Origin of the sequence: Streptomyces viridochromogenes (assembly GCF_001270495.1) — a bacterium.
Taxonomy (GTDB): Bacteria; Actinomycetota; Actinomycetes; order Streptomycetales; family Streptomycetaceae; genus Streptomyces; species Streptomyces viridochromogenes_A.
Genome location: NZ_LGUR01000208.1, coordinates 1 through 57,671, shown reverse-complemented (window position 1 = coordinate 57,671; position 57,671 = coordinate 1). Strand labels below are relative to the sequence as shown.

43 protein-coding genes and 3 pseudogenes are annotated in these 57,671 nt (G+C 70.1%); 10 read left to right on the top strand and 36 right to left on the bottom strand.

What is annotated here, in order from left to right:
* Window positions 1-49: 49 nt before the first annotated feature.
* The 14 genes and pseudogenes from ADK36_RS46685 to eccB form a co-directional block, all read right to left on the bottom strand.
* Window positions 50-471: pseudogene (locus ADK36_RS46685) on the bottom strand (FAD-dependent oxidoreductase); the annotation flags it as partial.
* A gap of 261 nt (window positions 472-732) precedes the next feature.
* Entirely contained in the window at window positions 733-1,392 is a 660-nt protein-coding gene (locus tag ADK36_RS26380) for a hypothetical protein (RefSeq protein WP_159029258.1), read from the bottom strand.
* Window positions 1,389-2,357, bottom strand: a complete 969-nt coding sequence (locus ADK36_RS26375) for a WXG100 family type VII secretion target (RefSeq protein ID WP_048584650.1) — start codon at window positions 2,355-2,357, stop codon at window positions 1,389-1,391. The genes ADK36_RS26380 and ADK36_RS26375 overlap by 4 nt, the downstream gene beginning before the upstream one ends.
* Window positions 2,357-2,668, bottom strand: a complete 312-nt coding sequence (locus ADK36_RS26370) for a WXG100 family type VII secretion target (RefSeq protein ID WP_048584649.1) — start codon at window positions 2,666-2,668, stop codon at window positions 2,357-2,359. Before ADK36_RS26370 ends, ADK36_RS26375 begins: the two co-directional genes overlap by 1 nt.
* A gap of 1,113 nt (window positions 2,669-3,781) precedes the next feature.
* Window positions 3,782-4,204 carry a hypothetical protein gene (locus ADK36_RS26365; RefSeq protein ID WP_159029257.1) on the bottom strand — a complete coding sequence of 141 codons (423 nt, stop codon included), beginning with the start codon at window positions 4,202-4,204 and terminating at the stop codon, window positions 3,782-3,784.
* Between the two features lie 47 nt (window positions 4,205-4,251).
* Window positions 4,252-4,995, bottom strand: a complete 744-nt coding sequence (locus ADK36_RS26360) for a hypothetical protein (protein ID WP_159029256.1) — start codon at window positions 4,993-4,995, stop codon at window positions 4,252-4,254.
* Window positions 4,996-5,019: 24 nt separating this feature from the next.
* The gene (locus ADK36_RS48990; RefSeq protein ID WP_159029255.1) at window positions 5,020-5,355 is read right to left on the bottom strand and encodes a WXG100 family type VII secretion target; all 336 of its coding nucleotides are present in this window, start codon (window positions 5,353-5,355) and stop codon (window positions 5,020-5,022) included.
* 64 nt (window positions 5,356-5,419) lie between these two features.
* Window positions 5,420-6,724: a type VII secretion-associated serine protease mycosin gene (gene mycP / locus ADK36_RS46680; RefSeq protein WP_234329876.1), complete on the bottom strand. Its 1,305-nt coding sequence runs from the start codon at window positions 6,722-6,724 to the stop codon at window positions 5,420-5,422.
* A gap of 123 nt (window positions 6,725-6,847) precedes the next feature.
* A complete protein-coding gene (locus ADK36_RS48985) occupies window positions 6,848-8,287 on the bottom strand; it encodes a hypothetical protein (RefSeq protein WP_159029254.1) in 1,440 nt (479 codons plus the stop codon).
* A 39-nt stretch (window positions 8,288-8,326) separates the two neighbouring features.
* Entirely contained in the window at window positions 8,327-8,677 is a 351-nt protein-coding gene (locus ADK36_RS26350) for a hypothetical protein (RefSeq protein ID WP_063776925.1), read from the bottom strand.
* Between the two features lie 55 nt (window positions 8,678-8,732).
* Window positions 8,733-10,088 (bottom strand): type VII secretion-associated serine protease mycosin, encoded by a 1,356-nt coding sequence (gene mycP, locus ADK36_RS26345; RefSeq protein ID WP_048584687.1) that lies wholly within the window; start codon window positions 10,086-10,088, stop codon window positions 8,733-8,735.
* Between the two features lie 341 nt (window positions 10,089-10,429).
* On the bottom strand, window positions 10,430-10,720 hold the full coding sequence (locus ADK36_RS26340; protein ID WP_048584644.1) for a WXG100 family type VII secretion target: 291 nt from the start codon (window positions 10,718-10,720) through the stop codon (window positions 10,430-10,432).
* A gap of 99 nt (window positions 10,721-10,819) precedes the next feature.
* Complete coding sequence (locus tag ADK36_RS26335; RefSeq protein ID WP_048584643.1) at window positions 10,820-11,131, bottom strand: WXG100 family type VII secretion target; 312 nt, start codon at window positions 11,129-11,131, stop codon at window positions 10,820-10,822.
* 217 nt (window positions 11,132-11,348) lie between these two features.
* A complete protein-coding gene (eccB, locus tag ADK36_RS26330) occupies window positions 11,349-12,947 on the bottom strand; it encodes a type VII secretion protein EccB (protein WP_048584642.1) in 1,599 nt (532 codons plus the stop codon).
* A 457-nt stretch (window positions 12,948-13,404) separates the two neighbouring features.
* Between eccB and eccE the strand changes: the two genes are divergently transcribed.
* The 4 genes and pseudogenes from eccE to ADK36_RS49625 all read left to right on the top strand — a co-directional run bounded on the left by eccE (window position 13,405) and on the right by ADK36_RS49625 (window position 18,999).
* Window positions 13,405-14,733 carry a type VII secretion protein EccE gene (gene eccE, locus ADK36_RS26325; protein WP_199830250.1) on the top strand — a complete coding sequence of 443 codons (1,329 nt, stop codon included), beginning with the start codon at window positions 13,405-13,407 and terminating at the stop codon, window positions 14,731-14,733.
* Window positions 14,733-15,575 carry a hypothetical protein gene (locus ADK36_RS26320; RefSeq protein ID WP_048584641.1) on the top strand — a complete coding sequence of 281 codons (843 nt, stop codon included), beginning with the start codon at window positions 14,733-14,735 and terminating at the stop codon, window positions 15,573-15,575. The genes eccE and ADK36_RS26320 overlap by 1 nt, the downstream gene beginning before the upstream one ends.
* 229 nt (window positions 15,576-15,804) lie before the next feature.
* A pseudogene (locus tag ADK36_RS51565) lies at window positions 15,805-15,996 on the top strand (SCO5717 family growth-regulating ATPase); the annotation flags it as partial.
* Window positions 15,997-16,167: 171 nt separating this feature from the next.
* Entirely contained in the window at window positions 16,168-18,999 is a 2,832-nt protein-coding gene (locus tag ADK36_RS49625) for a MinD/ParA family ATP-binding protein (protein WP_234329875.1), read from the top strand.
* Window positions 19,000-19,071: 72 nt separating this feature from the next.
* Here ADK36_RS49625 and ADK36_RS26310 read toward each other — a convergent pair whose 3' ends face one another.
* From ADK36_RS26310 to rimP, 9 genes are all read right to left on the bottom strand, one after another.
* The gene (locus tag ADK36_RS26310; protein WP_048584639.1) at window positions 19,072-20,022 is read right to left on the bottom strand and encodes a bifunctional riboflavin kinase/FAD synthetase; all 951 of its coding nucleotides are present in this window, start codon (window positions 20,020-20,022) and stop codon (window positions 19,072-19,074) included.
* Between the two features lie 133 nt (window positions 20,023-20,155).
* Window positions 20,156-23,614 carry a S1 family peptidase gene (locus tag ADK36_RS26305; protein ID WP_053199318.1) on the bottom strand — a complete coding sequence of 1,153 codons (3,459 nt, stop codon included), beginning with the start codon at window positions 23,612-23,614 and terminating at the stop codon, window positions 20,156-20,158.
* A 523-nt stretch (window positions 23,615-24,137) separates the two neighbouring features.
* Window positions 24,138-25,043, bottom strand: a complete 906-nt coding sequence (truB, locus tag ADK36_RS26300; RefSeq protein ID WP_053199316.1) for a tRNA pseudouridine(55) synthase TruB — start codon at window positions 25,041-25,043, stop codon at window positions 24,138-24,140.
* Window positions 25,040-25,495 (bottom strand): 30S ribosome-binding factor RbfA, encoded by a 456-nt coding sequence (rbfA, locus tag ADK36_RS26295; protein WP_048584636.1) that lies wholly within the window; start codon window positions 25,493-25,495, stop codon window positions 25,040-25,042. The genes truB and rbfA overlap by 4 nt, the downstream gene beginning before the upstream one ends.
* A gap of 48 nt (window positions 25,496-25,543) precedes the next feature.
* A complete protein-coding gene (locus tag ADK36_RS26290) occupies window positions 25,544-25,840 on the bottom strand; it encodes a DUF503 domain-containing protein (protein WP_048584635.1) in 297 nt (98 codons plus the stop codon).
* 216 nt (window positions 25,841-26,056) lie between these two features.
* The gene (gene infB, locus ADK36_RS46675) at window positions 26,057-29,179 is read right to left on the bottom strand and encodes a translation initiation factor IF-2 (protein ID WP_078916516.1); all 3,123 of its coding nucleotides are present in this window, start codon (window positions 29,177-29,179) and stop codon (window positions 26,057-26,059) included.
* 146 nt (window positions 29,180-29,325) lie between these two features.
* Entirely contained in the window at window positions 29,326-29,622 is a 297-nt protein-coding gene (locus ADK36_RS46670; protein WP_078916515.1) for a YlxR family protein, read from the bottom strand.
* A 102-nt stretch (window positions 29,623-29,724) separates the two neighbouring features.
* Window positions 29,725-30,711 carry a transcription termination factor NusA gene (gene nusA / locus ADK36_RS26275; RefSeq protein WP_030054478.1) on the bottom strand — a complete coding sequence of 329 codons (987 nt, stop codon included), beginning with the start codon at window positions 30,709-30,711 and terminating at the stop codon, window positions 29,725-29,727.
* A 2-nt stretch (window positions 30,712-30,713) separates the two neighbouring features.
* Entirely contained in the window at window positions 30,714-31,229 is a 516-nt protein-coding gene (gene rimP, locus ADK36_RS26270) for a ribosome maturation factor RimP (RefSeq protein ID WP_048584632.1), read from the bottom strand.
* A gap of 221 nt (window positions 31,230-31,450) precedes the next feature.
* On the opposite strand from rimP, the gene ADK36_RS26265 reads away from it, so the two are divergent.
* From ADK36_RS26265 to ADK36_RS26255, 3 genes are read left to right on the top strand one after another with little or no spacing between them, the layout of a single operon-like run.
* Window positions 31,451-32,017: a hypothetical protein gene (locus ADK36_RS26265; protein WP_053199312.1), complete on the top strand. Its 567-nt coding sequence runs from the start codon at window positions 31,451-31,453 to the stop codon at window positions 32,015-32,017.
* Complete coding sequence (locus tag ADK36_RS26260) at window positions 32,014-32,493, top strand: ferritin-like domain-containing protein (protein ID WP_053199310.1); 480 nt, start codon at window positions 32,014-32,016, stop codon at window positions 32,491-32,493. The genes ADK36_RS26265 and ADK36_RS26260 overlap by 4 nt, the downstream gene beginning before the upstream one ends.
* 34 nt (window positions 32,494-32,527) lie before the next feature.
* A complete protein-coding gene (locus ADK36_RS26255) occupies window positions 32,528-33,427 on the top strand; it encodes an aminoglycoside phosphotransferase family protein (RefSeq protein WP_048584629.1) in 900 nt (299 codons plus the stop codon).
* Between the two features lie 495 nt (window positions 33,428-33,922).
* On the opposite strand, the gene ADK36_RS26245 is transcribed toward ADK36_RS26255, so the two are convergent.
* From ADK36_RS26245 to ADK36_RS26210, 8 genes and pseudogenes are all read right to left on the bottom strand, one after another.
* Complete coding sequence (locus ADK36_RS26245) at window positions 33,923-35,626, bottom strand: proline--tRNA ligase (RefSeq protein WP_048584627.1); 1,704 nt, start codon at window positions 35,624-35,626, stop codon at window positions 33,923-33,925.
* Between the two features lie 89 nt (window positions 35,627-35,715).
* Window positions 35,716-36,282, bottom strand: coding sequence for a GNAT family N-acetyltransferase (locus tag ADK36_RS26240; RefSeq protein ID WP_048584626.1), 567 nt, complete (start codon window positions 36,280-36,282; stop codon window positions 35,716-35,718).
* 112 nt (window positions 36,283-36,394) lie between these two features.
* Window positions 36,395-37,243 carry a GNAT family N-acetyltransferase gene (locus ADK36_RS26235; protein WP_048584625.1) on the bottom strand — a complete coding sequence of 283 codons (849 nt, stop codon included), beginning with the start codon at window positions 37,241-37,243 and terminating at the stop codon, window positions 36,395-36,397.
* A 420-nt stretch (window positions 37,244-37,663) separates the two neighbouring features.
* A pseudogene (gene ispG / locus ADK36_RS26230) lies at window positions 37,664-38,765 on the bottom strand (flavodoxin-dependent (E)-4-hydroxy-3-methylbut-2-enyl-diphosphate synthase).
* A gap of 169 nt (window positions 38,766-38,934) precedes the next feature.
* Complete coding sequence (locus ADK36_RS26225; RefSeq protein ID WP_199830252.1) at window positions 38,935-40,227, bottom strand: M50 family metallopeptidase; 1,293 nt, start codon at window positions 40,225-40,227, stop codon at window positions 38,935-38,937.
* 8 nt (window positions 40,228-40,235) lie between these two features.
* Entirely contained in the window at window positions 40,236-41,669 is a 1,434-nt protein-coding gene (gene dxr / locus ADK36_RS26220) for a 1-deoxy-D-xylulose-5-phosphate reductoisomerase (RefSeq protein ID WP_234329873.1), read from the bottom strand.
* Window positions 41,670-41,798: 129 nt separating this feature from the next.
* Window positions 41,799-43,733: an acyl-CoA dehydrogenase family protein gene (locus ADK36_RS26215; RefSeq protein ID WP_048587034.1), complete on the bottom strand. Its 1,935-nt coding sequence runs from the start codon at window positions 43,731-43,733 to the stop codon at window positions 41,799-41,801.
* Window positions 43,734-43,843: 110 nt separating this feature from the next.
* Complete coding sequence (locus ADK36_RS26210) at window positions 43,844-44,653, bottom strand: GH12 family glycosyl hydrolase domain-containing protein (protein WP_048587033.1); 810 nt, start codon at window positions 44,651-44,653, stop codon at window positions 43,844-43,846.
* A gap of 229 nt (window positions 44,654-44,882) precedes the next feature.
* Between ADK36_RS26210 and ADK36_RS26205 the strand changes: the two genes are divergently transcribed.
* The 3 genes from ADK36_RS26205 (at window position 44,883) to ADK36_RS26195 (ending at window position 49,433) form a co-directional block, all read left to right on the top strand.
* Entirely contained in the window at window positions 44,883-45,899 is a 1,017-nt protein-coding gene (locus ADK36_RS26205; protein WP_048587032.1) for a LacI family DNA-binding transcriptional regulator, read from the top strand.
* Window positions 45,900-46,052: 153 nt separating this feature from the next.
* A complete protein-coding gene (locus tag ADK36_RS26200) occupies window positions 46,053-48,137 on the top strand; it encodes a glycoside hydrolase family 31 protein (protein WP_048587037.1) in 2,085 nt (694 codons plus the stop codon).
* Between the two features lie 108 nt (window positions 48,138-48,245).
* Window positions 48,246-49,433, top strand: a complete 1,188-nt coding sequence (locus ADK36_RS26195; RefSeq protein WP_048587031.1) for a sulfotransferase family protein — start codon at window positions 48,246-48,248, stop codon at window positions 49,431-49,433.
* 209 nt (window positions 49,434-49,642) lie between these two features.
* Here the strand turns inward: ADK36_RS26195 and ADK36_RS26190 are convergent, their stop codons facing one another.
* The 5 genes from ADK36_RS26190 to ADK36_RS26170 form a co-directional block, all read right to left on the bottom strand.
* A complete protein-coding gene (locus tag ADK36_RS26190; protein WP_048587030.1) occupies window positions 49,643-50,356 on the bottom strand; it encodes a glycoside hydrolase family 12 protein in 714 nt (237 codons plus the stop codon).
* 48 nt (window positions 50,357-50,404) lie between these two features.
* On the bottom strand, window positions 50,405-52,624 hold the full coding sequence (locus tag ADK36_RS26185) for a glycosyl hydrolase family 95 catalytic domain-containing protein (RefSeq protein WP_053199308.1): 2,220 nt from the start codon (window positions 52,622-52,624) through the stop codon (window positions 50,405-50,407).
* A complete protein-coding gene (locus ADK36_RS26180) occupies window positions 52,621-54,603 on the bottom strand; it encodes a beta-galactosidase (protein ID WP_048587028.1) in 1,983 nt (660 codons plus the stop codon). The genes ADK36_RS26185 and ADK36_RS26180 overlap by 4 nt, the downstream gene beginning before the upstream one ends.
* Window positions 54,603-56,825 carry a sialidase family protein gene (locus tag ADK36_RS26175; protein WP_053199305.1) on the bottom strand — a complete coding sequence of 741 codons (2,223 nt, stop codon included), beginning with the start codon at window positions 56,823-56,825 and terminating at the stop codon, window positions 54,603-54,605. The genes ADK36_RS26180 and ADK36_RS26175 overlap by 1 nt, the downstream gene beginning before the upstream one ends.
* Window positions 56,826-56,977: 152 nt before the next feature.
* Window positions 56,978-57,671 (bottom strand): carbohydrate ABC transporter permease (locus ADK36_RS26170; protein WP_048587026.1); only part of this gene is annotated, 694 nt, incomplete at its 5' end.

The window sequence follows — 57,671 nt, the reverse complement described above, 5'->3', positions numbered from 1 at the left end:
CACGCCGCCCATACCGGCACCGCCCCGCACGCGCGTGCCCGGGCTCATGTCATGGACGTGAAATGGGCATGAATTCGGGCAGGGTGAGGGCCAAATGGGCCGGCCGTCCCTCCGCGGCGGGCATGGCACTCGGATTGCGGAGCATGTCGTTGCGCTGCTCCAGAGCCCGAACGGTGTTCGGGAAGAGCGTGGCATCGCCCTCGCCGACCTGATCCTGGTTCACGGTCACGAACTCACGGGTGCGGTGTTCGTAGACGGCGAAGCCCGCGCTTGGTCACGGTCGGCCAGGGAGTCGGCGAGCATGTACGCGCCGACGAGCGCGAGGCTGGAGCCCTGTCCGGTGAGGAACGAGGGCGCGTACGCGGACCAGCGCGACCCTGCCGCTGGACCAGCAGGGCATACGGATCTGGCTGCCCCGTCGAAGAACGGGTCATCCGCGTCGCGCATGGCGGCAAGCATGCCCGGGACCTCCCCGAGTGGTGGATGCCGTCACCGGTGGTCTCGGGCGCCGGGCGCCCGAGCCAGCCCTTCGAGCGCAGTTCGTACGCTCGCTGGGTCCGTGCCAGATCTTCGCGAGGTCTCCGAGTGCGAACTCTGACTCCCGAGGTGACAGCCCGGAGCCAGGCTGGTCGCTACGCCTCACCCAACTCGTGGTTGCCGCGGAGGCGTTGCCCGGGACCGGCGAACCGGTCCCGGGGGGAATTTCACTGAGTCCAGCTCACCCTCGGCTGGTCACCTCAGGTTCGGAACCGGGTCGAGGTGGCTCAGCCGGAGCGGAAACGCGTCCGCCATACGGCTCCACCCGTCACCCCAGAACTTGACCGTGCACCACGAACCATCGACGAAACCGATCTCGTGGTCACCGCCCACCACGTCACTGCGATCCCGGATCCAGGCCACATTACGAATATCCGTGGCCCACCCCGCTTCAACCAGACCGGGGTTGCCGGTGAAGGAACGCACGCGGGACACGTACACGATTTGCAGGCGGTGGTCGGTCACCTGCATCACGACGGACGGCAGGTTCGCCGGGTTCTTCGTCCGTGGCACCAGGCCGCGGGCCAGATGGCCGGCCATGCTGTTCCAACCGCCGCGAAACGGCTTGCCGGGCTTCCTTTTCTCACGCTCGGTGAACGCTTCGACCAGCCGTTCGACCGGGTTCAAGGTGGCCGTAACGAGTCTCAAAATCCCGGTCACCGGCAGCAGCAACCAACCACCCAGCGCACGACGCTCGGATCGCAGAACCCGCGGGCGGCGAAAATAGCCGGGCGACGGCGCCCGTTCAGCCAGAGTGACCCCGTGCTCAGCACGCAGCACCTCACCTGCCGGCGCCAAGGACCTCGCCCGCTCGACCATCTCACGGACGAAGCCCGCCCTGTTCGTTCCGCTCACCCGAAATCGTCCCTCACAGTCCTTGCCGCGCTCGAAGGAGTCACGTCCGTACGCTCGCCGAAACTCTGCGGGTCGGGGCGCTGGTGGTACTCGTAACGCTCCTCCGCCACCCCCGGCCCGTCCTCCAGCAGACTCTCCTGCACCGTGCCTGCCGGGTCCGCGCCAATGACGTCCTTGACGACGCCCTTCACGCCCTTCTTGACGACCCTATAACCCGCATACATGGCCAGATCGTTGATGTTGCGCTCAGGAATCGGATTGCCGCGCTCATCCACCTTCCTTATGTAGCGCGACAGGCCGCCCTTGAAATGCTTGGGCCCCTTACGCAGTGCATTCCGCAGCTTCATCATCTTGCGGAGCAGCTGCATTCGCTTGGCGAGGTCCGACAGCGCGTCCGCCAGTTTCGCCGTGATCTTCACGGCCTTCGCTGCCTTGTGAGCGATGCCCGCGGCGGCGATGAGCGGACCGATAGCAGCCGCGGCACCCGCCGTCAGAAGAGACAGGATCGCGGTGGTCGCGGCGGCCGCGAGCGCGGTCTCCACGATCTCGACGATGAGGTCGAGCATCAACTGCTCGGCAGCCGCGCACTCCTGGGCCGCCATTTCGAGGAGTTCGGCCATGGTGTCCATGTCCGTGGCCTCGCCCCTGAGGGCTTCCTCGAACTCGGTCATCATCGTGTCGAAATTGCTGAACGCCTCGCCCTGCCACTGGGTGGCGAGCGTACGACGTTCTACAACCAGGTCCTCGATCACTCCGCGCACATCATTGGCACCCTTGCGCCACTGAATCGCGGTCTCGGCGAGGAGTTCGTTGTCGCCACTGACCTGCTCGAGGAGTTCATCCAGGTTGAACTGCTTCATGATGCCCCGGATGATCTCGTCGAGAACACCCGCGAGCGGATTGCTCCAGTCCAGGACGAAGTTGATCCGGCTCAGGGCATCGCCCGCCGCCTGCCCCGCGCCCATCAGTTGCCCCCGCCCATCATGCCCCTGTTGTCCATCTCCGTGCCGTCGTAGGCGGCAGCGGAATCCTTGAGCGCGTCGGCTATGGAGTGCAGAGTGTCGACGGCGTCGGTGAGGTCGTTGCCTGACTCCTTGTGCTGAGTGTCGTAGTCGGCTTTCAAATCGTCCGACTGCGGCAGCCTTCCGAAGGTCTCCTGGGTGAGCTCCAGTTGCTGGGTACGGCTCCGGATGCTGTCAAGCCGGCCGGCTGCGGCCTCCACAGCCCTGGCGTACTTGCGCAGGGCGTCCCCCTCGACATCGAATCCCCCGCTCATAAGCCCTCTCATTCGTACGGTACTTGAATGGACGTGGCCACTCCGACAGCCACGACGAGATCCATTTCATCACGGAATCACGGGGCTGGCTCAAGCGGCTCGCAGCCCCGACCTGGCGGACACCCCACCCGTCTTCAACGTGACGTTATGACCCTTGATGCGAGCTCTGTTGATTTTAGGGGTTGGGGTACTGGAACGGCTGCTGTTGAGGAGTGGGGTACCCCTGCTCGGCGGTTGGGGGATACACCTGCTGGGCGTTTGGGTAGATTGGCTGCTGAGGCGAGTAACCCGGATTCTGGGCGCAGGCTGCAGCGCTAGGAGCAATCTGGCTGGCGCCAGAGTTTCGGCGGCTGCGCAGAACAGCGAAGACTACGACGGCGCCGATTACGGCTCCAAGGCCGATCACGCCAACCACAAGGACAACGAGGCCCATTCAGGAGGGTCCTTTCTTGTTCTGGGATCTAGCTCATTGCGGAATCGCGAGCACGACAAGGCACAGCAACAGCGTCATCACGTACCTCTCATTGGCCCGAAGTGACCGCAGCCCCGAATGCCACCTCATCGACAGATGCTTGGGGATTCAGGTGGCATCAATGACCCACTACTTTGTCGCGAATGCAATCCGCTGAGACACTGGGGACTATGTGAGGAGCAAGGACCCAGCAGGTGATGCAGGCGTAATCCATGCGGGGATTCTTTCCGGTTGATGCAGAAGTCTTGTAGTTCTTCGGATCACCTCAGGGCCTCGGCTACGATCAGAAAGAGCAGCATGGTCGTAGCATGAACCCCTGCCCCCCACCTTTTCAAAGCTCGACTGTTATCCCGGTATCCGAGGAACAGCACGAAAAGACCCGCATGCGTGCCGATCAAATTTAGGGCTGTCAGCCACCAACGCGTGCCAGACAAGATCGATCCAATGAAGAGCACCCAAGGGACAAGGATTCCAAGCCCAAGCAAGATAGTGGTGAAGTGGTTCGCCGTGCGCGACGTCACCTCATCGGTACCAGTTGAGGGATCCAGGTCCGGTAGCTCCGAGTTCACAACCTCTCCAATCTACTAGTCTTGCTTACAGCCCCTAAGGAAGATTGCGATGTCGTCAAATTTCGGCCGTAGTCAGTACGCGCTCCAGCCGTTGGCGCTATGCCTGCTCCGCTGACTCGGGTTCAGTGACTGTTCTTGCCTTTCCCGGTGTTCCTGATCAATCTCGTCCTGCTGTTGCCGCAGCAACTTTGTTCCTTCTGCCTCTGCTTGCGACTTCTCGAGTGCTGACATCTCGTCCCACTTGCGTTCGAAGTTCTCGGCGGACGCGACCAGTTCCTGTTGATAGGCCCCAACCTGTACTGCCTCTCGGAGACCGATCCTGCCGGAGAGAACCTCTTTGGCCATCTCAGCGAGAACAGCACCTGCTCTCCCGTCGGCAAGGGACTCCAGCTGCTTGCGGAGCAGCCGAGCCATAGCGGGATCGCGCGCGATACTGATGAACTCCTCGTCGCCCACTCGCGGCTCGTCATCCCGAGTGCTGTCGCGTTCAGTCATCGTCTACCTTCGCTGCTCAACTGTGCTCGGCCGACCCGGGGGCCTACTCACGCACCAGGGTGGTCGTATCCCTTGCCAGGGAGGGGAAACTTGATCATGCTGGCCTGGGAAAAGTGGGCTGTCTGCTCGACCATCGCTGTGGCACCGCTGACGACCGTTCCGACTTCCATAATGAGGGTAGTCATCCTGGTCCAAAGGTTGATCATCGCCACGACCTCGCCGGCAACGGCACCAGCCGCGATAACAGGACCAACGAGCGTCCAACTTGTGCTTGCGCCCGCAGCCATAGTGATGCCAATGACGATCGCAAGGTCGAGCATGCCACTGAGCAGATCGCCACATGCTTCGGCGGCATGCCACACACCATCAGTTACGATCTCATACTGCTCTTTGAGTTGCTCGAAGGAGCCCTTCATGGCTGCGATGTCCTTGGCGAGCGTGTCCATGTAGACGTACGCGGCATCCGCAGCATTCCCCGACCACGTAACGTCCAAGGATCTGTTGCCCGACTGAAGGTTCTTTGCGAGGTCGTCGCAGAACAACCCTAGAGCTTCCCATGCTTTGGCGCACTGGGCGTACTCCTCCCAGTTTCCTCCGAGCGCATTCTTCGCTTCGTCCACCGGATTAACTCCGAGGAACTTTTCGAATACCCAACTGGCAACAGCTGACGGGCTGAATACATCGCCATACGAAGTGAGGTCACGGTATGGCGTGCTGGGCTCGTCCTTGTCGCCGTCCACTTGAGGCTTCTTCAGACGCCCCGCCGGATCCACCACATCCTCGAAACCCACGGCGCCTCCTAGACAAACTGGTGGTCAGCGCTTCGATTCTGGATATTGAGAATCCAACCGCGTTGCTTCGCCTTTGTCCGTCTGTTCATAGAAGTCGGCGCTCCGCGACATCTCATTCTTTGATGCATCCAGAATGCGATGCATCTGACCCAAAACAGATCGGACATTTTCCATCACGCCATCGTGACCGCCGCCGAAGATGCCGCAGATACTGCTTATTGCCGAAACGGGGCCCGCGCCAAATGTGCCGACTGAGCATTCCCGCTCGAAATACTCCTTTGCCGCAGTCACGTGATCTGCCGCCCGACCAAGTTGCTTCGAGAAAGAGGCCAAGTCGTTCGGGTCGACCTTGAAACCCATACCAACCCCGCTGAGTCTTCTGTAACACTCGACGTTGCACGGCCCACGAATGAGGAGTTACTCCCTACTGCCCCTGATGCGGAGGCTGCTGGGAATAGGGGTTGGGGTGCTGCGGAGCCTGTCCCGGAGTGGGGTACCCCTGGTTGGGACCGGAATTGGGGTAGGGCTGCTGGGCGGGCGGGTACGCCGGGTACTGGGAACCTCCACCGCCGGCTCCAGCGCCGGGGCCGCCGTTACCGCCGTTGCGGCGGCTGCGGAGCACTACGAAGGCGATCGCGCCGATTACGACGACGGCTGTGATGCCGCCGATCAGGATGAGGTTACTGGAGGAGGACTTCTTCTTCTTTTTCGCCTGCGTCGAAGAGTCCGTTCCCTCCGACGACTGGCTGGAAGTCGAGCTGGAGGACGAGAGCTGACCGAGGGGGTTCTTCTTGGGACCGGCCGGAATGTCCATCGTGAGCGCCGAGTAAGGCCGGACGATCCCGTAGCCGTACTCTTCGTCGGGCGCTTTCAGGCCCTTGTGGTGCGCGAAGGTAGCCGTCTTGATCAGGCGATTGATGACTTGGCCTGCGGTGAGGTCGGGGTATTTGGAGCGGACCAGGGCGGCGGCGGCGGATACGTAGGCCGTGGCATCCGAAGTGCCGTTTGACAAACTATATCGCTGCGACCGAGTCGGATCTGCGGCAAGAATCTCAGCGCCGGGAGCCATAAGGGCAAGCCCCTTTCCAGTATTTGATCCCTCCCAGCGGTTGGCGTCCTTATCGATAGCACCAACAGCGACAACACCAGGTAGCGCTGCCGGCTCGTCGACAGCAATGGAGCCGTCATTCCCTGCGCCCGCAACAACAACAACGTCGTGAGCTTGCGCATAGGCGATTGCTTCGCGCCCGTCACTCAGGGTCTTTCCACCATCATTGGTGAAAGAGAGGTTGACGACCTTCGCACCCTGGTCCACGGCATATCGAACCGCTGCAGCCCAGGTCTCGTCGTGAAGTGGGTCCTTTTCCGTCTCAAGAGCACGCAGTGGAAGAATCTTCGCTTTCGGCGCGAGACCTACCATGCCGGACGAGTTTCCCGCACCATGGCCGTGTCCAGCGATAATGCTGGCCATGCTCGTCCCGTGTCCGACCTTGTCCTCCTGAGCGTTACCTGCGCCAGTGAAGTCTTTCCCCTTGAGAACCTGGCCAGTTAGATCAGGGTGACTGGCGTCGACTCCAGAGTCGACAACCGCAACGGTAACGCCCTGTCCCTGGGATTCGGCCCAGACGTCTTTCACCGCAAACGCGTTCAGTACCCATTGTTGGTCTCTGACGTAGTCCGCCGATGCGGTTGGGGCTGTGGTGAGGAGCAAAGCTCCTGTCAGCGTCACGACTCCCGCCGTAGACCAGACTCGCTGGAAACCCACTTGTTTGCTCCTCACTCAACTGCGGCTGGTTCCGTCAGCCTTCATGCGAGCGAGCCGCACGTCTCTCCGTGCGGCTCGCTCATGTGCCTACTCGATGGTCCGCGGTACGTTTCGCTTGCGGTCCTCTTCGGAGATCCAGGTCTCTTCGTCCTCGACCAGGTAGTCGGGACGGTCCCCCTGGCCGTTCTCGTCGTTGGGCCGCCGGCCGTTGCGACCACCCATGCCGCCAGCCATTCCACCGGCCATGCCACCGCGCTGGGTTCCACCGCGGCTGCCGTGCAGTCCCGCACCGCCGCCGGCGCCCTTACCGGTGATCCCCTTGGCCGCGCCGACAACGCCACCTCGGGACCTCGCGAGCGCTCCACGTCCGCCAGCGCCGGCACCGCCTCGGCCGGCCGCACCGGCTCCCGCGCCGCCCATGCCGCCCATACCGGCTCGGCCTCCCGCCCCACGACCCGCGCCGGCACCAGCCACACCGCCACGACCGCCTGCCATGCCGGCACCACCGCGTCCGGCCGCACCGCCGCCCACGCCGACACCGCCGCCGGGAACCATGCTGCCCGATCCTTGGGCACCGCCGGTCCCGAGACCACCCCCACCGACGCTGGGGCCGCCAGTGCTGGGCCCGGTCCCCGTCAATCCGGGGGAGATGCTGTCCACCTTCGTCTTGGCGGTCGGGAGTTGTGTACCTCCCGTGATGCCTTGGTCACGGGGCACCGCAGGGGCTGGCTTGACAGTTGCGGTCGGACCAGCGCTCCACGGCTTGGGGGCCGCGCCTGATGCCCCTGGCCGGGATGCGCCACCTGAAGGTACCGCGACAGGCGGCGGGTACTCCACGTCACGGTTGGGTTCCTTGATGTTGCCCTTGTCATCGATAACTAGTCGATTCCTATCCAGGTTCCCCTTAACCCGGATGTACTGGGCGGCAAGATTTTCCATGACGGCAACACCGTTGAGTTGAGCCTCACGGCTTGCGCCAATCTTACCCTCGTTGATTTCCGCTACTTCCTTGGCGGTCAACTTACGGTCCTGGAGGTCGCTAGCTACGGCCTCGCCGTTGTCCCATTTCCAGTCACTTAGAGCGTCACCGACTTTAGCCCAGCCGCTGGGCTCTTGGATCTCATCCAACTGAGCCTTGAATCTCCGCAGCTGCGAACCGGCATCAGCCATCTGCGAGCTGTTGAGATCCGCATGCCAGGCAGCGTTCCTGATGCTCTGAGAGATTTCGCGAGCCTTCTTCTCAAAGCTCCGAGCGGCATCCCCGTCCCAGTGCTCCAAGACGTTGTCGACTGCTTTGTCGAGCAGGCCAGCGATGCCACCTCCTTCACCACCGGAAAGAAGCTCGTTGACCTTACCCCAGTGACGACCAACCTCCTCGATCGCCCCAGGGTTGGTACCCTCAAGCATCTGCTTGAGTTCTTTCAGCGAGTAATCGATGAACTGAGTCTTGGTCTGAGGCCGCCCAGGGTCCGCAACGCAGGTGTCATTCACGATCTCGGGCTTGGGCAGGTCTTTGTCACCGGCCATTTTCTGAACTCCTCCCTCTACAGGTGATTCTCGATCGGACTACTTCGCAAATGATCCGCTCGAGCTCCCCGTGTCACCACCCATTTGGTTCTTGTTCGCGTACTCCTGCTCGGTGTACTTGTCCTTGACCTTGGAGGTACTCGTGCCGAACTTGTCGATCAGCCCATGAAGGCTTTTGATGGCGGTTTCCAGGTCCGTCTTCATGGTCCCGTGAGCCGCCTGAAGATCACCGGCCTCCATGAAAAGGCACGAGTTCCCGAACGCATCCATCGGGATCTCCGTGTTATACCGCGACGTCTGCCCCGCCTTGTCCATATCGTCAAGCAACGTCCAGAGCTTCCGGATCACCTCATCCAGCGCGCTCAGATCAACCCGCATCCCGTTACTCATACCCCGTTGTCCTCTCCCCTGTTCCTCAAGTTGTCAGCACCCACTCGGTGCCCAATCATCGCCCAAGCCGACCGACGGAAGCCCCGGACCGCCCAGCCTGCCCAGACCGCCCGGACCGGCCAGCCCGCCCGGCCCGGCCGAGCTCAACGGCCCGCCGACTACGCCAGTCCCGCACAGCAACCCCACTCCCCGCAACCACAAGCGCAAGAGCGAACCCCGTGCCCAACACGTAAATGGCCACCCGGCGTTCCCGCTCCGCCTCGCTCTCCCCCATGGTCACTGCCATCGGGATGACCGCGCTGCCCCCGCCGCCCGCAGCCAGCGGATCCGGCTTCGGGGACTCGCCCGGCGTCGACTCCTCCGACAACGCGGCGACCGGGTCGACGACGCCCCAGCCGATGAAGGGGTTGGCCTCGCGTCCCGGGCGTTGGGCGGTTTCCTCGATGCGGGTGGCGATCTGGGCGGCGTCCCACTCCGGGTACTTCTGCTTCAGCAGAGCCGCGACGCCCGCGACGTACGGCGCCGCGAAGCTCGTGCCGTCGGCGGTGCACTGGCCGCCGGAGGGGACCGTGGAGACCATGCTGACGCCCGGTGCCGCGACGTCCACGAAGTCGCCCGCCTGTGAGAAGGGGGCGCGTTCGTCGTTGCGGTCGGAGGCCGCGACCGCCAGGACACCGTCGTAGGCAGCGGGGTAGGTCTTCGCGAACTTGCCGTCGGCGCCGTCGTTGCCGGCGGCTGCCACGATCAGGGCGCCCTTCCTCACGGCGTCCGCTACGGCGGCCGCGAGGATCGGTTCGTCCTCCCTGTTCAGGGTGTCCGACGAGATGTTGATGATCTTCGCGCCATCGGCGACGGCGTCCCCGATCGCGTCGGCCATGGTCCCCGCGTTGCCCTGGCCCTTCTCCCCCTCCCCACCTGTGTAGCGGTAGGAGAGGATGTCCGCCTCCTTGGCGATGCCGACGAAGCCCGTGCCCTTGAGCGGGCGGGCGCCGATGATGCCCGCCACCCGGGTGCCGTGCCCTTCGAGGTCCTGGGTGCCGGAGCCACCGACGTAGGACCTTCCGCCTGACACGGCGCTGGTCAACTGCTTGTTGGACTTGTCGACACCGGTGTCGATCACCGCGACCTTGACGTTCTTGCCCGTCGCCTGTTCCCACAGCTGGTTCAGAAGGATCCGCTGCAACGACCAGGGCGTGGACTTGATGACGTCACCGCCGAAGACGCACTCCGAGCTGTCCGCCAGGCCGAAGTCCGCGCTGCCGGAGTGACCGGAGTCAGAACCGTCCGAGGCGGAGTTGCCCGAGTCCGCGAGGCGGGTGGCGGCCGCGGTATCAGCCGGTGCCTCCGGCGCCTGCGGTCCCGCCACTGCCGGCGGCGCCGACGTGAAGCAGATCCCGGTCACCGCAAGCACGCCAAAAACCCGCTGCAGTGCGCGGGTTCCACTCTTGCGGCTGGCGCGGCTGCGCGAGCGGGCCGTTCGGCCCACCACGTTCAGGCCCACCACGTTCAGGCCCCTCATCTCTTCAGGCCCCCAGGGCTTCCTTGCTTCCTTCGAAGCTGGGTCATGTGTGTGTCACGGGTGTTGCGACGAGTGTGAATGTTTGCGGAATTTGCTGTGCGTGTTTCCGCAGTGGGTGCGTGCGGTTCCGCAGAAGCTGTGTGCGACCCCGAAGCAGAGGTCGGCCCAGCGGACGCCGTTGCGTCGGCTGGGCCGATTCTCTTCATCTCATGCCCCTTGGGCCGCCGACGGGCTCAGCTCCACGTACCGGCGTTGCTCTTCTCCGTGGCCTGGTAGTTCTCGGCGGCGCTCTGGAGCGCCGTGGAGATCTTCAGCAGGGTCGCGTGCAGGTCAGCGGCGGTCTTGTCCCACTCACGCTGCTTGCGCTGGTAACCCTCCTGCGCCTCACCTTCCCAGGTGCTGGCGACGCGCTTGACCGCGGCCTCGAGGTCGTCGAGCTGCTGCTTGATGCGGCCGGCGGTGGACTTCACGTCCGTGGACGCGTTGGTGATCGTTGCGTAATTGACGAGGATCGACATCGTCATTCCCTTTCAGGATGAAATCGAAGGAAGTGGGTGGGGATCAGCGTGATCTGGAGGGGTGGTCCGGAAGAACCGAAGCCTCTCCAGGCCGGTACGGCTCGATCAGCCGAAGTCCGACATGATCTTGCTGATCTCGGCGTTCTGCTGCTCTTCCGACGCGGAGTAGTTGCTCCGCGTGGAGTCCACGGCTTCCTTGATGTCGTTGAGGATGTCGCTCATCCTCTTCGCATCCTGGTTCCAACGATCCTGCAGCTGGCGGTACGACTGGGCCGCCTGGCCCTTCCAGCCGCCGGCGATCTGGTCGATCACTCCGTTGAGACGGCGGATCTCGCCCTGCAGCTGACCGTTCACGGTGTTGATGTCGCCGGAGAGCTTAGTGAGTTCGTCCTCTGTTACCCGGAACTGGCCGGCCATGATGAACCTTCCCCCATGTCGTCGTTGATCCGGGAAACCTGAGCCGGTGCCCGGAGGAGCTTCGCACGCTTGAGCGCTGCAAACACTCTATCGTCAGCCTGTCACTCAACCACAGGCAAGACCAATCAGTTACACGGCTCACACACTTGAGCGATCATCCTGTGACTCTCGCGCCGTCTTACTGTCAAGTGCGCCCGCACGCCCGCCTGTTGGCCGGTCACTGACTCTGCTCCTGCGCCGCACTTCCGGTGGCCAGAGTGGGGCCCTTCGGGATGAACGCCGCCCACGTCTGCGGCACGATCGCGGGCTTGGCCACGTCCTCGTAACCCAGCCGCGTGCGCGCCTTGTCCGTCTCGCTCGCGTCACCGTTCGAGGAGTCCGAAGCGTCCGAGGACGAGTCGCTGCCGCTTGCCTGTGCCTCGCTGTCGTTGCTCCTCGGCAGCGAGTACCGCAGACCCGTGTCCGTCAGCAGGTACTGCCCACCACCGCCCCCGGTCGTACCGGTGATCTCCGTGAAGAGGAGGCCCGAGCCGGACGAGACATAGGCGCTCAGCGAGTCGGCGACGATCCTCTTCGGGTACGCCGTCCCGGCCCAGGCCGCGAGTTGCGGCTTGTTGCCCTGACCGATGGTGCCGTTGTAGACGCTGCACGAGGTGGTACGGGCCTCGCCGCTCGCCGTGGCCGCGGGGTTGGCCTGCTTCGGAACGGTCTGGGGCCAGCCCTGGGCGGCGTAGAAGCGGTTCGCCTCACCGCGGTTGGCCGTGGTGATGGTCTGGGTGTCGACCTTGATGTCTTCGATCGGGTCCGTCCCGTACGCCGTCTGCGCGGAGGGCGATTGCTTGAGCAGGGCGGCGACGAAGGGCGTGATGGCGGCGACCTCGTTCTTGAGGACGACGTAGTACTGCTCGCCCTGCGCGTCCGGCGCCTTGAGCACCCGTCCCACCGTGCTCGCCTCTGCGGGGAGTCCCTGGACCGAGGTGGCCTCGCCGACGGACGGGACCGTCGGGAAGTCGATGATGCCGCCTTCGTTGAAGGTGTGCAGCCACTCACGGCTCACCGGCTGCGGCCTGGCGTCCCGGCCGACGACGGCGGCCCGCAGCTGCGCCATGGTGGGTTCGTCGAGACCCTCCTTGTCGCCCAGCAGGAACAGGTTGCCCTGGCCGTCGACCAGGAATTCCCGCCTGGTCTGGTTGTCCATGACGTACAGGGCCTCACGGGGGTCGACCTTCCCCGCGTTGTTGAGCGACTTGGCGTCGTCGGAGTCGAGGACGAAGACAGCACGGTCGATGGCGTTGGACGATCCCTCGACCGGGCGCTCGCAGACCGCCCAGGTCTTCGCCTTCGCCGCGTCGTCCTTGGACGGCAGCCGGTCGGGGGCGTAGGGAATGCCGATCGTCGCGCCGTGCCGGATGCCGCTCTTGTCGATCTCCTTGCCGGGGACCTCCAGGACGCTGCCCTTGCCCTTGTCGAGCAGCAGCTTGGCGGAGGCGTAGTTGAGGACCGGGTGGAGGACCTTCTCCACCTTGCCGTCCTTCGGGTCCGGGTCGAGGACCACGTACCGCGTCGTGGAGTCGCTGTCGACGATGATGTACTCGCCCGGCGTGTCCCAGCCCTTGGGTGCCGTGGGCTTGATCACGCCCCAGGCGATGAACCCTATGACCAGCACGAGGCCCACACCGAGGCTGGGCATCACCGTACGAATGGGACGCGGAGCGCCTTCCTCCGAGCCGCCCGGCGACGGCGCCAGGAAGGCCGCGACGGTGCGCTTGCGAGCGAACGTGTAGGCGGCGAGCTCATCCCGACGCTGCTTTGCCATGGTCCCCGTGTCTCCCGTTTGTGATGCTCGATCGTGTTGCGATGTCCGACCGCGACCGTGATGTTCGGCATTGTCCGGACCGACGGGCGTCGTCCGTACTGCTCGATCGCGGTCGAAAAGGCCGACTCGTCAGGCCACTTCGGTCGCGCAGGCCCCTACTATGCCTTGCGCCGCCGAGCGTCGAGCCATCAGGTGTGCGGCCGCCCCCGCATCTTCACAGAGCTTCACCACAGCGCTCCACCATGCGGGGTCGGTCCATGACAGGCTGACCACCTGGGTTTTGGGTGTCCCCTGTGTCGCCTGGTGTTCCGCAGCGGGTACCGTGAGCCACCCGCATGGATGTTGTGGGCCATCGGTGCCCCTGGCCCGTCGCCGGATCTCGGACCTCTTGGCACATCGGAACAGAGGATCCCGCCCGGCCAACGGCCACTACTTCGCGAAAGGGATGTCCCGGGGGATGACCAGCGCTACGAGCACTCGGCGCGGACGCCGCGCACAGCAGCAACAGGGGGGTCCGAGCCGCGGCAGACGTACGTCGCCCGCTCCGGCCGCCCAGACCGCCGCCGCGTCGCCGCGCACGCTGCCCCGCCCGGGCGGTCTGGGCCCGGTCCGGCTGCAGCAGCTCATCCTGGTGGAGCTCGCGGCGGCGGTCATGCTGGCCGCCTGGGCCGCCGACCAGTCCTGGCTGCTGGTCCCGGCCGGCATCGTGGCGGCGCTGCTCCTGCTCCTGGCGGTCCTGCGCCGGGGCCGACGGCCGCTGCCCGAGTGGTACGAGACGTCGCGTGCGCTGAGGCAGCGCCGGCGCGACGCCAAGCAGCCCGTGCCGCCGGGGACGGACGCGATGCTGGCACCGGTCGTGGAGTGCGACCCCGCCCTGCGGACGTACTCGTTCGTGTCCCGTGACGACCGGTCGATCGGCATGATCGGCGACGGGTCCTTCCTGACCGCCGTCCTGTTCGTGCAGCCCGGGGACCAGCCGTTGCGCCCCGGCGCCGCCGACCGGCAGCTGCCGCTGCGGCTGATCCAGGACGCTCTGGAGGTCGACGGGATCCGTCTCGCGTCCGTCCAGGTCGTGCAGCACACCCAGCCGGCGCCCGCGCCGCATCTGCCGTCGCAGTCGCTGGCCGCGCGGTCCTACGGCCCTCTGCAGGCGCAGGCCGGTTCGCCCGCGCTCCGCCTCACCTGGGTCGCGCTCAAGCTCGACCCGGAGCTGTGCCCGGAGGCGGTCAAGGCGCGCGGGGACGGTGTCCCCGGTGCGCAGCGCGCGCTACTGCGGGTGGCCGACCAGCTGGCGAGCCGACTGGCCGGGGCCGGCTTCAAGGCGACCATCCTGGACGAGACCGAGCTGGTGCAGGCGCTCGCGACGTCCAGCTGCCTGAACCCGCGCGCCAACGCGCAGCACTCCCAGGACGGGCGGACGCCTCAGCGCCGTACGGTCGAGGCGGTCCGCACCTGGCGGGTCGACGACCGGTGGCACACGACGTACTGGGTGTCCCGTTGGCCGCAGTTGGGGAGTGGGGGTGTGGGGCTGCCCGAGCTGGTGACGCGGCTCACCTCGCTGCCCGTGCTCGCCACGACGTTCAGCATGACCCTGAGCAAGGCCGGCAACCGGGGTGTCGCCCTCACCGGGCACGTCCGGGTCACCGCCCGCGGTGACAGTGAACTCGGCCAGGTGGGGCGGGAGTTGGAGCGGGCCGCCGGTGCCGCGAAGGTCGGCCTGGTCCGTCTCGACCGGGAGCAGGTCCCCGGAGCCCTCGCCACTCTGCCGCTCGGAGGTACGTACTGATGTCCCACCCCGCCTCGACCATGCCCCCGGGGCAGCAGGGCCGGGCCCCCGGGCGCACGCCGGCACACGTGGCCTCACCCACCGACACCGGCATGATCCCGATCATCCGGCAGCCGGACTCCCCGCAGCAGCAACGCCGTATCTTCAGCCCGGGTTTCGGGCTGCGCGGGCCGCGCCGGAACCGCCACGTCGTCACCGTCGACGAGCTCGCGGCCATCAGCATGCCCATCGGTGACGACGGCGTCCTCATCGGCACCGATCCGGAATCGCAGCCGGCGGTGCTCGGCCTGTCCCGTCCGACCCCGTTCGACGTCGTCCTCGTGGGTGGTCTGTGGCTCGCCCAGGTGCTGGCGTTGCGGGCGGCCGCGACGGGAGCGCGCGTGGGTGTCGAGACCGGCCGTCCGCAGGCCTGGCAGCAGTTGGCCCAGGCGGCCGGCGGTGGCCAGCAGTGCGTGACGGTCTATCCGGTGGGCCGGGTGCCCGCGCAGGGGCCGTCGGTGTCGAGTCCGGTCGTACTGATCCGGGACTGTGGCATCCGCCCGCCCCGCGGTCGTGTGACGTCCGTGCCGTGGCAGGCCGTGGTGACGGTGCTGCCGTTCGTCAGTGAGCATGCCCCGCGCTGGCTGGCTCAGGCCCATTTGGTGGGGATTCAGCGGATCTCGCCCTTCGAGACCGAGGCCGTGCGTGACACGCTGGGTATCCCGGAGGAGCAACTTCAGCACCTGCCGACCCTTCACGACGGCGTCGCCCTGTGGTGCACTCGCAAGCATCAGAAGTTCGTCATGACCGAACCCACCGATGCGGAGACGGGGCTGCTCGGTGTAGCCCGCCGTATGGACTGACACGTCGTCGTCTCCGGGAGCGGGGCGCGAACGGCCGCCTCGGCCACGGGGTGTTGGGACGCCTCGGCCATGGGGTGTCACGAGGTCTCGACCACGGGGCCTTCCGTCCGCGCCCATGCGGCCCTTCCGCCCACGTACCCGGGGCTATAGCGTCCGCGCCCATGGGGGCTTTTCCGTCCCGCCATGCGAGTGATTAGGCTTCTGGTGGTGCGGTGACGATCGCAGTCGCGTGGGACTAGCCACTCGGTCCGCCCGGCCGCGACGACGACCAGCTCAGCAGCAGTGGCTGACCAGGAGGCAAGCAGTGAACAGGGATCGGTCCGAGTACAACGGCGGGAGCCCTTCCTCGGACGGGGACGATCACGAGGTGGATCTCACCGGCGAGTTCGAAATCGTCTACACACCTCCCGCCTGGTACGCCCAAAGTACGCAAAGTGGTTCCCCGTCCGGCGAACAGCAGGACGGCGGCCGGCCCACGCCACCCCCGCCGACCGGTTCGCCCGTCGGCTCGCCCACCGGGCCGCCCGGCGCCGCTCCACAGGGTCCGGGAGCGTACGTTCCCGGCCCGGCACAGCCGCCCTCGGCCCAGGGCGTGCCCCAGCAGCCCGCGCAGCCGGCACAGCCCTCGCAGGCCACCCCGCCTCAGGGCACGCCGAGCCCGAACCAGCAGGGCGCCGCCACGGGTGGCTACGGATTTCCGCAGCAGCAGTCCGCGCCGGGCGCCCCCGCGGCCGGCGGGTACGGCTACCCCCAGCAGCCGGGAGCCGTCGCACCCCAGCAGGGCCAGGACACGTCGGGCGGCTACGGCTACCCCCCGCAGGGTCAGGACACCTCCGGCGGCTTCGGCGTGCCTCCGCAGCACGCGCCTGCCCAGCCGCCCGCCGCCGCACCCCAGCAGCCCGCACCCCAGCAGCCCGCACCCGCCCAGCCGCCCGGCGCCCCTGGCTTCCCCGTGCTGCGTCCGGTCGACACGGACGCCCAGCCCGGCCCGTCCTCGACCGCCACCCCGGCGGCCGGAGTCCCGACGCCGCCCGCGCCCGAACAGCCCGCCCCCGTACAGCCGGTGGCGGAGCCGGAGCCGGACCTCAACCACGCCGCCGCCGACGCCGAGGCCGCGCGCCTCTTCGGCGGTGACGACGAGGACGTCGAGCCGGAGGAGGAGCGGAACGACGAGGCGGAGTCGGGCGACGCCACCGCCTCCGCTTCCGACGGCGACACCGACGGCGACGAGTCGGCGCGGGTCCAGGCCGACGCGGACTCCCCCGCCCAGCCCGAGCCCTCGGCCGCTCCCGTGACCGCGGAGGCGGAGCCGGAGGCAGCGCCGGACGCGCAGTCCGCGCCCGCACCCGCGACTCCCGCACAGCAGCCGCACGCACAGTCGACCGGTCAGGTCCCGGTGCCGCCGCAGGCGCAGCCCGGACAGGCCCCGGAGCAGCCGCAGGGCCAGCCCGCCGGCCAGGCCCCCGTGCCGCCGCAGCCCAGCCAGGGACTCCCCCCGCTGCCCCAGGGCTTCGCACCCGCGCACCCCGCCCAGGGAGCGCCGCCGCAGGCCGGGTACCCGGACCCGCAGGCCGCGGCGGCAGCCGCAGCCGCAGCCGCCGGGCAGGCCCCCGGTTACGGCTACCCCCAGCCCCCGGCGCAGGGCTCGTTCGGCCCCGCGCAGCCGCAGCCCGGACACCCGGCGCAGGGCGCACAGCCCGCGCCCGCGGACCCGCGACAGGCGCACCAGCCCGGACAGGCGCAGCCGCAGCCTCAGCCTCAGCCCCAGGCAGCCGGGTACGGCTACCCCCAGCAGGCACCGCAGCCCGGACAGCCGCAGCCCCAGCCGCAGCCGCAGGCCGACGGGTACGGCTACCCCCACCAGGCACCCCAGCCCGGACAGCCGCAGCCCCAGCCCCAGCAGGCTCAGCCGCAGCCCGGACAGCCCCAGCCGGGACAGCCCCAGCCCGACGGATACGGCTACCCCCAGCAGCCGCAGCACCCCGCACAGCCCGGCTACGGCTACCCGCCCCAGCAGGGCGGCTACGGCTACCCCCAGCCCCAGCAGGCTCAGCCGCCCCAGCAGCAGCCCCAGGCCCAGCCTCCGCAGCAGGCACCGCAGCAGAACCCCGCTGCCCCGCCCGCCGCCCCCTACGGCAACCAGGGCCAGGGCAACCAGGGTTGGAGCGCTCCGCCCGGACCCGGTCAGGCCGGACCAGGGCAGGCCGGACCCGGCGCTCCCCAGCAGCAGGCCGCGCCCGGCACTCCGCTCGGCTACAACGCGGCCGTGGAGCTGTCCTCCGACCGCCTGCTGCGCAACCAGCCCAAGGCCCGCAAGAACAACCAGGCCCCGTCCCGGTTCAAGCTCGGCGCCAAGAAGGAGGCGGCGGAGCGGGAGCGGAAGCTGGGTCTGATCCGTACGCCGGTGATGTCCTGCTACCGGATCGCGGTCATCAGCCTCAAGGGCGGCGTCGGCAAGACCACGACGACGATGGCGCTCGGCGCCACGCTCGCCAGCGAGCGGCAGGACAAGATCCTGGCGATCGACGCCAACCCGGACGCCGGTACGCTCGGCCGACGGGTGCGGCGCGAGACGGGCGCGACCATCCGTGACCTGGTGCAGGCGATCCCGCAGCTCAACAGCTACATGGACATCCGCCGCTTCACCTCGCAGGCGCCCTCCGGCCTGGAGATCATCGCCAACGACGTGGACCCGGCGGTCTCCACCACCTTCAACGACCAGGACTACCGCAGCGCGCTCGACGTGCTCGGCAAGCAGTACCCGATCATCCTCACGGACTCGGGCACCGGTCTGCTCTACAGCGCGATGCGCGGAGTGCTGGACCTCGCCCACCAGTTGATCATCATCTCGACCCCCTCGGTGGACGGTGCGAGCAGCGCCTCGACGACGCTCGACTGGCTGTCGGCGAACGGGTTCGCGGACCTCGTCCAGCGGTCGATCACCGTGATCTCCGGTGTCCGCGAGACGGGCAAGATGATCAAGGTGGAGGACATCGTCGCGCACTTCGAGACCCGTTGCCGCGGTGTCGTCGTGATCCCGTTCGACGAGCACCTCGCGGCGGGCGCCGAGGTCGACCTCGACATGATGCGGCCCAAGACCCGCGAGGCCTACTTCGACCTCGCCTCCGTCATCGCCGAGGACATCGCGCGCACCCAGCAGGGCTTCGGCAACCCGAACATGCAGTACCAGCAGCAGCCGCAGCAGGGCTACCCGGAGCAGCAGGGCTACCCGGCCCCGCAGCAGCAGCCCCAGCAGCCCTACCCCCAGCAGGGCGGCGCCCCGCAGCCGGGCCAGGGCTGGGGGCAGGCCCCGCAGCAGCCCGCGCCGGGCCAGGGCTGGCAGCAGCAGGCGCCGCCGCAGCAGGACCCGCAGCAGGGCCAGCCTCAACAGGGCTCCGTACCGCCCGGCTGGACGCAGCAGTAGCGGTAGCGCGTGAACCGCGAAGGGCGGCCGGTGCCTCAATGGCACCGGCCGCCCTTCGCGTCGTACGACTGACTACTGCTCGGCGGCCGCGATCAGCTCCCGGCAGCGCTTCACGTCCTCGGCCATCTGCTCCAGCAGGGCGTCCAGCGACTCGAACTTCGCCTGGCCGCGGACGAACGCGAGGAAGTCGACGGCGACGTGCAGGCCGTACAGGTCCAGGCCCACCCGGTCGATCGCGTACGCCTCGACCGTGCGCTCCGTGCCGTCGAACTGCGGGTTGGTGCCGACGGAGATCGCGGCCGGCATCGTCTCGCCCTGGGCGTGCAGCCAGCCGGCGTAGACGCCGTCGGCCGGGATGGCGGTGTGCGGGAGGGTCTCGACGTTGGCGGTCGGGAAACCGAGCTCCCGACCCCGCTGAGCCCCGCGTACGACGACGCCCTCCACCCGGTGCGGGCGGCCCAGGATCTCGGCGGCGCCCTCGACATCGCCCGCGGCGACCAGGCGCCGGGTCAGGGTGGAGGAGAAGGGCTCACCGCCGCCCGCGTCACCGGTGACGTACAGGTCGACGACCTCGACCTCGTAGTCGTAGGTCTTGCCCTGCTCGGCGAGGAACTCGACGTTCCCCGCGGCCCGGTGTCCGAAGCGGAAGTTGGGGCCTTCGACGACCGCCTTGGCGTGCAGCTTGTCGACCAGGACCTTGACGACGAACTCGGCCGGCGACAGCTTCGAGAACTCGGTCGTGAAGGGGAGGATCAGCACCGCGTCCACGCCCAGCTCGGCCATGAGGTCGGCGCGGCGGTGGTGCGGGGCGAGCAGGGGCGGGTGGCTGCCGGGGCGGACGACCTCGCTGGGGTGCGGGTCGAAGGTGACGACGACGGCGGGGACGCCCAGCTCACGGGCGCGGTCCACGGCATGCCGGATGATCAGCTGGTGCCCGCGGTGGACCCCGTCGTAGGAACCGATGGTGACGACGCTGCGCCCCCAGTCCTGGGGGATGTCCTCCAAGCCACGCCAGCGCTGCACTGTGACCGCTCCTCGTCGAACCCGTGTCCGTCTTTGCTCGTACGCTCTTACGCAGGTCTAAGGGTGCCATGCCGGGCGCTCACGGCCCGCATCGGCATGGGTGCTGTGACCGGGTGCACGTACGACGCGGTGGTCATGCGGGGACTCGGACGCCGGACAGGTTCTCGATCATCCGGCGGGTGCTCGGGCCCACCACCGCCGTCCACTGCTGCGGGGTGTCGGTCAGCCAGCCGGCGACCCGCGCGGCGAAGCCGGGCACATGGCGGCCCAGGTCGACGAGGCCGCGGTCGAAGCGGGCCGCTCCGTCGGGCGTACGGACGAGGAGTAGACCCGTGTGGTGGACGAGGTCACGCAGGCCGTCGTCCGGCCGGTCGCCGCCTCGCCGCACGGTGGCGTGCAGGAAGGCGTCGAGGACGGCGGGCGCGTGTTCGTGGGCGAGGAGGAAGTCCAGGAGCTCGCGGCGCAGGGCGCGGGAGTCGGGAGTGCCGGGCGCGGCGAGTACGACGGCCAGGGCGGCCCGCAGCGGTTCCGTGCCACCCTCCAGCAGGCCGGTGACCAGCGGGAGGAGGACGGCGCGGGCGCCGGGGCCGTGGTCGAGGCGCCGGTCGACGTAGGCGGCCACGTCCGCGGCGGTGTCGGGGCGCCATCGCACCGCGTCCCGTACGACGGCGGCGGCCCTGCGCGCGAGGCCGGGCGTGCTGACGTCGGCGAGGGTACGCAGCGCCTCTCCGGCGTCCGGTCGGCTCAGGCGCGCACGGAAGGCTTCGAGGACCTGGTCGGGGTGGGTGGCCAGCGCGAAAACCAGGGCACTGGGCGGCAACTGGGGGTCGGCGGCCACGAAGTGCGCCAGCGCCTGCGGAAGATGGGAGGTACGCGTGCGCGGGTCCCGGACGAGGACGGCGAGCGCGCCGCCGTGCAGGGAGCAGTCCTCGGGGCGGGCGAGCACGGCGAGGGCGGCGTAGCGGAGCAGCTCGCGGTCCGCCTCGGTCCCCGCATGGGGCGCGGCGCGCACCCCGTACGCCACCGCCGCGACGCGTCGCCCGGGCCGTTCGTCGTGCGCCCAGCGGTCGACGGCCCGGCAGATCGCGGACGGTTCCTCCTCGGCCAGTACGGCGAGGAGTTCGTCGGCCTTGCGGTGCGCGCTGTCGACGAGTGTCTCGGTGAGGTCGTCGAGGGCGCGGTGGCGGTGCGTGTGGAGCAGGGCCTGGGCGGCGTGGGCGACGGTCGCGTGCGGGGTGGCGGGCAGCGGCCGGTCGTCGTCGAACCAGCGGGTGAGGTGGCGTTGTACGGCGGTGGGGTCGGCCGCGAGGAGACGTGCGACGGCGTCCAGGTACCGGGGCCGCCCGGGGTGCCGTGCCTCGTCGGCGTCGGTGGCATCGGTGGCGTCGGTCGGCGGGCCGTCGGTGAGGACGAGGCGGCGGAGCAGGTCGAGGCGCTCGCCGTCCGGGAGGGGCAATGCGGTCCAGAAGCCGGGGCCGAACTCGGCGGGTACGGCACGCTGCTGGATCCGCAGACCTACGATCCGGTCGGTGAGGCGGCGCAGTACGTCCAGGTACGGCGTCGCGTCGGGGACGCGCAGCAGGGTCTCGGCGAGGAGCCGGGCGGCCCACCAGGAGCGCGGGTCGACGTCCAGCGCGTTCGCCAACTCCTCAAGTTTCAGGGCGAGTTGAGTCGCGCCCTGGTGCCGTGGGAGCAGGAGGAGCGCCTGGACGACCGGACCGATGCGGTGGTGCGGTACGGGGAGGGGGTGCTCGGTGTCGGGGTCGGTGCGGCGGCGGTGGACCAGCGCGTGCAGGGCCTCGTCCAGGTCGAGGTGCATGCCCTGGATCCAGTCGGCCAGCTCCTCGTGGGCGAAGCGGTAGCCGTTCCCGGCGGGGACGAGGAGACCCTCGGTGAGGACCGCGGAGGCCCAGCCGGTACCGCCGCCGAGCCTCGCGGGCGCCTGGCCCCACGGGAACACGGCCTCGAACGACGCCCGGTCCAGCTCTCCCTGCCCCGGGCCGAGGCTGCGGCGGGCGGCCTCGTGGACCTGGCCCGAGACCTTGGCGGCGAGGCGGCGTACGGCGGCGCCGCGCAGGCCGTTCTCGACGGCGAGGCGGACGGCGATACGCAGGCACATGAGGTCGAGGTGGGCGGAAAGGACGTCGTCGCGGTCGACGGGAGGGGTCGGAGCGTCGGGAAGGGCGGCGCGCACCTCGGAGAGGAGGCGGAGGGTGAGGGGGTGGCGAGCATCGGGGCCGGTGAGGGCGCCGTCCGGGATGCCGTAACGGGCGCGGGCCTGCCGTGCCTCGTCGGGGGTGAGGTCGTCGAGCGGTACGCAGGCCGGAAACGACCCGGACGTCCCGGGCGCGGTCCGGTCGGCGGAGCCGTAGAGCAGGTCCTCCGGGAACTCGGCGCCCGCCCTCTCCCAGTACTCCGCCCCGCACGCCACCACCAGCCGCGCCCCCGTCACCCGTAGCCACTCCTCCGTGCCCTCGGTCCACTCCGTGAGGCGGTGGGCCAGGACGGGGGGCATCTCCTCCGGGCCGTCCAGGAGGAGCAGCAGGGGGCGGCCGGCGGCGCGGGCGAGGTGGGCCAGGCGTTCCGGGGTCGTGTCGCCCAGGGCGGCGGGGTCGCAGGAGGCCGACGCCGCCACGATGCGGGCGGCTCGGGCCAGGGCCCGGCGCGCGGCGTCGGCGACCGAGGTGTCGTCGCCCTTCAGGTCTGCGCCGCGCAGCCACAGCGTGGGAGCCGCTTCGGGGCCGCGGTGCCGGCGGGCGGCCAGGGCCGCGAGTTCCGTCGTACGACCGCTGCCGGGGCGCCCGACCAGGGCCAGCACGCAAGCCCGGCTCTCGGTGAAGGCGCTGAACTCCCGTGCCGTCGAGGCCCGTTCGACCGGGGTCACCGCGCCCGCTCCCCCGACGTCGGTCCGTCCACCCTGGCTCGTCGGCGCCCCGGGCGGGCCGTCCTGCCCGACCGACGTGGCCGTCAGCTCCAGTACGCCTCCCGGGTTGAGGTCGGCGCCGTACGCCGGCACGGTCGCCGCGTTCTCGGCGAGCAGCGCGGCCAGCGGGCCGTCGGGAGGTGGGTTCAGCGGGACGGCGAGGACGGCATCGTGCCGGCCGGACTGAAGGGACGTGCCGAGGACGCCCACGACGGCGCCGGTACCGGCATCGAGTACCGGCCCTCCGGCCGCCCCGCCGCCCAGCCGCAGCGCGTCCCGGCCGGCCGTGCCGATCGCCAGCTCCAGGGCGCCGTCGAGACGATGGACACGGTTCCTCGCCGGGTACGTGGCGGACACCGCGCCCAGCACCCGCGCCTCCCGCCAGCCACCGGCCGCGATCCGGACGTACGCACCGGTCTCGACCCGGTCCCGCACGGTCACCGGCAACGGTTCCACGCCCAGCCCATCGGTCCGTACGAGGGCCAGGTCGAGGTCGGGCAACGGGGTCACCGCGGTCGCGGGCACCTCACAGCCGCGGTCACCCCCGGCGGAGCGCAGCACCAGCCGGGACAGCCCGTCGACGACCTCATGGCTGGTGACGACCGTGCCGCGGTGGTCGGCCACGAAGCCGAGGCCACGGGGCCGTCCTGCCGGGTCGTGAATGCGCACCAGAGCTTCGTCGCGGACCCGGGCGCCCAGGCCGTCCCCGTCCGGGCGTTCACCGCCACGGCCTTCAGGAGCGGTGCCGGCGTCCCGCCCGGCCCCACCGAGGCCGTCCGGGGCGGCCCAGGGACCCGATGCGTCCCCCAGGTCCCGAACGCCCCACCCGGCATCCCGCGTGCCCCACGCATCCCCCGCAGTCCGCGTCCCCTCCGGCATCCGGCGGTCGCCGCCCGCCCCGGGGCCCCGTCCCGCCATCGTCGAACCTCCCGCCGTGCGTCCACACGCCCATCCGCCTACGCCCTGTTCTTTCGACGGTAGGCGCGATGTGATCAGCGGGACAGATCGCTCGGCGAACGCGCCCCCTTCCGCTCCCTCGGTTCACTCCGAGCGCCTGCACAGACGGGTGAACAGGCGGGCGTCGCTGGATACACCCTAGGGGTGGGGGAACCGAGGGGGGACCGTGGAGCGGCGGGCACGACCCCGTGACCGCCGCTCCACGGGCAGGCACCGGACAGAGGTGCCCGGCGCCTCAGCCGAAGACGGCCAGGCTCTTGGCTTTGCCCTTGTGTTCCTCCACGAGCGCGAGGAGGCGGCCCTCGGGGCCGAAGACCGCGACGGAACCGGCACCCGCGTACTCGTCGGGCATGTCGAGGCGGACCCCGTTCGTGAGCAGCCGGGCACGCCTGGCATCGACGTCCCAGCGCGGGAACGCGGCCGCGGCGGCCTCGGCGAGCGGCATCACCGTCAGCTCCTGCTGGAGCTGGTCCAGCGTCCTGGCGGAGTCCAGCTTGTACGGCCCGACCCGGGTACGGCGCAGCGCCGTGAGGTGGCCGCCGACGCCCAGGTCGGCGCCGAGGTCACGGGCGAGGGCGCGGATGTACGTACCGGAGGAGCAGACCACCGACACGACCAGGTCGAGTACGGCGGTGCCGTCGTCGGCGACGGCGTCCCGGACGTCGTACACCGAGAAGGACGAGACGGTGACCGGCCGCGCCGGGATCTCGAACTCCTCGCCCTCCCGGGCCCGCTTGTAGGAGCGCACGCCGTCGATCTTGATGGCGCTGACCTTGGACGGCACCTGCATGATGTCGCCGGTCAGCTTGGCGATCCCGGCGTCGATGCCGTCACGGGTGACCTTCGAGGCGTCGACCGACCCCGTGATCTCGCCCTCGGCGTCGTCGGTGACCGTGGTCTGGCCCAGACGGATGGTGCCCAGGTACTCCTTCTCGGTCAGGGCCAGATGACCGAGGAGCTTGGTCGCCCTCTCGACGCCGAGGACGAGTACGCCCGTCGCCATGGGGTCGAGGGTGCCGGCGTGCCCGACGCGGCGGGTGCGCGCGATGCCGCGCATCTTGGCGACCACGTCGTGCGAAGTGAAGCCCGACGGCTTGTCGACGATGACAAGGCCGTCGGGCGTGGTGTGCTTCTGCGTCATTCCGCGGTGTCGCCGTCCGTCTCGTCCTCGGCGCCCGGCTTGCGGTACGGGTCCGCCTCGCCGGCGTACTTCGCGCCCGCGGACGCCTCGCGCACCTTCTCGTCGGACTGGCGCGCCTTGTCGAGGAGGTCGTCGATGGTGCGTGCGGTGTCCGGCAGGGCGTCGGCGACGAAGGCGAGGGTGGGCGTGAACTTCACGCCCGCGGCCGCCCCGACGGCCGACCTGAGCACGCCCTTGGCGCTCTCCAGTCCGGCGGCCGCGGCCGCGCGCTCCTCGTCGTCCCCGTACACCGTGTAGAAGACGGTCGCCTCCCGCAGGTCACCCGTGACGCGGGTGTCCGTGATGGTGACGTGCGAGCCGAGCCGCGGGTCCTTGATCCCGCGCTGCAGCTTCTGGGCCACCACCTCTCGGATGAGGTCCGCCAGCCTTTTCGCCCGCGCGTTGTCGGCCACTGGTCCGTCTCCCGTTCTTTCTTCTTCTACGTTCTTGGCTGTTGGTCGTCAGTCGTCGTGGTCACCGTGGAAGCGCCGTCGCACCGACAGCAGTTCCACTTCCGGACGCCCGGCGACCAGCCGTTCGCACCGGTCCAGTACGTCGGTGAGGTGACCGGCGTCGCCGGACACCAGGGCGATGCCGATCCCGGCCCGCCGGTAGAGGTCCATGTGGTCCACCTCGGCCGCGCTCACCGCGTACTTGCGCTGGAGCTCGGCGACGATCGGGCGGACGACGGAGCGCTTCTCCTTCAGCGACCGTACGTCGCCGAGGAGGAGGTCGAAGGACAGCGTCCCCACATACATGTGTAACCGGTTCACCCGCCGGTACGGGATCGATGGCCCTGCCATCCGTGAGGCAGGGACACCAGAACCGTACAACGAAGGGGCCGGGACGATCGACGGATATTACGCTCCGTAGACCGTGGAGCCCGGCACTCCGCACACCGGTCGGGCACTCTCCGCAAACGGCGCGCTGGCCGACAGGACCGGAGTCCCGTCGGCCAGCACGAACCGTCGGCTTTACGCCCGCGGCTTCTCGCGCATCTCGTACGTCGCGATGACGTCGTCGACCTTGATGTCGTTGAAGTTTCCGAGGTTGATACCACCCTCGTAGCCTTCGCGGATCTCGGTGACGTCGTCCTTGAAGCGACGCAGACCCTCGATGTTGAGGTTCTCCGCGATGACCTTGCCATCGCGGACCAGGCGCGCCTTGGTGTTGCGCTTGACCTCGCCGGAGCGGATGAGAACACCCGCGATGTTGCCCAGCTTGGACGACTTGAAGACCTCGCGGATCTCCGCCGTACCGAGCTCGACCTCTTCGTACTCCGGCTTGAGCATGCCCTTGAGGGCCGCCTCGATCTCCTCGATCGCCTGGTAGATGACCGAGTAGTACCGGACGTCCACGCCCTCGCGCTCGGCCATCTGCGCGGCACGACCGGCCGCACGGACGTTGAAGCCGATCACGATGGCGTCCGAGCCCATCGCCAGGTCGATGTCGGACTCCGTGACCGCACCGACGCCGCGGTGCAGGACGCGGATGTCGACCTCTTCGCCGACGTCCAGCTGGAGCAGGGAGGACTCGAGCGCCTCGACGGAACCAGAAGCGTCACCCTTGATGATCAGGTTCAGCTGCTGGATCTCGCCGGCCTTCAGCACCTTGTCCAGGTCCTCCAGGGACACACGGCGCGTGCGCTTCGCGAAGGCCGCGTTGCGCTCACGGGCGGCACGCTTCTCGGCGATCTGACGGGCCGTACGGTCCTCGTCGACCACCAGGAAGTTGTCGCCCGCACCCGGGACGTTGGTGAGACCCAGGACCTGCACCGGCGTCGACGGACCCGCCTCGGCGACGTTGTTGCCGTTGTCGTCGAGCATGGCGCGCACGCGACCGTAGGCGTCGCCCACGACCATCGTGTCGCCGACCCGCAGCGTGCCTCGCTGGACGAGGACCGTCGCCACGGCACCGCGGCCGCGGTCGAGACGGGACTCGATCGAGATGCCCTGCGCGTCCTGGTTCGGGTTGGCCCGCAGGTCGAGCGAGGCGTCGGCGGTGAGGACCACGGCCTCCAGCAGGGAGTCGATGTGCAGCCCCTGCTTGGCGGAGATGTCGACGAACATCGTGTCGCCGCCGTACTCCTCGGCCACCAGCCCGTACTCGGTGAGCTGACCGCGCACCTTGGTCGGGTCGGCACCCTCGACGTCGATCTTGTTGACCGCGACGACGATCGGGACGTCGGCCGCCTTGGCGTGGTTGAGCGCCTCGACCGTCTGCGGCATGACGCCGTCGTTGGCCGCGACGACCAGGATCGCGATGTCCGTCGACCGGGCACCACGGGCACGCATGGCGGTGAACGCCTCGTGACCCGGGGTGTCGATGAAGGTGATCGCGCGGTCCTCGTCGTTGACCTGGGTCGAGACCTGGTAGGCACCGATGTGCTGGGTGATGCCGCCGGCCTCGCCCGCGATGACGTTCGTCTTGCGGATGGCGTCGAGGAGTCGGGTCTTACCGTGGTCGACGTGACCCATGACGGTGACGACCGGCGGACGGACCACCAGGTCCTCCTCGTCGCCCTCGTCCTCGCCGAACTCGATGTCGAAGGACTCGAGCAGCTCACGGTCCTCCTCCTCGGGGCTGACGATCTGAACCGTGTAGTTCATCTCGCCCGCGAGGAGCTGCAGCGTCTCGTCGGAGACGGACTGCGTGGCCGTGACCATCTCGCCGAGGTTCATCATGACCGCGACGAGCGACGCCGGGTTGGCGTTGATCTTCTCCGCGAAGTCGGTGAGCGACGCACCGCGCGACAGGCGAATGGACTCGCCGTTGCCGCGAGGCAGCATCACGCCGCCGACCGACGGGGCCTGCATGGCCTCGTACTCCTGGCGCCTCTGCCGCTTCGACTTACGGCCGCGACGCGCGGGACCGCCGGGACGACCGAAGGCACCCTGCGTGCCACCACGGCCACCGGGACCGCCGGGACGACCGCCGAAGCCGGGACGGCCACCGCCGCCACCGCCGGGACCACCCGGACGGCCGGCGAAACCGCCGCCACCGCCACCGGGACCGCCGGGACGACCGGCGAAGCCGCCACCGCCGCCGCCACCGGGACGACCGGCGAAGCCGCCGCCGCCACCCGGGCGACCGCCGCCGCCACCGGGACGACCGCCGCCACCGGGACCACGGCCACCGGGGCCACCGCCGCCGGGACGCGGGCCGGCAGCGGGACGCTGCGGCATCATGCCGGGGTTGGGACGCGGACCGCCGGGGCCGCCGCCGGGACGCGGACCGCCGCCCTGCGGACGGGGCATGCCGCCCGGGGTGGGACGCGCGCCGCCCGGAGCCTGCGGACGGGGACCGCCCGACGCGCCCTGGGGACGGGGACCACCCTGGCCCTGCGGACGCGGGGCGCCGCCGGGAGCACCGGGGCCGCCCTGGCCGCCGGGACGCGGGGCACCGCCCGGACGGGGCGCCTGCGGGCGCGCCATGCCGGTGGAGCCACCAGAGGTGAACGGGTTGTTGCCCGGACGGGGACCGGCCGGACGACCGCCGGGACGCGGGGCGCCGCCACCCGGACGCGGAGCGCCGGGACGGTCACCGCGGTCACCACGGCCCTGGCCGCCCTGGCCGGAGCCACCCGGACGCGGAGCACCCGGACGCGGCGCCTGGCCGGCCGGACGCGGGGCGCCCGGACGCGGGCCGGAACCCTGGCCCTGAGAGGCGGCCGGAGCGGCGGGAGCCGCCGGGGGGGCCGTGAACTCGGGCGTGGTCGGAGCCGGGGACGCCGGGGCGGGCCGCGGCGCGGGCTTCGGGCCCGGAGTGGGACGGGGGCCGGGAGTAACCGGCGCGGCGGGAGCCGCGGGCTTCTCGGCGGCGGCCGGCTTGGGGGCCGGCGGGCGCGGGGCGGCCGGACGGGCAGCCTGCGCCGGAGAGGGGGCCGCCGGCTTCGCCGGGGCAGCCTTGCGGGCGGGGGCGGGCTTGCCGCCTCCATTGCCCTGCTGGAGGGCGTCCGTCAACTTACGGACGACGGGCGCTTCGATAGTCGAAGACGCCGAACGGACGAATTCACCGAGTTCCTGGAGCTTGGCCATGACGACCTTGCTCTCAACCCCGAACTCCTTGGCGAGTTCGTATACCCGGACCTTAGCCACTTCGCTCCTTTTAGGTCCGGGTGCGTCCGGACCGTCGCTACTTCATGGGCGTACTCATCGCGTGCTCATCGAGTGCTCATCGCAATCTCGACCTACTTCCAACTCGCGGGGTACCAGGGCCGCGCGGGGGTTCCGCACGACGCTTCTTACGGTGTTGCCTGCTCAGCAACTGTTGTCTGCTCGACGTACTGGCGCAACGCCTTAATGTCGAGCGCTCCCGGGGCGCGCAACGCCCGCGTGAACGCCCGGCGGCGTACCGCCTGGTCGAGACAGACCAGTGCGGGGTGTACATACGCACCCCGGCCGGGCAGCGTACCGCGAGGATCAGGGACGCACTCGTCCTTGATCGCCACGATCCGCAGCAGATCAGCCTTGGCCGCTCGCTCCCGGCACCCCACACAGGTGCGTTCAGGGCATGCGCGGACGCGTGTCCGGCCAGACACTCTTAAGTCTACCTCCCCGTACCGGCCCCACCCCTTTGGGGGAGGATTCGAACAGTTGCCGCGCAGTAACCTGACGTGATCTAAGCGACCTACGGCTTGGATCTATTCCCCGGCCTGCTCGGTGTCGGGACGGATGTCGATCCGCCAGCCGGTGAGCCGGGCGGCCAGTCGGGCGTTCTGCCCTTCCTTCCCGATCGCCAGGGACAGCTGGTAGTCGGGCACGGTCACGCGCGCCGAGCGGGCCGCCATGTCCACGACCTCCACCTTGGAGACCCGGGCGGGCGACAGGGCGTTCGCCACCATCTCGGCCGGGTCGTCCGACCAGTCGACGATGTCGATCTTCTCGCCGTTCAGCTCGCCCATGACATTGCGCACACGGCCGCCCATGGGGCCGATGCAGGCACCCTTGGCGTTCAGGCCGCTGCGGGTGGACCGTACGGCGATCTTCGTGCGGTGACCGGCCTCACGGGCGATGGCGGCGATCTCGACGGACCCGTCGGCGATCTCCGGCACCTCCAGCGCGAAGAGCTTCTTCACCAGATTGGGGTGGGTGCGCGAGAGGGTCACGGACGGACCGCGCACGCCCTTCGCCACGCGTACGACATACGACCGCAGCCGCATCCCGTGCGGATACGTCTCGCCGGGCACCTGCTCCTGGACCGGGAGGATGGCCTCCAGCTTGCCGATGTCCACGAGCACGTTCTTCGGGTCGCGGCCCTGCTGGACCACGCCGGTGACGATGTCGCCCTCGCGGCCGGCGTACTCACCGAGCGTCGCGTCGTCCTCGGCGTCGCGCAGCCGCTGCAGGATGACCTGCTTGGCGGTGGTGGCGGCGATACGGCCGAAGCCGGACGGGGTGTCGTCGAACTCGCGGGCCTCCTGGCCCTCCTCCAGATCCTCGGGATCCTCCTTCGCCCACACGGTCACATGGCCGGTCTCCCGGTTCAGCTCCACGCGCGCGTGGCGGCGGCTTCCCTCGGTGCGGTGGTAGGCGATGAGGAGGGCCGACTCGATCGCCTCGACCAGCAGGGGGAAGGAGATCTCCTTCTCCCGTACCAAGCCCCGCAGGGCACTCATGTCGATGTCCACGGCTACGCCTCCTCTTCCTTCTCGTCCTTGCTGTCTTTGCTGTCCTTGCGGTTGAACTCGACCTGCACGCGCGCCTTGTCGATCTCCGGGAAGAGGAGTCTGCGACTGGTGGCCTTGCGGCCCTTCACTCCGGGCACTTCGAGGTCGAGACCTTCGTCGTCGACTTCAAGGATCCGGGCCACCAGCTCGCCGCCCTCCGCCAGTTGGAACCTCACCAGCCGGTCGACGGCGCGCACGTAGTGGCGGTGCTCGGTGAGGGCGCGCTCCGCGCCCGGGGTACCCACCTCGAGGGTGTACTCGCCCTCGCCCATCGCGTCCGTCTCGTCGAGCTTCGCCGAGAGCGCACGGCTCACATCGGCGATCCGGTCCAGATCGGCACCGGTGTCGGAGTCGACGACAACGCGCAGCACCCGCTTGCGTCCGACGGAGTCCACTGCGAGCTCTTCGAGATCCAGGCCCTGGGAGCTGACGAGCGGCTCCAGTAGTTCTCGCAGCCTCTCGCTCTGGGTGGTGCTCATCCGGGTGACTCCTCGGCCGCGTGTGCTGTTGTGGGATGGGTCGCGTGTCTGGTCAAAGGGTATCCGGTCGCGAGGGCTGTTGCCGTCCACCTGGGCGCGGGCGGTGCCGATGAGTGGTGCCGTCCGGTCGCGCGGGTACGGTGATCACGGGCCTGCGGCCCAGCTACCCCCGTAACCGCTTTCGTACCCGCCTTCGTACGAGTTCTCCGAGGACGTCTGCCGTGCCGTACCCCTCGCCGCCGCGCTCCCCCTCGGGACCGCGCAGAAGAACCCTGCTCGCCTCGGTCGCCGGGGCAGCGCTGCTGGTCGGTTGCTCCTCCGGGTCCGAGGACTCGGACGGCGGCACCGGCGGCAGCCCGTCGCTCGCCGAGCGGGCACGCGCGCGTGCGGCCCGGGACAGCGAGGGGCTGGTCGAGCGGTACGACGCGGTGCTGGCCGCCCATCCGGCGCTGGCGGTGCTGGTGGGGCCGCTGCGGGCGGAGGCCGTACGGCATGCGGAGGCGTTCGGCGCGGGTACGTCCGGGCCCTCCGGGCCGTCTGCCACGACGTCCGAGGCGCCGAAGGGAGGAAGCGCGGCGCAGTCACCGTCGCCGTCCTCCTCCCCGCCGGCCGCGGTGCCCGCGAACGAGCGGGACGCGCTGGCCGAGCTCGCCGCCGCCGAACGGGCGCTCGCGGACCGCCGGGCGAAGGCACTTGTCGACCTGCCGGGCGAACTGGCGCGGCTGCTGGCCTCCGTGGCGGCGGCCGGGGCGGCGCATGCGTACCTGCTGACGGAGGGGGCCAAGTGAGCGAGACCGGCAAGAAGGACAACAAGGGCAGGACGGAGCAGCTGAAGGCCCTTCAGGCGGCCCTCGCCGCCGAGCACGCCGCCGTGTACGGGTACGGCGTCGTGGGCGGCCGGATCCGTGCGGAACAGCGCTCTGAAGCACGCGCGGCGTATGAGGCGCACCGGGCGCGGCGGGACGCGCTGGCGCGCGAGGTGCGCGACCTGGACGCCGAGCCGGTCGCCGCGAGCGCCGCGTACGCGCTGCCGTTCCCGGTGCCGGACTCGGCCGCGGCCGTCCGGTTCGCCGCCGGTCTGGAGGACCGGGTGGCCGGGGTGTACTCCGACCTGGTGCGGGCAGCCGAGGGTGAGTTGCGGGGTACGGCGGCCGAGGCACTGCGCGAGGCGGCGGTGCGGGCGGTGCGCTGGCGGGGCGAGAGCGTAGCCTTCCCTGGGCTCGCCGAGCGGGCGGGCACCGCGTCGGCGTCGCCGACCGCGTGACGTAACGGGAGTAGCGGAAGGGAACAACTCGCGCATGGCTTTCGAACCGCCGCAGCGTCTGGTCAGGGCGCTCGGTGAGACGGCACCGGACGGTGACGACTGGTTGGAGAAGCTGCCGGAGGCGGCCCACCAGGCCGTCGCGCTACGCGAGTTGACCGTTGAGCGGGTGCAGGTGCCGGGCGGCCGCAGCAGCCTGGTGGTGCTGGTGCGGCGCGCTGACGGCACCCCCGCCGTGCTCAAGCTGGCCCCGCCCCGGTCCCGCCCCGAGAGCGAGCGGGGCGCTCTCGCGCACTGGGGCGGGATGGGCGCCGTACAGCTTCTCGAACCCTTCGTGACCGAGGGTGTGCTGCTGTTGGAGCGGCTCCACCCGGATGTGTCGGTGCGGTCCCTGCCCGAGGCGAAGGCGTTGCTGGAGGCGGCGGGGACGCTGCGGCGGCTGTGGGTCGAGCCGCCCGCCGGTCACTCCTTCGAGACCGTCGCCGAGCGGACGGGCCGGCAGGCGGAGGCGATGCGGGCGACCGCGTCGGGCTTCGGTGACGTGGCGGGGTTGGTCGACGCCGCGGTGGCCGCGCGTGCGGAGTTGTTGGCGGCGCCGCCTGAGGATCGGCTGCTCCACGGGACGTTTCGGCAGAGCAAGGTGCTGGCCGGGGAGCGGATGCCGTGGTTGGCGGTGGGGCCGGATCCGGTGGTGGGTGAGTGCGCCTTTGATCTGGCTCGGCTGGTGCGGGATCGGGTGGAGGATCTGATTGCCTCGCCGTCGGGGGCGGCGATTACCCGGCGGCGGGTGAAGCGGCTCGCGGAGTCGTTGGAGGTGGATCAGGAGCGGTTGCGGGGGTGGACGTTGTTCCGGGCCGTGGAGTCGGGGGTTCGGGCGCTGAGGGTTGGGCGGCCGAGGGATGCCGAGTTGTTGCTGGAGTTCGCCGGGTGGCTTTAGAGGGTTGTGTTCTGTCTGCGGGTGAGTGAGGGCTTGTCGCGCCCACGCGGCGGAGCCGCACATCGATACAGCCCCGCGCCCCTGGGTCAGTGGGCCAGCCCGGCGTTGTGATGACCAGGCCCTCCCGGCTCACCAGCCGCCCGGACAGCCCCAGCCCGGTCAGCCGCTCCGCACCCGCGCCCTGCACCAGCGCCGCCGTGCTCGCCGCGTTGGCGTCGGCGCAGGTGGCCGCCGCCACCGTGACCGTGCGCCAGGGCGAGCGGACGGGCAGGCCGGTGCGGGGGGTCGACGATGTGGTGGAGGGCTCGGCCGCCGCGGCGACCGCCGCGGTGCGCTGTGCTCCTCTGCGGACCGACGCCGCGGCACCCCGCTCCCTGGTTCTCAAGGCCGTTCCCCTCCGTAGTGACGCTGTGTCACGTCCTACGGTCGAGGAACGGCCTGAGTGAAAGCTGTGAGGCGCCTTTGGTGCCCCGTAGAACTCTCTGAGGAGATCCTTTACGCGGTGAGGCGGGCGATCGCCTCGTCCACCGTCAGCTCCTCGCGCTCACCGGTCCTGCGGTCCTTGAGCTCGACGACACCTTCGGCCGCGCGCCGCCCGGCCACCAGGATCTGCGGTACGCCGATCAGCTCCGAGTCGGTGAACTTCACGCCCGGCGAGACGCCCGCACGGTCGTCGCACAGGACGCGCAGGCCGGCCGCGGAGAGCTTCTCGGAGACGTCGAGGGCGAGTTCGGTCTGGAGGGCCTTGCCCGCGGCGACCACGTGGACGTCGGCCGGAGCGACCTCGGCGGGCCAGCACAGGCCCTTGTCGTCGGCGGTCTGCTCGGCGAGGGCCGCGACCGCCCGGGAGACGCCTACGCCGTAGGAGCCCATGGTGACGCGGACCGGCTTGCCGTTCTGGCCGAGGACGTCGAGCTTGAGGGCGTCGGCGTACTTGCGGCCCAGCTGGAAGATGTGGCCGATCTCGATGGCGCGGTCGAGCTTGAGGCCGGTGCCGCACTTCGGGCAGGGGTCGCCCTCCTGGACGACCACGACGTCGACGTACTCGCCGACCTCGAAGTCACGGCCCGCGACGACGTTCTTGGCGTGCGTGGCGTCCTTGTTGGCGCCGGTGATCCAGGAGGTGCCGGGGGCCACGCGCGGGTCGGCGATGTACTTGACCTTCTCGCCCAGGCCCTGCGGGCCGACGTAGCCGCGGACCAGGTCGGGGCGGGCCGCGAAGTCCGCCTCGGTGACCATCTCGACGACGGCCGGCGCGAAGTGCGCCTCGACCTTGTCCATGTCGACCTCGCGGTCGCCGGGGACGCCGACGGCGACGATCTCGCCGTCGACCTTGACGAGCAGGTTCTTGAGGGTGGCGGAGGCGGGGACGCCGAGGTGGGCCGCGAGGGTCTCGATGGTCGGGGTGTCCGGGGTGGGGATCTCCTCCAGCGCGGCCACGCCGTCGGCGTCCACCGGCTTCAACTCGTACGAGATCGCCTCGGTGTTGGCCGCGAAGTCGCAGTTCGGGCAGTCCGCGAAGGTGTCCTCGCCGGCACCGGCCGGGGCGAGGAACTCCTCCGACTTGGAGCCGCCCATCGCGCCGGCGGTGGCGGCGCAGATGCGGTAGTCGAGGCCGAGGCGCGCGAAGATCTTCTGGTACGCCTCGCGGTGCAGGGCGTAGGACTTCGCGAGGCCCTCGTCCTCGGTGTCGAAGGAGTAGGAGTCCTTCATCAGGAACTCGCGGCCGCGCAGGATACCGGCCCGCGGGCGGGCCTCGTCACGGTACTTGTGCTGGATCTGGTAGAGGATGACCGGCAGGTCCTTGTAGGAGGACGCCTGGTCCTTCACCAGCAGGGTGAAGATCTCCTCGTGGGTCGGGCCGAGCAGGTAGTCGCCGCCCTTGCGGTCCTTGAGGCGGAACAGCTCCTGGCCGTACTCGTCCCAGCGGCCCGTCGCGTCGTACGGCTCACGCGGCAGCAGCGCGGGGAGCAGCACCTCCTGGGCGCCGATGGCGTCCATCTCCTCGCGGACGATGCGCTCCACGTTGGCGAGGACCCGCTTGCCGAGGGGCAGCCACGACCAGATGCCGGCCGCCGTGCGGCGGACGTAGCCGGCCCGGACGAGCAGCTTGTGGCTGAGGACCTCGGCGTCCGCCGGGTCGTCGCGCAGCGTCTTCGCCATCAACTGGGACATGCGCTGGACCGGTGCGTTCGCCATGGTTCTCGTACTCCTGCTGGTTTGGGTTATGGCAGGAGGTTAGCCGGGGGGTACGGGGCGGTGGAAATCGGTTAGCCGAGGTCTTGCCCCTACCGGCGGCGGAGCGGCAGAGGGGCGCCCATCACGGCGTACGGCTTGGGGGCGCTCGGGAACAGGACCTGGCGGGCGAGGTCCTGGTAGCCGAGCGAGCGGTAGAGGCCGCGGGCCGGGCTTTCGATGTCGATCGCCGAGAGGATCGAGCGGGGTTCGGCGGCGCTGTCCGTGATCGTGGTGATGAGGGAACGGCCGACGCCGCGGTTCTGGTACTGCGGGAGGACGTGCAGTTCCGTGATGACGAAGGAGTTGTCGAGCCAGTCGTCGTAGCCCTGGGCCCGGAGGTACGGCTCCACGACGGTGGACCACCAGTGGGTGCGGTCGTTCGGCATGCCGTACACGAACCCGACGAGGCGCCCGGCGGTGGTGGCGCCGAGGGCGCGGGCGCCGGGGTAGGTCATGTGGCGCAGGACGATTTGGCGGCGTACGGCAACCTCGTCGGGGCCCAAGCCGAAGGCTACGGCTTGGACCGCGAGGGCCTCGTCGACGCGGGATGAGAGGTCCAGGGAGCCGATCACGATGTCGTCTGGTTGGCGGCGGTGTGCGTGACCGGGAAGGCGCATGTGGGGAGCGTACAGGGGACTCAGGGTCGTCGTTCGGCTGCAGGTCGCGGGGGTTGTTCGCGCTCACGCGGCGGAGCCGCACATCGACAAAGCCCCGCGCCCCTGGGGGGTTTCAGAACAGGATGCTCATGAAGGCGCCGACCTCCTGGAAGCCCACCCTGGTGTACGTCCGCCGCGCCGCCGTGTTGAAGTCGTTCACGTACAGGCTCACCACCGGGGCGACGTCCGCCAGGGCGTAGCGGAGTACTGCCGCCATGCCGGGCGCCGCGAAGCCCTGGCCCCGGTACTCGGGAGCCACCCACACGCCCTGGATCTGGCAGGCCCTGTCCGTCGCGGCGCCGATCTCCGCCTTGAAGACGACCCTGCCGTTCTGGTCGAGGCGGGCGAAGGAGCGCCCGGAGCCCACGAGTTCGGCGACCCGGGCCTGGTAGAGCAGGCCGCCGTCCCCCGCGAGCGGCGATACGCCGACCTCCTCGGTGAACATCGCCACGCACGCCGGCATGATCGTGTCCATCTCGTCCTTGCGGATGCGACGGACGTACGGATCCGGGGCGATGTCGGCCGGCATGTGGTCGGTGACCATCAGGGGCTGGTGGGCGCGGACCTCGCGGGCCGGGCCCCAGGTGGGTTCCAGCAGGCGCCACAGCTGGGCGGTGGCCTCGGAGGGGCCGACGATGGAGGAGCAGCGGCGGCCGGCGCGGCGGGCTCGGTCGGCGAAGGCCCGTACCGCGCGTGGGCCCGCGCAGATCGGGACGAGGTTGGCGCCCGCGTAGCAGAGGGAGGTCAGCATGCCGCCCTCGTACCAGCCCCACATCTCGCCGCCGAGGCGCCACGGGTCGAGGCCGGCGACCTGGACCCTGGACGCCACGAAGGCGTTCGCGACGGGCTCGCTGTCGAGGATGGCGAGCGCGGCGTCCAGGTCGCTCGGTTCGAGCACCCGTGAGGTGGTCTGGGTCAACACGTACGGGGCCTCACGCTGGGGTTCTGCTGGTCCCCGCACTGTACCTGCGGAAGCTTTGCCGCGCCGCCCTGTGGAGGCCGGCCGGCGTTCGAAGGTCCCGGTCGGCCACCGCCCCGCCCCTGGGGGCTGCCGCCCCCAGACCCCCGCATCGGCCCTGAAGGGGCCTCGTCCTCAAACGCCGGACGGGCTGAAAATGCCTGGCCCGGCAAAGCCCTCTGCGGATGAGTGGGGGTTCGGGACGGTGGTCACCTCGTCCTCAAACGCCGGACGGGCTGGATGGTGCCGGCCGGCGCTGACAATTCAGCCCCTCCGGCGTTTGAGGAGCGGGGGTCCAGGGGGCAGAGCCCCCTGGCGGGGTCGAAGGGGCGGAGCCCCTTCAAGGACGGGACGGGTAGGGGCGGCGGGGGCGAGGAAACCCTCTCAGCCGGCCACCGCCACCGACGGCTCGCCCGACTCCACGCCGTCCGCCTCCATCTGTTCGGCCAGCTTCATGGCCTCCTCGATGAGGGTCTCGACGATCTTGGACTCGGGGACGGTCTTGATGACCTCGCCCTTGACGAAGATCTGGCCCTTGCCGTTGCCGGAGGCGACGCCGAGGTCGGCCTCGCGGGCCTCGCCGGGGCCGTTCACGACGCAGCCCATGACCGCGACGCGCAGGGGGACCTCCATGCCTGTGAGGCCGGCCGTGACCTCCTCCGCCAGCTTGTAGACGTCGACCTGGGCGCGGCCGCAGGACGGGCAGGAGACGATCTCCAGGCCGCGCTGCTTGAGGTTCAGGGACTCCAGGATCTGGAGGCCGACCTTGACCTCCTCGGCCGGGGGCGCGCTCAGCGAGACGCGGATCGTGTCGCCGATGCCCTGGGAGAGGAGGGCACCGAACGCCACCGCGCTCTTGATCGTGCCCTGGAACGCGGGGCCCGCCTCCGTCACACCGAGGTGGAGGGGGTAGTCGGACTGGGCCGCGAGCTGGCGGTACGCCTCGATCATCACGACCGGGTCGTTGTGCTTGACCGAGATCTTGATGTCCCGGAAGTCGTGCTCCTCGAAGAGCGACGCCTCCCAGAGCGCCGACTCGACCAGGGCCTCCGGCGTCGCCTTGCCGTACTTCTGGAGCAGGCGCCGGTCGAGAGAGCCCGCGTTGACGCCGATCCTGATCGGGGTGCCGTGGTCCTTGGCGGCCCGCGCGATCTCCTTGACCTTGTCGTCGAACTGCTTGATGTTGCCGGGGTTGACGCGGACCGCGGCGCAGCCGGCCTCGATGGCCGCGAAGACGTACTTGGGCTGGAAGTGGATGTCGGCGATCACCGCAGGCCACCCGCACGATCTGGCAGCCGGAGGCCGTGAGCTCGGCGATCTGCTGGAGGGTGGCGCCGATGTCGGACGTACGGGTCGTCGTCATCGACTGGACCGAGACCGGGGCGTCGCCGCCCACCGCCACCGTCCCGACCTGAATCTGCCTGCTCTTCCGGCGCTCGGCGAGCTTGGTCGGAACGGACGGCATGCCGAGAGAAATCGCAGTCATGTGCTGTGCAACCCCAAGTCGTGGATCAAGGTCCGGTCCCGTCAGCGGCGGGCTCCAGACTTCGAGATTACGGCACCCGGGCTCACCCCAGCACATCACGGCCCGTAAACCCACTCAATGGAAGACGGCCCGGGACAGATGATCCCGGGCCGCCTCGAACTCCGTATGACTAGGAGATTCTGACCGGGTTAACGACGTCCGCCACCAGCACGAGAAGCGTGAAGCAGACGAAGATCCCTGCCACCACGTACGCCACCGGCATCAGCTTCGCCACATCGAACGGACCCGGGTCCGGGCGGCGCAGCACCTTCGCCGTGTTGCGGCGCAGCGACTCCCACAGGGCGCCCGCGATATGGCCGCCGTCGAGCGGCAGCAGCGGCAGCATGTTGAAGAGGAACAGGGACAGGTTGAAGCCGGCCAGGAGGAAGACGAACGTCGCCAGCTGCTGGGACGCCGGGATGTCCAGGGTCGCGATCTCGCCGCTCACCCTCGCCGCGCCGACGATGCCCATCGGGGAGTCCGCCTCGCGCGGGCCGTCGCCGAAGGCCGCGTCCCACAGCGCGGGGATCTTGGAGGGCAGGGCCACGAGGGAGTCGACGGCCTCGCCGACCCGGTCGGTCATCCAGGACACCGAGTCGCCGAAGTCCTGCTTGACGACGCCGGTGGCGGCGCTGAAGCCGAGGAAGCCGGCCTGGACGTAGTCGTCCTTGACGTACGACCCGCCGGCGTCCTTCTTCACGACCCAGTTGGTGGCGATCTTCGCGTGCAGGGTCAGTTCCTCGCCCTTGCGGTCGACGACGATCGGCACGTCCTTGCCGGCGCTGTCGCGGATGAGGTCGGAGAGGGTGTTCCAGTCCTCGGTCCGCACCCCGCCGAAGGAGACGATCCTGTCGCCGGCCTTCATGCCGGCGGCCGCGGCCGGGGACCTGTCGTCGGACGCCTTGCAGTCCTCGCGCTTCTCCGTCTGTGCGATCACGCACTGGGAGACCGAGCTGACGGTGGTGGTCTGCTGCTGGATGCCGAAGCCCATCAGCACGGTGAGGAAGAGGCCCACCGCGAGGACGAGGTTCATGAAGGGGCCCGCGAACATCACGATGACCCGCTTCCACGGCTTGCGCGTGTAGAAGAGGCGGGTCTCGTCACCCGGCTTGAGCTCCTCGAACGCGGCCGAGCGGGCGTCCTCGATCATGCCGCGCCAGGGTGAGGTCGAGCGGGCTTCGAGGCGGCCGTCGGGGCCGGGCGGGAACATGCCGATCATGCGGATGTAGCCGCCGAACGGGATCGCCTTGACGCCGTACTCGGTGTCGCCCCTCTTCCGCGACCAGAGGGTCGGGCCGAAGCCGACCATGTACTGCGGCACGCGGATACCGAACAGCTTGGCCGTGGACAGGTGGCCCAGCTCGTGCCATGCGATCGAGAAGAGCAGCCCGACCGCGAACAGCACTATGCCGAGGATGAACATCAGGGTCGTCATGCACGGGCCTCCGCCGTGTGTGCTGCCAGTTCCTGTGCCCGTCTGCGGGCCCAGGTCTCCGCTTCGAGGACGTCCGCAACCGTCAGGGAAGTTCCCGTCGGCGGGGTGCCGTGCTCCTCCACCACCCGGGTCACGGTGTCCATGATCCCGTTGAACGGCAGCGCGCCGGCCCGGAATGCCTCCACGCACTCCTCGTTGGCCGCATTGAACACCGCGGGTGCCGTGCCCGCGAGCTCTCCGACGTGGCGCGCCAGGTTGACCGACGGGAACGCGTCGTTGTCGAGCGGGAAGAACTCCCAGGTCGACGCCTTGCTCCAGTCGAAGGTGGGGGCGGCGTCGGGGACGCGCTCCGGCCAGCCGAGGCCGATGGCGATCGGCCCGCGCATGTCGGGGGGCGTCGCCTGGGCGATCGTGGATCCGTCCGTGAACTCAACCATCGAGTGGACATACGACTGGGGATGCACGACCACCTCAATGCGGTCGAAGGAAATGTCGTAGAGCAGGTGCGCCTCGATGACCTCCAGGCCCTTGTTGACCAGGGTCGCGGAGTTGATCGTGATGACCGGGCCCATCGCCCAGGTGGGGTGGGCGAGGGCGTCCTCGACCGTGACGTTCGCCAGCTCGGCCTTCGTGCGGCCGCGGAAGGGGCCGCCGGAGGCGGTCACCACGAGCTTGCGTACGTCCGCGCGCGTGCCGGACGCCAGGGCCTGGAACAGGGCGGCGTGCTCGGAGTCGACCGGGATGATCTGTCCGGGCTTGGCGAGGGCCTTGACCAGCGGGCCGCCGACGATCAGGGACTCCTTGTTGGCGAGCGCGAGGGTGCGGCCCGCCTCCAGGGCGGCGAGGGTGGGCGCGAGTCCGATCGAGCCGGTGATGCCGTTGAGGACGGTGTGGCAGTCGGAGGCGGCGACCTGGGTGGCCGCCTCGGGGCCGGCGAGGATCTCGGGGAGCGGCTCCCCCGTGCCGTACTGGGCGGCGAGTGCCTCGCGCAGGGCCGGTACGACGTCCTCTCGGGCGACCGCGACGGTCCGTGCCTTCAGCCGGTACGCCTGCTCGGCGAGGAGGGCGACCCGGCCGCCGTTGGCGGACAGGGCGGTGACCCGGAACCGGTCGGGGTTGCGCAGCACGAGATCGATGGCCTGGGTGCCGATCGAGCCGGTGGAGCCGAGGATCACCACGTCCTTCGGGCCGTCGCCCGCTACGGGGTCGTAGACCAGGTGGGGGTCGGCGAGGGCGCGGGGCGGGAGCCCCGTCGTCCGCCCGGAGGGCGGGCCCTGCGGCGTCAGGTGCGTGCTGTCGCTGCGCCGGGCGTTGGCCCACGTACTGGATGTACTTGGGTCAGCGCCCGGTGCGGCGAGAGTGCGTGCATGGCGTCGCAGGGCAGACGGGGCTTCCGCCCCGCGCCCTCGGGGGGCTGGACTGTCGCTCATTCCCCCATTGTGGCCGTAAGGACTGTCAGGGAGGACAGGGCGTCCCCATCGGCGGGTAACAGGATGGTGAGGGGTCACCGCAGGCTGTGACCGGCGGGCGGTGACCCCTCAGGGCTCTCTGGCCGTCCGTCACCTGATCGGACGGTGCACGTTCTCCCGTTCGCTCGGGCCCGGTGTCGCGTCGGCGATCCACGGGGCGCCGTCGTCCGAGGGGTCGACGATGCCCTGCTCCAGCCACTCGTACGTGCCCGACATCACGCCCTTGACCACCTTGCGGTCGAGTTCGTCGGTGTTGGACCACAGCCTGCCGAAGAGTTCCTCGATCCGCAGCCGGGACTGGCGGCAGAAGGCGTCGGCGAGCTGGTACGCCTCACGGCCGTGCTCGCCCTGGCCGCGCAGGTGCTCGGCGCGGACACAGGCCGCGCTCATGGCGAACAGCTCGGCGCCGATGTCGACGACCCGGCCGAGGAAGCCCTGCTTGGTCTCCATGCGGCCCTGCCAGCGGGACATGGCGTAGAAGGTGGAACGGGCGAGCTTGCGGGACGTTCGTTCGACGTAGCGCAGGTGCGGCGAGAGGTCGACGTCCTGTTTGAACTCGCCGTACGAGTAAGGCAGTTGGCCCTGGCCCGCGACCAGCTTCGGCAGCCACTTGGCGTAGAAGACACCGGCGCCCGCGCCCGCCTTCGCCTTGTCCTGGAGGGACTTCTCCGGGTCGATGAGGTCACCTGCGACGGTCAGGTGGGCGTCGACGGCCTCGCGGGCGATGAGGAGGTGCATGATCTCCGTCGAGCCCTCGAAGATGCGGTTGATGCGCAGGTCGCGCAGGACCTGCTCGGCGGCGACCGGACGCTCCCCGCGGGCCCGCAGCGACTCGGCGGTCTCGAAGCCTCGGCCGCCGCGGATCTGGACGAGTTCGTCGGCGATCGTCCAGGCCATCTCGGAGGCGTACAGCTTGGCGAGGGCGCCTTCGATGCGGATGTCGTTGCGGTCCTCGTCGGCCATCTGCGAGGCCAGGTCGGTGACGGCCTCCAGGGCGAAGGTGGTGGCGGCGATGAAGGAGATCTTCGAGCCGACGGCCTCATGGTGGGCGAGCGGCTTGCCCCACTGCTCGCGGGCCGCGGACCACTCGCGGGCGATCTTCAGGCACCACTTGCCGGCGGCTACGCAGGAGGCGGGAAGCGAGAGCCGCCCGGTGTTGAGGGTGGTCAGGGCGATCTTCAGGCCGGCGCCCTCGGGGCCGATGCGGTTGGCGGCGGGGACGCGGACCTGGTGGAAGCGGGTGACGCCGTTCTCGATGCCGCGCAGGCCCATGAAGGCGTTGCGGTTCTCGACCGTGATGCCGGGCGAGTTGGTCTCCACGACGAAGGCCGTGATGCCCCCCTTGTGGCCCTCGGACTTCGGCACCCGGGCCATGACGACGAGCAGGTCGGCGACCACGCCGTTGGTCGTCCACAGTTTGACCCCGTCGAGGACGTAGTCGTCCCCGTCCGGTACGGCGGAGGTGGCCAGACGGGCCGGGTCGGAGCCCACGTCGGGCTCGGTCAGCAGGAAGGCGCTGATGTCGGTGCGGGCGCAGCGCGGCAGGAACCGTTCCTTCTGCTCCGGGGTGCCGAACAGCTTCAGCGGCTGCGGTACGCCGATCGACTGATGGGCGGAGAGCAGGACGCCGATCGCGGGCGACGCCGAGCCGGCCAGGGTGAGGGCCTTGTTGTAGTAGACCTGGCCGAGGCCGAGCCCGCCGTACTTGGTGTCGATCTTCATGCCGAAGGCGCCGAGTTCCTTGAGCCCGTCGATCACGTCGTCGGGGATGCGGGACTCGCGCTCGATGAGGGCGCCGTCGACCTTGGTCTCGACGAAGTCGCGCAGTTTGGCGAGGAACTGCTCGCCGCGCTGGGCTGCCTCGTCGGTGGGCATCGGGTGGGGGTGGATGAGGTCGAGGCGGAAGCGGCCGAGGAACAGTTCCTTGGCGAAGCTGGGCTTGCGCCATTCCTGCTGCCGGGCCGCCTCCGCCACCTGGCGTGCCTCACGCTCAGTGACAGTAGGCTTCGTGGGTCCTGCGGACATGAGGCTCACCTCGCCGCGAATCGGGATCTTGGGCCGTTTGGTTACCGACGGGTGCTACCCGATCGTATGTACCCGATAACGGGCGCCCCCACCACCCCGCGCGCATCCGTTCAGCCGATGTCGACGGAGTACGCCTTGGTGTCCAGGCGGCCCGTGCCCTTGAAGACCTCGGTGCCGGACTCGATGCCGGAGACGTATTTGTCGTTGCTCAGCAGGTTGCGCCGGACGAGTGCCTGGGTGAAGTCGTCGAGGTTGAGCGTGGCCTTGGTGGTGTTGGTGCGGCGGACGAAGGAGTGGACCTTCCAGCCGATGTCGCCCTCGTAGATGTCCCACATCGCGCCGCCCAGGCTGACGCTGGCGTACTTCGTGCCGAGCGGGCCGGCGCCGCCCTGGCGGTTGAGCCAGATCATGATCTCGTCGGTGGGCTGGTCCTGCCAGTCCGCGGTGCTCTTGGTGTGCAGCCAGAGGTCGTAGGCGACGTTCATGGTGCCGGGATCGGAGCTGACCGAGAACTCCCAGCTCGTCCGCACCGGCTTGCGGTCGCCGACGCGGATCGGCAGGCCGGTGGTCGCCTTGTCGACCTTCCAGCCCCAGTGCCAGCCGAGGACGGTGGAGGCGTACGTCTTGACGTCGTAGTCCTTGCCGGTGGCGCTGTTGGCCAGGCTGTAGTTCGTGCCCCAGGAGATCGTCGAGCCCGACCGGGAGTTGTCCCAGACGCACTGGGTGCCGGTGAACTTGCCCTCGTTCCAGAGGTTGTTGTTCACGTAGTACTTGCCGAGCGTGATCGTGTCGAAGGCCGCGCACTTCTTGCTCGACTCGTCCGCCTGGGCGACGGTGACCCCGGCGGCCGCCGCGAGGGCGACCGTGGAGGCGAGCAGGGTCTTCCGCTGCTTGGACAGGCGCGGTCGGCGGTGTTGCATGGGGGGTCCTTCCGGGGGACGGTTCCTGTACGACCTCTCAGTGGCCGCCGACCCGCCGGGAGGTTGCCCCCCCCACGGCGCCGACAGTCTCGTACCGAGAAAAGCTGTCGAAGCGCTTCGACAACCTATGGACACCCACGCGCGCCAGAGCTAGTGTCGAACCACCCTCACACCCGCCCCTGTACGTAGCGCGCACTGTCGAAGCGCTTCACAAAGCTTGGAGAGCTGGATGGTCACCCTTGCCGAGGTCGCCCAGCACGCCGGAGTCTCGGCGAGCACGGTGAGCTATGTCCTCAGCGGCAAGCGGTCCATCTCCGCGACCACCCGGACGCGGGTCGAGCAGAGCATCCGCGAACTCGGCTACCACCCGAACGCGGGGGCCCGCGCCCTGGCCAGCAGCAGGTCGAACATCATCGCGCTGATGATCCCGCTGCGCACCGACATGTATGTGCCGGTGATGATGGAGATCGCCATCGCGGTGGCGACGACGGCCCGTACGCACGGATACGACGTCCTGCTGCTGACCGGCGAGGAGGGCCCCGACGCCGTACGCCGGGTCACCGGCAGCGGGCTGGCCGACGCGATGATCCTGATGGACGTCCAGCTGGACGACGAGCGGCTGCCGCTGCTGCGCGGCACCGACCAGCCGTCCGTGCTCATCGGGCTGCCCGCCGACACGACCGGGCTGACCTGCGTCGACCTCGACTTCAAGGCGACCGGCGCGCTGTGTGTGGAGCATCTGGCGATGCTGGGGCACCGGGACATCGCTGTCATAGGCGAGGCCCCGGCCGTCTACGAGCGGCACACCGGTTTCGCCGAGCGCACGCTCGACGGGCTGCGCCTTCGTTCCCAGGAGCTGGGGATGCGGCTGCTGCACCGGCCTTGTGAGGGCGGGTACGACGCGATGGCCGTCACGCTCGCCCGGATCCTCGACGAGCGCCCGGCGACCACGGGGTTCGTCGTGCAGAACGAGTCGGCGGTCGAGCCGCTGCTCGCCCTGCTGCGTCAGCAGGGCCGTGCCGTGCCCGAGGACGTGTCGGTGGTCGGCGTCTGCCCCGACCAGGTCGCCGTCCAGGCCTCGGTGCGGCTGACGTCGGTCTCCATTCCCGCACAGGAGATGGGCCGGCATGCGGTGGAGCAGCTGGTCGCCAAGCTGGAGGGGCGCGGGAGCGACGAAGTCGTGCTAATCGCCCCCGAGTTGACGATCCGGGCGAGCACGGGCCCGGCGCCGTCCGCCGCCCACTGAGCCCCTCTCCCTCCCCCCTCGCTCACCGTGCCCTCCCAGGCACCCCCATGTCTTCACCCGTCTGCCCCCGCTGCCGTCGTCAGGAGCGCCCCCGTGAATCACTCAGGCTTGCCCAGCAATGCTCGCGCCAGTCAGCCCGGCGGACCTGCGTCTCTGCCGGGGGCCCGGGGGTCGTCCCCCGGGAAGACACGGCAGCCTGCCGAAACCCAGCCACAGCCCGGCACGGTCAGCCTCGCGCAGTCCTCCCCGACGGTCGGCACGTTCCGCGAGCGGGACGGCGCGCTGGAGTGGAGCGGCCGTCAGGAGACCGTACGGGTCGAGCCGTGGGGTCCGGACGCGGTGCGGGTCCGTGCCCGGCTCGGCGGTCCCGTCCTGGACGGGCTGCCCGGCGCGCTCCTTGAGTCCGCCCCGGCGACCGAGTCGACCGTCAAGATCGAGGACGGGCTGGGCGTGCTCATCGTCGGTGCGCTGACCGTCGAGGTCGACGCCGAGGGCCTGATCCGGTTCCTGCGCACCGAGGACGGCGAGGAGGTGCTCGCCGAGGAGCGCGCCCACTTCTGGTGGCCGGGCTCGCGCCTGTACACGGCCGTCGGCAACGGCTACCACCGCCTGGAGCAGCGCTTCGCCGCCTACGAGGACGAGCAGCTGTACGGCCTCGGCCAGCACCAGCACGGGCGGTTCGACCAGAAGGGCCTGGTCCTCGACCTGGTCCAGCGCAACGCCGAGGTGGGCATCCCGGTACTGGCCTCCAGCCGTGGCTACACCCTGCTGTGGAACAACCCGGCGATCGGCCGCGTGGAGCTCGCGCACAACGGCACCCGGTGGGTCGCCGACTCGGCCCGCCAGCTCGACTACTGGATCACCGCGGGCAGCCCGGCCGACGGCCAGCGGCGCTACAGCGCGGTGACGGGCCGTACGCCGATGCTGCCGGAGTGGGCGGCGGGCTTCTGGCAGTGCAAGCTGCGCTATCGCACGCAGGACGAACTCCTTGAGGTGGCGCGGGAGTACAAGCGCCGCGGCCTGCCCATCGACGTCATCGTCTGTGACTTCTTCCACTGGACCCACCTCGGTGAGTGGAAGTTCGACCCGAAGGAGTGGCCGGATCCGGCGGCGATGGTGCGCGAGCTGGAGGAACTCGGCATCAAGCTCGTCGTGTCCGTCTGGCCGTCGGTCTCCCCGCTCTCCGAGAACCACCCGGTCATGGAGCAGCGCGGCTACTTCATCGGCACCCAGTACGGGCCGATGGCGCACGCCGACTGGCCCGACAAGGAGGTGGCCTCCACGGTCCAGGTGGCGTTCTACGACGCCACCAACCCGGAGGCCCGCGAGTTCGTGTGGTCCAAGATCAAGCAGAACTACCTCGACAAGTACGGCATCACGGCCTTCTGGCTGGACGCCTGCGAGCCGGAGCTGAAGCCGGGCTTCCAGGAGAACCTGCGCTACTGGACGGGTCCGGGCCTGGAGGTCGGCAACAGCTACCCGGCCGAGAACGCCCGCACCTTCTACGAGGGCCTGCGCGCCGCCGGTGAGGAGGAGATCGTCACGCTCAACCGCTCGGCCTGGGCGGGCAGCCAGCGCTACGGCGCCGCCCTGTGGTCGGGCGACATCGGCACCGACTTCCCGACGCTGCGCCGCCAGATCGCGGCCGGCCTCAACACCGCGCTCTCCGGCATCCCCTGGTGGAACACGGACATCGGCGGCTTCCACGGCGGCGACCCGGACGACCCGGACTACCGCGAGGTGATGGTCCGCTGGTTCCAGTTCGGTGCCCTGTCCCCGCTGATGCGCCTGCACGGCTTCCGCGACCCGGGCATGCCGCTCGGCCCGGACATGACCGGCGGTCCCAACGAGGTGTGGTCGTACGGCGAGGAGGCCGGCGCGATCCTGGAGCGGTACCTGCGGCTGCGCGAGCGCCTGAAGCCGTACGTCCTTGAGGTCATGCGCGAGGCCCACGAGGAGGGGCTGCCGGTGATGCGGCCGCTGTTCCTGGAGTTCCCGGAGGACCAGGCGGCCTGGTCGGTCGACGACGCCTATCTGTTCGGCCGTGACCTGCTGGTCGCGCCGGTCCTCACGGCCGGTGCCAGGGCCTGGACGACGTATCTTCCGGCGGGCGCGCGCTGGACGGACGCGTGGACCGGGGAGACGTACGAGGGCGGTACGACCGTGACGGTCGACGCCCCGCTGGACCGCATCCCGCTGTTCCTGCGGGACGGGGCGCGGCTACCTGTAGCGGAGTAGCCGTGTCGGAGAGGGTGGCCGGACGATGGAGGTCTTCCGGCCACCCTCTCCGCATGTTCGGCCAACTTCCGGTTCTCACAGGTGAGTTGGGCGCGATAGGTTCGCTGCGTGTCCGCGTCTTCGCTCTCCCTCGCCCTCGCGAATCTGCTGGTGCGCCCGGCCTTCGGCTCGCGGCGCGATCCCGGCCGGGTCTTCGACCGGATCACCGGGAAGGCCGGGGCGGGGCCCGGCGACGGGCAGTTCGTCGACGACTTCCGGTCGCTGCTGGGCTGGTGGGCGCGGGCCGAGCGGCTCACCCCGGTCGGCTGGCAGTCGGCGCAGGCGCATGTGCGCCGGCATCTCACCAACCGGGCCCGCGTGCGGCGGCTGATCGCCGAGCATCCGGAGATCGAGCGGGAGCCGATCGAGCGGCCGGTGTTCGTGGTGGGACTGCCGCGCACCGCGACCACCGTCACGCACGCCGTGCTCACACTGTCGGACGAGCACCGCGGCCCGCTGCTGTGGGAACTGCTGGCGCCCGACCTGGAGTTGCCGCCCCGGCAACGGCGGAAGGCGGTCACGGCCGGGCGCCGGATGGTGCAGGGAGCCGACCTGTTCGCGCCGCGCTTCCGTGACATCCACGCGATGGCGGCCGAGGGGCCGGAGGAGTGTACGTTCGCGCTCCCGCACGCCCTGATGCCGTTCTCCCAGGCCCGGATCCCCGAGTACCGGGACTGGCACTGCGAGCGGGACTTCGTCCCCGACTACCGGTACCTCAAGCAGATCTACCAGGTCCTCCAGTACGGCCGCCCGCGCCGTCGCTGGATGCTGAAGTCCCCGATGCACCTGGAGAACCTGGACGCGCTGCGCACGGTGTTCCCCGACGCCACGATCGTGTGGTGCCACCGCGATCCGGTCACCGCCGTGGCGTCCTTCTGCAGCCTGATCGAGCACGGCATGGCGGTCAGTTCCCGGCCCCTGGACCTGTCCGGCATCGGCGCCACCTGGCTGGACCTGCTGAGCCGCGCGATGACACGCGGTCTGGCGGCGCGGGCCGACATCCCCGCGGAGCAGCTGGTGGACGTGCCGTACTCCTGGCTCGGCTCCGATCCGGCCTCCGGCGCCCCCAAGCTCTACGCCGCCGTGGGCGCCCACTGGACCGAGTCCGAGGCGACCCGTCTCCCCGGGGCCGTCGCCCGCCCCAAGGGCACCCGGCGCCACACCTACGACCTGGCCCGCTACGCCCTGACCCGCGCCGACGTGGAGTCCGCCTTCGCCGACTACAACGCACTACGGGCCGAGGTCGACCGCGCCTGACGACAGCGACCGGCGGGTCGGGCCCCGCCCCACGACACGGTCAGCCACTGCTGACGGTGGAGTCGTCGGTCCGGGCGATCCTGCCCGCCGACACCCACCGGCGCCGACTCCGGGAATCCACCTGCACCGATCACAACCAGCCGCGGGCCGAGGCCGGCGGAGCCTGACGACAGCGACAGGCGCGAGCCGGCCCCGGCCCCGGTGACGGGTCAGCTGCTGCTGACCGTCAGGTTGTTGGTGTTGAAGTCCAGGCCGCCGGAGGACGAGGTGATCTCGTAGCCGAACTGGACGTCACCGATGGTCTCGCTGCTGGACATCCAGCCCTTGCCGGTGATCCAGGTCAGGATCGGCTTGATGTTCACGGTGCCGGAGCTGGAGTCGGAGGTCCGCAGGAACGAGAACACCTCGTTGGCTCCGTTGGTGCCCTTGTAGACGGTCCAGGTGTGACCGCCGAGCGTGACGTTGCCCTGCGAGGTGCCGAGCGGGCCGACGGCTCCGTTGTAGTTGACCCAGAGCATGATCTCGTAGTCGTAGTCGGTGTCCCAGATGTCGTACGACGTGTTGTACGCGCCGGACGACGGGACGGTGACGTTGTAGCTGCTGGTGAGCGAGCCGAGGGAGGCGATCGTCTTGTTGATCACCTTCTTGGAGTTGGGGTAGGACTTGATGCCGCCGGTGTTGGGGTGGTTGGCCCAGACACCCCAGTTGGTGCCGGAGTTGGCCCATATGCACTGGCTGCCGGCGCCGGAGCCCCAGATGTTGTTGTAGAGCGTGTAGCCGTTGAGGCTGGTGTTGCCCCACTGGTCGCAGGAGTTCCAGACCGCGGCCGACGCGGGGGCGGAGGCCAGTCCGACGGTGGCGCCGATGGCCATCGCCGGGGCCAGCACGGCCATGGTGATCTTGCGCAGTGCGCTCTTTGCCATGGTGTCCCTTTCCATGGGTGGGGGGAGTTGCGGGGGATTTGCGGGGAGTTACCACGCCCCCAGGGTGAGGACGTGGTCTTCTCCGGCGACGAGGTCGAGCGGTTGAGCTTCGTGGTCGCTGTCGCCGTCGCCGGATGAAGTCCGGAGTTCGACGCGGACGGTGCGGGACGGCTTCAGGACCGCCGTCGCGCCGTCGCGCGTCCAGGTCAGGTCGACCTCCGCGCCGAACCGGGTGCGAACGCCCCGGAGCCGGCCCTCCCGGAAGGTGGGGGGAAGGGCGGGCAGCAGGACCAGTCGGTCCGGGGTCGACTGCACGAGCGTCTCGATCAGTACGGCGGGCAGGGTGTGCGCGGCGTCCGCGTTGTAGACGTCGCGGTTCGGGTAGTGGGCGCTCATCAGGGAGGCGTGGAAGAAGTCGCCGCCCAGGACCTGGTCGAGGGCGTGCGCGATCCGGTCGCCGTCCCGGAGGCGGGCCGCGATCAGGGCGTGGTGGAGGTGGCCGTGCGCGGAGTCGTTCTCGGCGCCGCGGAGTTCGAGGGCGCGGTGGGCGGCCGTCGCGAGGTCGGGGGTGTCGTACGGGGTGATCTCGTCGAGCGGCCAGACGCCGTAGAGGTGGCTGAGGTGGCGGTGGTCGTAGGTGTCCTCCAGGCCCGGCCAGGCCCATTCGGCGAGGGCGCCGTCCTCGTTGACCCGGTGCGGGGGCAGGCGGTCGGCGAGGGCGCGCCAGCGGTCGGCGTCCGGGGTGTCCGGGTGGTAGGCGGCGGCCGTGAGGAGCGCGTGCCGGGCCGCCGAGAGGTCCATGGCCGCGTTGATCGTGCCCCAGCTCGCGTTCGCCGGGCGGTTCTCGGGTGAGTAGGAGGGGACGACGACCAGGTGGCCGTCGGCGTCGGTCCGGGTGAGGAAGTCCTCGTAGAAGTAGGCGACTTCGGCGAGGGCGGCGGCGGTGCGCGGGTCGCGGGTGCCGTGGCTCTCGTCGTGGTCGACGAGGGGTTTGAGCAGCCAGTCGGCGGCGGCGGTCCACAGGTGCAGGGGGTATTCGCGGCTGAAGTGGTACGAGTGACCCGACTCGCCGTCGGTGTGCGCGGGGGCCACCACGCCCCGGGTGCCGAAGACGGCGCGGGCGTTGTCGCGCCAGTCGGGCAGCTGGCGTTGGAGCAGCGCGGCGTGGGCCTCGGTGACCTCGGGGAGGGCGGCGGCCGCGGCGGAGGCGGTCTGGAGGTTGAGGTTGGCGTCGTTGGTGAACGCGCCCGACCAGGCGGTGTTCCAGTCGCCGGTCCACAGGCCGGTCAGCCGGGGCGGGAAGAGGCCGCTGGCGGACAGCAGGTGGTAGCGGCCGGCCGCGAACAGCCGCTCCAGCAGGGCGGCCGCGTGCGGGCGCTTCAGCAACTCGGAGCCGGGCAGGGACCGTTCGGCCGGGTCGGCGGCGAGGTCGAGGGTGACGCGCTCGTAGGCGGTGCGGTGGAGGGCGACATGGCGTTCGAGGAGTTCGTCGTACTCCAGGGCCGCCAGCTCGCGCAGGGCGCGGCCCTCCGCGGTCACGTCGAGTTCGCCGGTGTGGCGCCGGACCCGGGTGAGGAGCAGGACGGACCGGGCTTCCTCCAGGTGCACGCCCGGCGGGGCGAGCGCCGTCGTACCGCCGGTGACGGCGATCAGCGTGACGCCGGTGAAGGCTCGGTCGCCCTCGGGATAGCGGGCGCGCAGGCTCAGCAGGGCGCCCTCGGGGGTGAGAAGGGCACCGTGGCCGACCCCCAGTCCGGCGGGAGCCCCGGGAAGGCCGTGGTCCAGGGAGATGTCGAGGGTGCGGCCGGGTGACGTGACGTGCTGGACGATCACGTCGTCGGCGCGGGAGACGAAGACCTCGCTGGTCCAGTCGGCGCACTCGGCCCGGACGACGCCCGTGGCGAAGTCGACGGACCGGCGGTAGCCGTAGCCGTGCCCCTCGCCGGACGGCCGGTGCAGCCGGATCTGGAAGGCGGGGTGGAAGGGCCGCACCCACTGGAGCGGGCGGCCGTCGGTGAAGCCCTCCGCGGCGGTGCGGTCGCCGGCCAGGAGGCGGTCCTGGAGGGCGGAGAGTTCGGCGGCGAGCCGCGGTGGGCGGGTGTCGCCGCCGTTGGGGCGGACCAGGGTGTGATGGGTGACGATGACGCGGTCGTCGTTCGGGTCGCCGAACACAAGGGTGCCGTGGTGGCCGTTGCCGCTGAGGAAGGCGTCCTCCCAGCGGGCGGCCGGCTGCGGCTCCCAGGTTCCGTGGACCGGGGTTCGGGTCATGGCCGCAGTACCGCCACGTCGTAGCGGCCGAGGGTGACCCGGTCCGTGACGGCCGCCCCGGTGAGCAGGTCGTGGTGGGTGCCGGGCACCTCGACGGTCACCGGCTCGCGGCCGTGGTTCAGCACGAACAGCACCTCGCCCCGGCGTACGGCCTCGACCTGCTCGGGGAGGCCGTCGAGCACCGGCCGGGCGCCCGCGCCGGCCGCGACGCGGGCCAGCAGGTCGCGCAGCGCGTCCGGCTCCGGGAGCGTGGAGACGTACCAGGCCCGGTCCTTGCGCAGGACGGCGGGCAGTCCGTCGAGTTCACCGCCCTTGTACGGGACGGTCTCGTCGGCGGTGCCGTCGGCCTCCAGTTCCTCGGACCACAGGGTTCCCCGGAAGCCCTCGCAGACGACGCTCTCCTCGGCGTCCAGGGGCCACCACTCGTGCAGGGTCCGGATGCCGAACAGCTCGCGCAGCCGGGCGTCCATGCCGCCGGGCCGGACCCGGTCGTCCTCGTCGGCGACGCCGGTGAGGAAGCCGCAGACGAGGGTGCCGCCCTGGCGGACGTAGGCGAGGAGGTTCTCGATCGCCACGTCCGTGAGGAGGTAGAGCTGCGGTACGACGACGAGCCGGTACGCGGTCAGGTCGTGCTCGGGGTGGGCGAAGTCGGTGGTGAGGTGGGCCTGCCACAGGGCGCGGTGCCAGGTCTTGAGTACGTCTGCGTGGTCGACCCGCTGGGACAGGCGGCCGTCCTGGGCGCCGGCCCACCAGGCGTGCCAGTCGTGCAGGACGGCGACGTCGGCGCCGCTGTGCCGGCCCGACACCTCCGGGGCGATCCGCGCGAGGTCCGCGCCGAGCTGCTTGACCTCCTGGTACGTACGGCCCTCCTCCCCGGCGTGGCTGACCATCCCGGAGTGGAACTTCTCCGCGCCCTGCCGGGACTGCCGCCACTGGAAGTAGCAGACGGCGTCGGCGCCGCGGGCCACGGCCTGGAGGGACCAGAGGCGGTTGAGGCCGCGGGGCTTGGGGTGGTTGACGCCCCGCCAGTTGACCGGTCCGGCCGCCTGCTCCATGAGCATCCAGGGCCCGCGTGCCTGGGAGCGGGTCATGTCCTGCACGAGGGCGCCGTGCTGGGCGCCGAGCGGGTCGCGCGGGTCGGGGTAGAGGTCGACGGAGACGACGTCCTCCTCCTCGGCCCAGCGCCAGGCGTCCTGCCCGAACCACAGCGGCATGAAGTTGCTGGTGACCGGGAGGTGCGGGGTGTGCCGGCGGACGATGTCGCGCTCGGCGACGTAGCACTCCAGGAGCATGTCGGAGGTGAAGCGCCGGAAGTCCAGGACCTGGGCGGGGTTGCGCATGTAGTGCGGCAGACGGGCCGGCAGGATGCCGTCCCAGGTGTCGTATCCCTGGCTCCAGAAGGCGGTGCCCCAGGCCTCGTTGAGGGCGTCGAGGGTGCCGTACCTCTCCCGCAGCCACCGTCGGAAGGCCGCAGCCGCCTCGTCGCCGTGGTCGAAGGTGCAGTACTCGTTGTTGATGTGCCACATCGTCAGGGCCGGGTGGCCGCCGTAGCGGGCGGCCAGGTCCTCGGTGATGGCGGCGGCGTAGCGCCGGTAGGTGGCGCTGGAGTGCGAGAAGTGCTGCCGGCCGCCCCACCACTCGGTGCGGCCGTCCTCGGTGACGGGCAGGGTGTCGGGGTGCAGCCGGCCCATCCAGGGCGGGGGTGAGGAGGTCGGGGTGGCGAGGACGACGCCGATGCCGTTGTCGTGCATGAGGTCCATGAGCCGGTCCAGCCAGCCGAACTCCCGCGCGCCGGGCTCCGGTTCCAGCTTCGACCAGGAGAAGACGCCGAGGGTGACCGAGTTGACGCCGGCGGCCTTCATCAGCCGGACGTCCTCGGGCCAGGTCTCCTCGGGCCACTGCTCGGGGTTGTAGTCGCCGCCGAAGAGGAGACGCCCACGGGTGGCATCGCTCAGGGCGGGCCTTTCTCGCTCCGGCATCAGACGGGCTCCCCGTACTGCACGCCGCGTCCGTTGGTGGCGACGTAGACACGGCCGTAGACCCTTGGGTCGCCGGTGACGGCGGCGCCGATCCAGCCCCACTGGTGCTGGTCGTCGTTGATCCGCGTCCAGGTCTTCGCCTCGTCGTCGGAGCGGTACACGGCGGTGATCGTCTCGGTGGAGCCGACCATGTAGACCGCCGGGTAGGGGGCGCCCTCGGCCGCCTTGCCGAAGCCGAGGGTGTACGACGCCCCGCAGCTGCCGACCTTGGTGAAGGTGGTGCCGCCGTCGGTGGACCGGTAGAGCCCGTTCCACTTCAGGCTCAGCCACAGGTCGCCGGACCGGCCCGGGGCCGCGGCCAGCTGGAACTCCTTGTCGCCCGAGTTCAGGCCGGAGGCCCGGGCGGCGAAGGTCAGGCCGCCGTCGGTGCTGGCGTGGAGGGTGCCGGTGGCCGTGTCGAAGGCGTAGAAGCGCTTCGGGTCGACGGGGTCCGCGACGAGCACGGCGCCCTTCGGCACAGAGGCGACCTCGGCCCAGGTGGCGCCGTTGTCGGCGGAGCGCTGAGCCGGGTACACGGTGCCGTCCCAGTGCGCGAAGGACCACAGCAGCACACTGCCGTCGGCGCTGGTGACGATCGGCCCCGGCGCGTCCTTGGCGATGGCGGGCTGCGCCTTGAACGGCGCCCACGTCTGCCCGCCGTCGTTCGAGTAGGCGCCGTTGCCGTGGTCGCCCCAGCCGGTCCGGACCACGTACGACGGCTTGGCCGCGGCCTGGGCGAGACCGGTGGCCGACCCGAACACGGGGTTCGAGGCCATGCCGCGCGAGGGCGACGCCGTGAGCGACTCGTGGTACATCACGCCGATGTCGCCGTTGCCGCTGATCAGATGCGCCGCTCCGGCCGGGGGCGAGAGCAGCTGGCGGACGGACGTCTCCTCCAGGCCACGGATCTGTGGGGCCCAGTTCCGCAGGTCCCGGGTGCCGTAGAGGGTCGCGCCGGTGCCGTAGACGATGTGCCGGGAGTCGTACGGGTCGATGCCGACGGCCTGGATCCACCAGCCGAACTTGGGCTCGTCGGCGCCGAAGGTGAGGAAGGGGGTCTCGGAGACGTCGAGGACGGCCTTGTCCTTCAGGGACTCCCAGCTGCGGCCGCCGTCGGTGGTCCGGTACAGGGTGTCGACCAGCGCCCAGCGGTTGTTGGTGGAGACGACGACGGTGCCGGGGCGGCAGGCGTCGACGGCGACACCGCCGTAGGCGAAGGTGTCGGTCCCCCCGTCGCTCGTCGCGCCGCCGGGCTTGACCGGCGTGACCTCGGTCCACTTCCCGTCGGTGGTGCGCAGCTTGTGCACGCTGCCGTCCGACTGGCCGTTGGGGCCGGGCGCGTTGCCGTACGTCACGTACAGCTCGCGCGTGTGCTTGTCGTACGCGGCGCGGATCGGCACCTTGGCGGCGGTGCCGGTGGGCTGGCCGGGGACCGCCTCCCAGGTCGTGCCGTCGGAGGTGCGGTACAGGTTCGGCTGGCCGGCGGTGCCGTCGGAGTCGCCCCAGCCGGCGTAGACGGTACGGCCCGCGGCGACGAGGAGGACGACGCCCTGGCCGGTGGCGCCGGGCGTGGCCGGGAAGCTCACGGCCTGCCAACTGGCGCCCCGGTCGGTCGACTTGAGCAGCCCGTCGTGCCGGGTGCCCAGCCACAGCGTGTCGCTGTCCCGCGGGTCGACGAGCAGCCGCTCCCCCGCGCCCCGCCCGTCCTCGTTGGCGCCGAGCTTCACGGTGAGGTCGGTGCGCTTCCACGTGGCGCCGCGGTCCTCGGAGCGCAGGACGGCTCCGTTTCCGGCCCAGGACTGGGCGTACGTGCCGAGGGAGAGGTACACCCGGTTGGGGTGCGCCGGGTCGACGGCGATGGCCTCGACGCCGAGCAGGTTCCAGTCGTCCCAGCCCAGGTGGTCGGTGAGCGGGATCCACCGGCCGGTCCGGTCGTCCCAGCGGTAGGCGCCGCCGATGTCGGTACGGGCATAGGCGAGACCGCGGACGGAGGGGTGGAAGAGGACGCCGGTGACGAATCCGGTACCGCCCATGACGGCGGTGCGCCAGCGGTATGCCGGGCCGGCGGGAGCGGCGGACTCTGCCGCGGCCGCGGGTGCCGCGAGCGGCGGCAGGGCAGTGAGCGCGGCGGCGGCCGCGGTCCCGGCGAGAACGGTTCTTCTGCTGGGCTGGGACGAGCGCATGACGTACCTCGTTCTTACAAAGGGGGGATGCGGATACCTAACTAGGGGCGCGGGGCTGCATCGATTTGCGGCTCCGCCGCGTGGGCGCGACCAGCCACAACGAAGCCGCAGACAGCGAACAACCGGTGGCCCTGTTCTCCCAAAAGTGACCGTCAGCCCTTGACCGCGCCGGTCAACATGCCCTTCTTGAAATGCCGCTGGACAAACGGAGAAGCGACCGCGACCGGAATCAGCGCGAGGACCATGACCGCCATCTGCAGCCCCAGCGCGGAGAGTTGACCGGTCCGCACCGCCTGCTGAAGCCCCGTCGGCGCCTCGGTGTTCTTCTGGACCAGCTGGATGAGCACGTTCTGCAACGGCATCATCTGCTGGTCGGTGAGATAGATGGAGGCGTTGAACCAGGCACTCCAGTACCCGACCGCGTAGAACAGCGAGATGACGGCCAGCACAGCCCGCGACAGCGGCATGATGATGGTCAGCAGAATCCGCAGGTCACTGGCCCCGTCGATCCGCGCGGACTCGGTGAGCTCGGGCGAGATCCCCATGAAGAACGCCCGCAGCACCAGGATGTTGAAGACACTGACCGCACTCGGCAGGATCAGCGACAGATACGTGTCGGTGAGCCCGAGGGACTGCACCAGCAGATACGTCGGAATGAGCCCGGCGCCGAAGAACATCGTCGCCATCATGGTCATCAGGAAGAACCGATGGCCCAGACTCCCCGGCCGGGACAGGCCGTAGGCGGCCAGCACCGACACCGCCATGGAGAACAGCGTGCCGACGAGCGTGACCCCGACCGAGACCATGATCGCCCGGCTGACCTGACCGCCGCTGAGCAGTTCCGTG

Coding starts and splice junctions, on each gene's coding strand:
- ADK36_RS26375 (WP_048584650.1), bottom strand. CDS start 2,357: ATGGGCGCGGGGCAGGCGGCGGGCGATGCCCTGAGCCGGATCAACTTC.
- ADK36_RS26370 (WP_048584649.1), bottom strand. CDS start 2,668: ATGAGCGGGGGATTCGATGTCGAGGGGGACGCCCTGCGCAAGTACGCC.
- ADK36_RS26365 (WP_159029257.1), bottom strand. CDS start 4,204: ATGACTGAACGCGACAGCACTCGGGATGACGAGCCGCGAGTGGGCGAC.
- ADK36_RS48990 (WP_159029255.1), bottom strand. CDS start 5,355: ATGGGTTTCAAGGTCGACCCGAACGACTTGGCCTCTTTCTCGAAGCAA.
- ADK36_RS48985 (WP_159029254.1), bottom strand. CDS start 8,287: ATGGCCGGTGACAAAGACCTGCCCAAGCCCGAGATCGTGAATGACACC.
- ADK36_RS26350 (WP_063776925.1), bottom strand. CDS start 8,677: ATGAGTAACGGGATGCGGGTTGATCTGAGCGCGCTGGATGAGGTGATC.
- ADK36_RS26340 (WP_048584644.1), bottom strand. CDS start 10,720: ATGACGATGTCGATCCTCGTCAATTACGCAACGATCACCAACGCGTCC.
- ADK36_RS26335 (WP_048584643.1), bottom strand. CDS start 11,131: ATGGCCGGCCAGTTCCGGGTAACAGAGGACGAACTCACTAAGCTCTCC.
- eccB (WP_048584642.1), bottom strand. CDS start 12,947: ATGGCAAAGCAGCGTCGGGATGAGCTCGCCGCCTACACGTTCGCTCGC.
- eccE (WP_199830250.1), top strand. CDS start 13,405: ATGACCAGCGCTACGAGCACTCGGCGCGGACGCCGCGCACAGCAGCAA.
- ADK36_RS26320 (WP_048584641.1), top strand. CDS start 14,733: ATGTCCCACCCCGCCTCGACCATGCCCCCGGGGCAGCAGGGCCGGGCC.
- truB (WP_053199316.1), bottom strand. CDS start 25,043: ATGACGCAGAAGCACACCACGCCCGACGGCCTTGTCATCGTCGACAAG.
- ADK36_RS26290 (WP_048584635.1), bottom strand. CDS start 25,840: ATGTATGTGGGGACGCTGTCCTTCGACCTCCTCCTCGGCGACGTACGG.
- rimP (WP_048584632.1), bottom strand. CDS start 31,229: ATGAGCACCACCCAGAGCGAGAGGCTGCGAGAACTACTGGAGCCGCTC.
- ADK36_RS26255 (WP_048584629.1), top strand. CDS start 32,528: ATGGCTTTCGAACCGCCGCAGCGTCTGGTCAGGGCGCTCGGTGAGACG.
- ADK36_RS26245 (WP_048584627.1), bottom strand. CDS start 35,626: ATGGCGAACGCACCGGTCCAGCGCATGTCCCAGTTGATGGCGAAGACG.
- ADK36_RS26240 (WP_048584626.1), bottom strand. CDS start 36,282: ATGCGCCTTCCCGGTCACGCACACCGCCGCCAACCAGACGACATCGTG.
- ADK36_RS26225 (WP_199830252.1), bottom strand. CDS start 40,227: ATGTTCATCCTCGGCATAGTGCTGTTCGCGGTCGGGCTGCTCTTCTCG.
- dxr (WP_234329873.1), bottom strand. CDS start 41,669: ATGAGCGACAGTCCAGCCCCCCGAGGGCGCGGGGCGGAAGCCCCGTCT.
- ADK36_RS26215 (WP_048587034.1), bottom strand. CDS start 43,733: ATGTCCGCAGGACCCACGAAGCCTACTGTCACTGAGCGTGAGGCACGC.
- ADK36_RS26210 (WP_048587033.1), bottom strand. CDS start 44,653: ATGCAACACCGCCGACCGCGCCTGTCCAAGCAGCGGAAGACCCTGCTC.
- ADK36_RS26205 (WP_048587032.1), top strand. CDS start 44,883: ATGGTCACCCTTGCCGAGGTCGCCCAGCACGCCGGAGTCTCGGCGAGC.
- ADK36_RS26190 (WP_048587030.1), bottom strand. CDS start 50,356: ATGGCAAAGAGCGCACTGCGCAAGATCACCATGGCCGTGCTGGCCCCG.
- ADK36_RS26185 (WP_053199308.1), bottom strand. CDS start 52,624: ATGACCCGAACCCCGGTCCACGGAACCTGGGAGCCGCAGCCGGCCGCC.
- ADK36_RS26180 (WP_048587028.1), bottom strand. CDS start 54,603: ATGCCGGAGCGAGAAAGGCCCGCCCTGAGCGATGCCACCCGTGGGCGT.
- ADK36_RS26175 (WP_053199305.1), bottom strand. CDS start 56,825: ATGCGCTCGTCCCAGCCCAGCAGAAGAACCGTTCTCGCCGGGACCGCG.